The following is a 57,671-nucleotide window of genomic DNA, read 5'->3' as shown; positions in this document are numbered from 1 at the left end:
CGACCCGAGCCGTGACCGACCTGGCGCGGTCCCGACACACCACCGTCAACACCGTGTTGCAGGCCGGGTGGGCGCAACTGCTGATGTGGCTGACCGGTCAGCACGACGTCGCGTTCGGGACCGCGGTGTCCGGACGCCCGGTCGAACTGGCCGGCGCCGAGTCGATGGTGGGCCTGCTCATCAACACGGTGCCGGTCCGGGCCACCATCACCACGGCGACGACCACCAGCGACCTGCTCGAGCAATTGCACCGCGCCAACAACCACATCCTCGAACATCAGCACTTGGCGCTACCCGAGATTCACCGTGCCGCCGGACACGACCAACTCTTCGACACCCTGTTCGTCTACGAGAACTACCCCGTCGATCCCGCCCTGTTCGGGGTCAACGGGCTCGCCGTGACCGAATACACCGCCCGGGAGAACAATCACTATCCGCTGACGCTACAGGTGATGCCGGGTGACGAACTGGGGGTTCGCCTCGAGTACGACGCCGAGGTGTTCACCGCCGAGAGCGTTCAGGCGCTGCTGCGGCGATTCCAACGGGTGCTCTCAGCCGCCGCGGCCGAGCCCGTCCGCCGCCTGTCGCTCATGGATCTGCTTGACGTGGACGAGCAGCTCCATCTCGACAGGGTCGGCAACCGTGCGGCGTTGACCCGGCCGGCCGTTGCCGCATCGATTCCCGAATTGTTCGCCGCACAGGTCCGGAACACCCCAGATGCCGTCGCGGTGACTTTCGACGGTCGCGCCCTGACCTACGGCGAGCTGGACGAGGCCGCCAATCGGGTGGCGCATCTGCTGGCCGAGCGGGCCGCCGGGCCGGGGCAGTCGGTGGCAGTGCTGTTTTCGCGTTCGGCCGAGGCGATCGTCGCGATTCTGGCGGTGCTGAAGACCGGCGCCGCCTATCTGCCCATCGACCCGGCACACCCCGCGGCGCGGATCGAGTTCATGCTGGCCGACGCCGCCCCGATCGCCGCACTCACCACTACGGAGCTGCGGTCGCGGCTCGACGGACACGGGGTGGCGGTGGTGGCCATCGACGACCCGGCCCTCGCCACCCAACCCGCCGTCGCGCCGCCCGGACCAGCACCCGACGACATCGCGCACATTATCTACACCTCCGGAACCACCGGTGTTCCCAAAGGCGTTGCCGTCACCCACCGTAACGTCGCCCAGCTGTTCGAGGGGCTGGACGCTGAGGTACCGCTGACGCCGGAGCAGGTGTGGACCCAGTTCCACTCCTACGCGTTCGACTTCTCGGTGTGGGAGATCTGGGGTGCTCTGCTGCACGGCGGCCGGCTGGTCGTGGTGCCCGAACCGATGACCCGCTCACCCGCCGACTTCCACGACTTGATCGTCGGCGAGCGGGTGACGGTGCTCACCCAGACCCCGTCCGCGGTGGCGACGCTGCCCGTCGAAGGGCTGGAGTCGGCGACGTTGGTAATCGGCGCCGAGCCCTGCCCGCCCGAAGTGGTGGACCGGTGGGCACCCGGCCGCACCATGATCAACGTGTACGGCCCCACCGAGACGACGATGTGGGCATCCAAGAGTGCGCCGCTGGCGCCGAATGACGTTGTGATACCGATTGGTTCACCGGTGCCAGGGGCGGCTTTCTTCGTGCTCGACACGTGGTTGCGTCCGGTGCCGGCCGGTGTGGTCGGCGAACTGTATCTGTCCGGACACGGTGTCGGATGTGGCTACTGGCAAAGGCCTGGGCTGACGGCGTCGCGGTTCGTGGCGTGCCCGTTCACCGGCCCGAACGCACCCGAGAAGCGGATGTATCGCACCGGCGACCTGGTGTGTTGGGGCCCCGACGGGCAACTGCAGTACATCGGCCGCGCCGACGAGCAGGTCAAGATCCGCGGCTACCGCATCGAGCTGGGCGAAATACGTTCGGCGCTCAAGGGATTACCGGGGGTAGCGCAGGCGGCGGTGGTCGTCCGTGAAGATCGGCCGGGCAGCAAACGCCTCGTCGGGTACGTCACCGGGACGGCCGACCCTGTCCTGCTGCGCGCCCGGCTCGCCGAACAACTGCCGCCCTACATGGTGCCGGCAGCGGTGATGGCGATCGACACGCTGCCGATAACGGTCAACGGCAAGCTGGACGTCCGCGCCCTGCCGCCGCCGGACTATCGCAACGTCGATCGCTACCGCGCCCCCGCGACATCCGTCGAGGAGATCCTGGCCGGCATCTACGGTCAGGTGCTGGGCGCCACGCGCGTCGGCGTCGACGATTCGTTCTTCGACTTGGGCGGTGATTCGCTTGCGGCGATGCGGGCGATCGCGGCGATCAACGCGGCGCTGGACGCTGATCTTCGGGTCGGCACGCTATTCGACGCGCCCACCGTCGCGCAGTTGGCCCCGCACCTGGGCACCAAGGCCGGCCCCCGCACTCCGCTGGTGCCGGCCGAGCGGCCTGCGGTGGTGCCGTTGTCGTTCGCCCAATCGCGGCTGTGGTTCCTCGACCAGCTGCACGGACCCTCCCCCGTCTACAACATGGCGGTCGCGTTGCGGCTGTCCGGCCGCCTCGACCCGGACGCGCTGGCCGCCGCACTGCGCGACGTAATGGTGCGGCACGAAAGCCTGCGGACGCTGTTCCCGGCGCCGGACGGCGTACCGGAACAATTGGTGGTACCCGCCGACCAAGCCGAGTTGGATTGGCGCACGGTGGATTCGCGCGACTGGACGCCGGGCCGGCTGGAGTCGGCGATCGGCGCCGCGGTGACGCGCCCCTTCGATCTGGCCAACGAACTCCCGATGCGCGCAACCCTGTTTCGCTGCCGCGACGACGAGCACGTGTTGGTGGGCGTGGTGCACCACATCGCCGCCGATGGCGGATCCATTGCGCCGTTGGTTCGCGACCTGGGCCGGGCGTACGCTGCCCGCTGCGCCGGGTACCCCGCCCGGTGGCCCGAACTCCCGGTGCAGTATGCCGATTACACGCTGTGGCAACAGACGGCATTCGGTGACCTGGAGGATGCCAGTAGCCCGATCGCCGGACAGCTCGCCTACTGGCGCGACGCGCTGGCCGGCATGCCGGAGCGCATCGAGCTGCCCACCGATCGGCCCTACCCCCCGGTGGCCGATCAACGGGGCGCCAGCTTGGCCATCGAGTGGCCCGCCGAGTTGCAGCGGCAGGTGCACGACTTTGCCCGCGAACACCACGCGAGCAGCTTTATGGTGGTGCAGGCGGCACTGGCGGTGCTACTTTCCGCTTTGAGCTCCAGTTCCGATGTGGCCGTGGGCTTCCCGATCGCAGGACGTCGCGATCCGGCCCTCGACGATGTCATCGGCTTCTTCGTCAACACACTGGTGCTGCGCGTCGACACCAGCGGTAACCCGACCGTCCGAGAGCTACTCGCACAGGTTCGCCAGCGCAGCCTGGCCGCCTACGACCATCAGGATGTTCCGTTTGAGGTCCTCGTCGAACGGCTCAACCCGAACCGCAGCCTGACCCACCACCCGATGGTGCAAGTGATGCTGGGGTGGCAGAGCGCCACATCCGCCGAATTGGCGCTGGGGGACGTCCGCGCCACCCCCATGCCGATCGAGACTCACACCGCGCGAATGGATCTCGCCTTCTCCTTGACTGAGCGCCACACCGCGACCGGCGACCCGGACGGCATCGTCGGCACGGTTGAGTACCGGACCGATGTGTTTGGGGTGGGTTTGGTGGGTGGGTTGGTGGGTCGGTTGGAGCGGGTGTTGGCGGCGATGGTGGTTGATGGGGGTCGTCGGTTGTCGTCGGTGGGGTTGGTTGATGGTGGGGAGGGGGTGTGGTTGGCGGGGGTGGGTCGTTGGGGGTTGTTGGGTGAGCCGGTGTCGGGGGGTGTCGGTGCCGGAGTTGTTTGGGGTGCAGGTGTCGCGGGTGGGCGATGCGGTGGCGGTTTGTGGTGTGGGTGGGTCGTTGACGTATCGGGAGCTTGATGAGGCTGCCGGGCGGGTGGCGGCGGTGTTGGCCGGTCGTGGTGTGGGTGCGGGTCATGTTGTGGCGTTGTTGTTTTCACGGTCGGTTGAGGCGGTCGTGGCGATGTTGGCGGTGCTCAAGACCGGGGCGGGGTATGTCGCGATCGATCCGGCCTATCCGGATGCGCGGATCGGGTTCATGCTTGCCGATGCGGCCCCGGTGGTGGCGGTCAGCACCGTGGCGTTGGCCGGGCGGCTGGCCGGGCATGCGGTGGCGGTGGTGGATATCGCCGAGGCGATGGCGGCCGGCCCGCCGGTGGATACCGTGGGGGCGGGGCGGGTGTCGGCCGATGATCTTGCGTATCTGATTTACACCTCGGGCACCACCGGTGTGCCCAAAGGTGTTGCGGTCACTCACCGTAACCTCGCGCACGTGGCGGCCTCGACACCGGCGGAGCTGCCCGCGGTGCAAGTGTGGACCCAATGCCACTCCTACGGGTTCGACTTCTCGGTGTGGGAGATCTGGGCCGCCCTGCTCGGCGGGGGACGCCTGGTCATCGTCGGCGAAGAGGTGACAACCTCCCCGACCGACTTCCACGACCTGCTGATCGCCGAAGGTGTCACCGTGTTGACCCAAACACCCTCGGCCGCAGCCCTATTGGACCCCCACGGGCTGGAATCGGTGGCGCTGCTACTCGGCGGGGAAACCTGCCCCGCCGACGTCGTCGACCAATGGGCACACCAGCGAGTCGTCATCAACGCCTACGGCCCCACCGAAACCACCATCTACGCCACCATGAGCACCCCCCTGCACCCGGCCACCGGCCCCGCCCCCATCGGCGCACCCGTACCCACCGCCGCGGTATTCGTCTTAGACCCCTGGCTACGCCCCACACCCCCCGGCGTCACCGGCGAACTCTACATAGCCGGCCACGGCGTGGCCTGCGGCTACCACCACCAACCCGCACTGACCGCCACCCGATTCCTACCCTGCCCCTACGGCCCACCCGGAACCCGCATGTACCGCACCGGCGACCTGGTGCGCTGGCGCCCCGACGGACAACTGGACTACCTCGGCCGCGCCGACGAACAACTCAAAATCCGCGGCTACCGCATCGAACCCGCCGAAATCCACACCACCCTCACCCAACTCGACGGCGTCGACCAAGCCGCCATCATCACCCGCGAAGACACCCCCGGCCACCCCCGCCTCATCGCCTACATCACCGGCACCGCCGACCCCACCACCCTGCGCACCACCCTGACCCAACACCTACCCCCCTGGATGATCCCCACCACCATCATCACCCTCGACACCCTGCCCCTGACCGTCAACGGCAAACTCGACACCCACGCCCTACCCACACCCCAACACCACCCCACCACCACCGACCCCCCACCACCGCCATCGAAGAAATCCTCACCGGCATCTACGCCCAAATCCTCGGCCACGACCACATCAACACCGACGACTCCTTCTTCGACCTCGGCGGCGACTCGATCTTGTCGATGCAAGTGGTCGCCCGTGCCCGCGCCGCAGGGGTGTTGATCCGGCCCCGCGACATCTTCGTCGAGCAGACCGTCGAGCGGCTGGCCAGAGTGGCCACGGTGACGATCGGCGCAGCCGACCCGCACGACGACGGCGTCGGTGTGGTGCCGACCACGCCGATCATGTGCTGGCTGCGCGGGATCAACACTTCCGTCGACGAGTTCAACCAGACGGTCGTGGTGCAGGCACCCGCCGAAGCAACCGACGCCGACGTTGCAATCCTGTTGCAGGCCTTGCTGGATCACCATGCGATGTTGCGACTGCGCGTAGCGGACGGGTGGTCGCTGCGCGTCCCGCAGGCCGGAGCCGTCGACACGCAGAGCTGTGTGCGCGTCGTGGACAGGTATTCGGATCAAGCGCTGGCGCAGGCGCGTGCGCGGTTGAACCCCGCCGCCGGGATCATGCTCAGCGCCCTGTGGATCACCTCGACCCGCCGGTTGGTGCTCATCGTTCATCACCTGGCCGTCGACGCCGTATCGTGGCGAATCTTATTGGAAGACCTCAATATTGCCTGGGCCCAGCATCGCAACGCTCAGCCGATCGCGCTACCCGAGACGGGGACCTCGTTCGCCACCTGGTCCGCGCTGCTGCACGAACGCGCCGGCACGGCAGCGATGCTGCAGCACGAGCAAGCATGGCGGTCGATCGGCGCGGTTGCGCCGGTGCTACCCGCCCCCACGCCCGACGACACCTATGCCAGCGCGGGACAACTGTCGGCGGAACTCGAGTCCGACCTCACCCGCGCGCTACTCGGTGAGATCCCGGCCGCGTTTCACGCTGGCGTGCAAGACATCCTGTTGATCGCCTTCGGGTTGGCCTGGACGGAGTTCCTCGGCACGGCGGCAACCATCGGCATCGACGTAGAGGGCCACGGCCGCGACGAAGAACTCGCCCCCCAGGTCGACTTGTCGCGCACAGTGGGGTGGTTCACCACCAAATATCCGGTTGCCTTACAAACAGCTTCGTTGGCGTGGGAGCACGTACGCACCGGTGAACCCGCACTGGGTGCAGCGGTCAAAGCAGCCAAGGAACAACTGCGCGCCTTGCCCGACGGCCTGACCTACGGGCTGCTGCGCTATCTGCGCCCCGACGGCGGCCCGGCGGGCCTGGCGGGTGACGACCCGGTGATCGGGTTCAACTACCTCGGGCGACTCGGCGGCGCGGCACCGCTGTCAGACGAGCTATGGCGGGTCAGCCCCGACGGCATAGCAGTCGCGGCCGCGGCTGCCAGAATCTCAATGCCGTTGGGGCACACCGTCGAACTGAGCGCCGCCACCCTCGACACCGACACCGGGCCGCGCCTGCAGGCCACCTGGACCTGGGCGGTCTCGGCGCTGACCGGCGAACAGATCGGCCGCCTGAGCCGGTTGTGGTTCGAGGCGCTGGCCGGCATCTGTGCACACGTACGCCGCGGTGGTGGCGGGCTGACCCCCTCGGATATCGCGCCCGCTCGGCTGAGCCAGCCACAGATTGACGCGCTGTGCGGGCAACACGCGATCGTCGACATCTTGCCGCTCACACCACTGCAGCAGGGACTGCTGTTCCACGCCAGCGCGGCCGACGGCAACGCCGACGACGTGTATGCAATGCAGCTGGACCTGACCATTACCGGACCGCTGGACTCCGATCGACTGCGCACGGCCGTCGGCACCGTCGTCGTCCGGCACCCCAACCTGGTCGCCCGGTTCTGTCGGCTGTTCGACGAACCGGTCCAGGTCATTCCCGCCGAACCCGCCGCCCCGTGGGCTTATTGCGAGGTCGCCGATGAGGCGGAAATCCAACGGATTTGCGCCACTGAGCGGGCGGCGGTCTGCGCTCTGGACGAACCGCCGGCATTTCGGGTCGCCTTGATCCGCACCGCGCAGAACGAACACCGGTGCGTCCTGACGAATCACCACATCGTGCTGGACGGCTGGTCGCTGCCGATCCTGGCGCAGGAGATCTTCACCAGCTACTACGGCCAGCGCCTCCCGCCCGCAGCACCGTACCGCAGGTTCGTCACCTGGCTGGCCGAACGAGATGTCGACGCCGCTGTCTGGGCCTGGCGGGAAGTGTTGGCCGGCTTCGACACACCCACCCTGGTTGGCCCACCGGGGCGGGTGCGGCCCGGCCGGCGCGGCGTTGCGACCGGCGCACTGTCGGCACAGGCCACTGCCGAGTTGGTCGACCTGGCCCGCCGTCACCACACGACGGTGAACACGGTGCTGCAGGCCGGCTGGGCGCAACTGCTGATGTCGCTGACCGGTCAGCAGGACGTCGTCTTCGGCACCGCGGTGTCGGGCCGCCCGGCCGAGTTGGCCGGATCCGATTCGATGGTGGGCCTGCTGATCAACACGGTGCCGGTGCGCGCGATCGGCACGGCCACCACCACGGTCGCCGACCTGCTCGACCAACTGCACCACGGCAACAACCTCACTCTTGAGCATCAGCATTTGGCACTCAACGAGATTCACCGCGCCGTGGGCCACGACCAGTTGTTCGACACGCTGTTCGTGTACGAGAACTACCCGATCGACACGTCCATGACACTCGCCGACGGGTTGGCCATCACCGCGTTGACCGCGCGCGAATACAACCACTATCCGCTCACCCTGCAAGCCATGCCCGGCGACGAACTGCGCCTGCGCGTCGAATACGACGCCGATGTGTTTGGGGTGGGTTTGGTGGGTGGGTTGGTGGGTCGGTTGGAGCGGGTGTTGGCGGCGATGGTGGTTGATGGGGGTCGTCGGTTGTCGTCGGTGGGGTTGGTTGATGGTGGGGAGGGGGTGTGGTTGGCGGGGGTGGGTCGTTGGGGGTTGTTGGGTGAGCCGGTGTCGGTGGGGGTGTCGGTGCCGGAGTTGTTTGGGGTGCAGGTGTCGCGGGTGGGCGATGCGGTGGCGGTTTGTGGTGTGGGTGGGTCGTTGACGTATCGGGAGCTTGATGAGGCTGCCGGGCGGGTGGCGGCGGTGTTGGCCGGTCGTGGTGTGGGTGCGGGTCATGTTGTGGCGTTGTTGTTTTCACGGTCGGTTGAGGCGGTCGTGGCGATGTTGGCGGTGCTCAAGACCGGGGCGGGTATGTCGCGATCGATCCGGCCTATCCGGATGCGCGGATCGGGTTCATGCTTGCCGATGCGGCCCCGGTGGTGGCGGTCAGCACCGCGGCGTTGGCCGGGCGGCTGGCCGGGCATGCGGTGGCGGTGGTGGATATCGCCGAGGCGATGGCGGCCGGCCCGCCGGTGGATACCGTGGGGGCGGGGCGGGTGTCGGCCGATGATCTTGCGTATCTGATTTACACCTCGGGCACCACCGGTGTGCCCAAAGGTGTTGCGGTCACTCACCGTAACCTCGCGCACGTGGCGGCCTCGACACCGGCGGAGCTGCCCGCGGTGCAAGTGTGGACCCAATGCCACTCCTACGGGTTCGACTTCTCGGTGTGGGAGATCTGGGCCGCCCTGCTCGGCGGGGGACGCCTGGTCATCGTCGGCGAAGAGGTGACAACCTCCCCGACCGACTTCCACGACCTGCTGATCGCCGAAGGTGTCACCGTGTTGACCCAAACACCCTCGGCCGCAGCCCTATTGGACCCCCACGGGCTGGAATCGGTGGCGCTGCTACTCGGCGGGGAAACCTGCCCCGCCGACGTCGTCGACCAATGGGCACACCAGCGAGTCGTCATCAACGCCTACGGCCCCACCGAAACCACCATCTACGCCACCATGAGCACCCCCCTGCACCCGGCCACCGGCCCCGCCCCCATCGGCGCACCCGTACCCACCGCCGCGGTATTCGTCTTAGACCCCTGGCTACGCCCCACACCCCCCGGCGTCACCGGCGAACTCTACATAGCCGGCCACGGCGTGGCCTGCGGCTACCACCACCAACCCGCACTGACCGCCACCCGATTCCTACCCTGCCCCTACGGCCCACCCGGAACCCGCATGTACCGCACCGGCGACCTGGTGCGCTGGCGCCCCGACGGACAACTGGACTACCTCGGCCGCGCCGACGAACAACTCAAAATCCGCGGCTACCGCATCGAACCCGCCGAAATCCACACCACCCCTCACCCAACTCGACGGCGTCGACCAAGCCGCCATCATCACCCGCGAAGACACCCCCGGCCACCCCCGCCTCATCGCCTACATCACCGGCACCGCCGACCCCACCACCCTGCGCACCACCCTGACCCAACACCTACCCCCCTGGATGATCCCCACCACCATCATCACCCTCGACACCCTGCCCCTGACCGTCAACGGCAAACTCGACACCCACGCCCTACCCACACCCCAACACCACCCCCACCACCACCGACCCCCCACCACCGCCATCGAAGAAATCCTCACCGGCATCTACGCCCAAATCCTCGGCCACGACCACATCAACACCGACGACTCCTTCTTCGACCTCGGCGGCGACTCCCTGTCGGCCATGCGCCTCATCGGCGCAATCAACGCCGGGCTGGACGCAGGCCTGCAGGTGCACACCCTGTTCGACGCGCCGACGATCGCTCAACTGGCACCACGTATCGGCACCGGTCGCGGCTGGCTGGAACCGCTGTCGGCCACCGAACGGCCGGCGGTGGTGCCGCTGTCGTTCGCCCAGACCCGGTTATGGTTCCTCGACCAGTTACAGGGCCCCTCCCCCATCTACAACATGGCGGTCGCATTGCGGCTCTCCGGCCGCCTCCACGCCGACGCACTCGCCGCGGCGCTGCGCGACGTGATCGCCCGACACGAAAGCCTGCGTACGCTGATCGTCGCCCCCCAGGGCATCCCGCAGCAGCTGGTGCTGGCCGCGGAAAACGTTGAGTTTGACTGGCAGGTAATAGATTCCAGCGACTGGTCGACGACGATGCTGGAGGCTGCGATCGACGTCGCGGCACGGTACGCCTTCGAACTCGCTGCCGAAATCCCGTTACGGGCCACGCTGTTTCGCCTCACCGACGACGAGCACGTGCTGGTGGGCGTGGTACACCATATCGCCGCCGACGGCCTATCGGTCGGGCCGTTGGTCCGCGATCTGGGGGAGGCGTACGCCGCCCGCGTGGTGGGCGAGGGCCCCCGCTGGGCGCGACTGCCGGTGCAGTATGCCGATTACACGCTGTGGCAACACGCCCAGTTCGGCCGACTCGACGACCCGGACAGCCCGATCGCGGCGCAACTGTCCTACTGGCAGGACACCTTGGCCGGCATGCCGGAGCGCCTGACGCTGCCGACGGATCGGCCGTATCCGCCGCTGGCCGATCAGCATGGGGCCAGTGTGCCGGTCCAGTGGCCGGCCGAACTGCAGCAGCGGGTGCGCGCGCTGGCCCGTAGCCACGATGCCACCAGCTTTATGGTGGTGCAGGCCGCGCTGGCGGTGCTGCTATCCGCGGTGAGCGCCACTTCCGATGTGGCCGTGGGCTTCCCGATCGCCGGGCGCCGCGATCCGGCCCTCGACCAGCTCATCGGCTTCTTTGTCAATACCCTGGTATTGCGGGTCGACGTCGCCGGCGACCCCACCGTCACCGAGCTGCTGACGCAGGTTCGCCGACAAAGTCTGGCCGCCTTCGAAAACCAAGACGTGCCCTTCGAGGTCCTCGTCGAACGCCTCAACCCCACCCGAAGCCTGAGTCATCATCCCCTGGTCCAGGTCATGCTGGGTTGGCAGAGCCGCTACGGTGACGACCCCGCCTCCGCGTTGGCGTTGGGCGATGTCCGCGTAACCCCGCTACCACTCGAATCACACACGGCTCGAATGGATCTGGCGTTCTCGCTGACGGAACGCTGGGCGCAGACCGGCGAACCCGCCGGGATCTCCGGCACCGTGGAATACCGCACCGACGTGTTCGAAGCCGACAGTATCCGAACCCTGCTGCGGCGATTCGAGCACGTGCTCGACGCCATCACCGCCGACCCTACCCGGCATATCTCCGCGATCACCGTGGTCGATACCGACGAGCGCGCCCGACTCGACGCCCTGAGTAATCGGCGGACACTGGAACTGATACCCGCCGAGGCGTCCGTTCCGCAGTTGTTCGCCGAACACGTGGCCCGGGCGCCCGAGACCGCGGCGATCACCTTCGACGGCCGCACCCTCACCTACGGCGCGCTCGACGACGCATCCAACGTGTTGGCGCACGCGCTGACTGCGCGCGGCGTGCGCCCGGGCCATTGTGTTGCGCTGCTGCTGGAACGCTCGGCCAACGCAATCGTCGCGATGCTGGCCGTGCTCAAGTCCGGGGCCGCCTACCTGGCCGTCGACGCCGCGCTTCCGGACGCCAGGATCACCTTCCTGCTCGATGACGCCGCACCCACCGCCGCGATCACCACCGCCGACCTGCGCGCCCGGCTGGCCGGGCACGACCTCACCATCCTCGACGTCGACGACCCCACACCCGACGTCGCGCTGGAAGCCGCGCTGCCGACGCCGTCACCCGACGACATCGCTTACCTCGTCTACACCTCGGGCACCACCGGTACGCCCAAGGGCGTCGCCGTCACACATCGCAACCTGGCCCACCTCGCCGCGTCGACACCCCGCGCGCTGCCGGCTCGCCAGGTGTGGACGCAATGCCATTCGTATGCGTTCGACTTCTCGGTGTGGGAGATCTGGGCCGCGCTGCTCGGCGGCGGCCGCCTGGTCGTGGTGCCCGAGTCGGTGGCCGCCTCGCCGGACGACTTCCACGCCCTGCTGCTCGCCGAGGCTGTGAACGTGCTCACCCAAACCCCCTCTGCGGTCACCGGCCTGGCACCGCAACAGATCCCGGCCCCGGCGTTACTGCTCGGTGGCGAGGCCTGCCCAGCCGACGTGGTGGACCGGTGGGCGCCCGGCCGGGTGGTGATCAACGCGTACGGTCCCAGCGAGGCCACCGTGTACGCCTCGATGACCACGCCGCTGAGCCCAGGCATGGCCGTGGTGCCGATCGGCGCGCCGGTATCCACCGCCGCGCTGTTCGTGCTCGACCGGTGGTTACGCCCGGCACCGGTCGGCGTGACGGGCGAACTGTACATCGCGGGCACCGGTGTGGCGTGCGGGTACCTCGGGCGGTCGGGGTTGACGTCGTCCCGATTCGTCGCCTGCCCCTTCGGGGCCGCCGGAGCACGCATGTATCGCAGTGGTGACCTGGCGCGCTGGCGCGCCGACGGCCAACTGGACTACCTCGGCCGCGCTGACGATCAGGTCAAGGTTCGCGGCCATCGCATCGAGCTCGGCGAAATCCGTGCGGCGCTAGCCGCTTTGGATGGCGTGGAACACGCAGTCGTCATCACCCGCGAGGACCAACCGGGCACCACTCGGCTGGTCGGGTACATCACCGGCACCGCCGACCCGGTGCAGGCCCGCGCCGCCCTGACCGACCGGCTTCCGCCGTACATGGTCCCGTCGGCCCTGATGGTGCTGGACTCGCTGCCGCTGACGGGGAACGGCAAGCTCGATACGCGTGCCCTGCCCCCGCCGGACTACCGCGTCACCGAGCGCTACCTCGCCCCCACCGGCGAACTCGAAGAGACGCTCGTCGCCATCTACGCGCAGGTGCTCGGTGTCGACCGGGTCGGGGTCGATGACTCGTTCTTCGATCTGGGCGGCGACAGCATCTTGTCAATGCAAGTCGTGGCCCGGGCACGGGAGGCCGGCTTACTGTGCCGTCCCCGTGACATTTTCGTCGAGCAGACCGTCGCGCGGCTTGCCCGCGTCGTCACCATCGCTACCACGGACGGCAACGTCGTCGACGAGGGGACCGGGCCCGTGCTGGCCACCCCGATCATGCGCTGGCTGCAGGGTGTGGACGGTCCCACCGAACAGTTCAACCAGACCATGGTGGTGCAGGCACCGGCCGCGGTGACCGAAGCCGACGCGCTGGTGGTCCTGCAGGCGTTGCTGGATCGGCATCCCATGCTGCGGCTGCGGGCCGAAAACGACCGCACCATGGCCGTACCCGAGCCGGGCGCCGTGCGCGCCCGCGACCGCATGCGGACCGTCGATGCGCTCGACGGCGACATCCTCGACACGGCCCGGGCCCGGCTGAGCCCCGCCGACGGCGTCGTGCTCAGCGCGGTGTGGGCCCGGTTGACCCATCAGCTGCTGCTGGTCGTTCACCACCTGGCCGTCGATGCGATGTCGTGGCGAATCCTGTTGGAAGATCTCAACATCGCCTGGGCTGCGCACCACAGCGGCCGGCCCATCGCGCTGCCTACCGGCGGCACCTCGTTCGCCCGCTGGTCGTCCCTGCTCACCGAGCACGCCCACACCGCAGCGGTGGCCGGCCATGCCGAAAGCTGGGCGCAGGTGTTGGCGGTCCCGCGGGCGCTGCCCGCGCCGCAAGCCGGCGATACCTACGCCACCGCGGGGCAGCTGACGCGTGAGTTGGACGCCGAGACCACCCGCGCACTGCTCGCGGAGGTGCCGGCGGCGTTCCACGCCGGCGTTGGGGACATGTTGTTGATCGCATTTGCGGTGGCGTGCAACGAATTGCTGGCCGGTGGCGGCGCCGCACTCACGATCGATGTCGAGGGCCACGGCCGGCACGACGACCTGTCCGGCCAGGTCGACCTGTCCCGCACCGTGGGCTGGTTCACCACCAAATACCCCGTTGCGCTGAACGTCGGAAGCCTGACCTGGGCGCAGGTGTGCGCTGGAGACCCCGCGCTGGGCGCGGTTGTCAAGGATGCCAAAGAACAACTGCGTGCGCTGCCAGACGGCCTAACCTACGGCCTACTGCGCTACCTCACGCCCGAGTCAGCCCTGACGGGCGACGATCCGAGCATCGGGTTCAACTACCTGGGCCGGCTCAGCGGCGCCGCGGAACTCTCCGACGACGTGTGGCAGATCAGCCGGGAAGGTGCCGGGCTGGCTGCGCTGGCCTCGGCACTGCCAATTCGGTTGGGACACAGCGTCGAACTCAACGCCGTCGCCATGGACACCGGGACCGGGCCGCAGCTGCACGCCACCTGGACCTGGGCGACCTCGGCGGTGGACGACGCCTTCATCGACCGGCTGAGCCGGCTGTGGTTCGACGCACTGACCGGAATGTGCGCGCACGTGCAGCGGGGCGGCGGCGGACTGACCCCGTCGGATATCGCCCCGACGCCGCTGACCCAGCAGCAGATCGACGAGCTGTGCCGCCAACAGCACGTGGCAGACATCCTGCCGCTGACGCCGCTGCAGCAGGGACTGTTGTTCCACGCCAGCGCGATCCAGAACAGCCGCGACGACATCTACGCAATGCAGCTCGACATCACCATCACCGGGCCGCTGAATCCCGACCGGTTGCGCGATGCCATGCACACCGTTGTCGTCCGCCACCCCAACCTGGTCGCACGGTTCTCTCGCCAGTTCGGCCAGCCGGTTCAGATCATCCCCGCCGATCCCGAATTGCCATGTCAATACTTCGAATTCGGCGTCAGCAATCGTCAAGTCGAACGAATTTTCGCTGCGGAACGCGCCGCGGTCTGCGACCTCAGCGTCCCGCCCGCGTTCCGGGCCGCGTTGGTCCGCATCGCCACGGACCGGCACCGGCTGGTCCTCACCAACCATCACATCGTGCTCGATGGCTGGTCATTGCCGATCCTCGCGCAGGAGATCTTCGCCAGTTACTTCGGGCAACGGCTATCCGCTGCCGTCCCGTATCGCCGTTTCGTCAACTGGCTCGCCGACCGCGACGTCGCCGCGGCCCAGGCGGCCTGGCGCGAGGAGTTCGACGGCTTTGAGTCTCCCACCCTGGTGGGGCCCCCGGCGCGAATTGGGCTGGGCCGTCGCGGAGTACAGACATCGCGGGTCAATACGCGGACGACGGAGGCGCTGCATCAGCTCGCCCGGACCCACCACACCACCGTCAATACCGTCTTGCAGGTGGCCTGGGCACAGTTGCTGATGTGGCTCACCGGCCGACACGACGTCGCGTTCGGCACCGCGGTGTCGGGCCGACCGACCGACGTCCCGGGCGCCGACGCGATGGTCGGCCTGCTCATCAACACCGTGCCGGTGCGGGCCCGCTGCACGCCGACGAGCACGACCGCCGACCTGCTCGAGCAGCTGCACCGCGCCAACCACCACACCCTCGAGCACCAGCACCTGGCACTCGCGGAGATTCATCGCGTCACCGGACACGACCAACTCTTCGACACCCTGTTCGTGTTCGAGAATTATCCGGTCGACACCACGAACCTGGTAGGCGTCGACGGGCTGGCCATCGGCGAAATGACCGCCCGGGAGTACAACCACTACCCGCTGACGTTGCAGGCCATGCCGGGTACCGAGTTGGGTCTGCGGGTCGAGTACAACGCCGACGTCTTTACCACCGACAGTGTCGAGACGCTGATCGAACAGCTGCAGCAGGTGTTGCGGGCCATGATCACCGAGCCGACCCGCAGGTTGTCGTCGATTCAGCTGTTGAACCCCGACGAGCAGACGGTGATCGATGAGCTCGGTAACCGGCAGGTGTTGACCCGGCATTCGCCCGCGTCGCTGTCGATTCCGGAACTGTTCGCCGAACACGTGCACCGTGACCCCGACGCGGTGGCGGTGAGCCATGACGGCCGCATCCACAGCTACCGCGAACTGGACGAGGACGCCAATCGCGTGGCCCGTCTGCTGGCCGACTATGGTGTCGGCCCGGGAGAGGTTGTGGCGCTGCTGTTTTCCCGCTGCGCCCAGGCGATCGTTGCGATGCTGGGGGTATTGAAGGCGGGGGCGGCGTATCTGGCGATCGATCCGGCCCATCCCGACGCGCGGATCGGTTTTATGCTCACCGACGCGGCACCGATCGCCGCGGTGACCACGGCCGAGCTGCGCGGGCGCCTCGACGGATATGGTCTGCCGACCATCGACATCGCCGATCCCGCGGTAAGCCGTCAACCCGCCACCAGTCCGCTGCCCCCCACCGCCGACGACATCGCATACCTGATCTACACCTCGGGCACCACCGGTGTGCCCAAAGGTGTTGCGGTGACACATCGCAACCTGGCCCACCTGGCCGCCTCGGCACCCACCCACCTGCCGCTGGCACAGGTGTGGACGCAATGCCACTCCTACGGCTTCGACTTCTCGGTGTGGGAGATCTGGGCCGCGCTGCTCGGCGGCGGCCGCCTGGTCGTGGTACCCGAGTCGGTGACCGCCTCGCCGCAGGAATTCCACACCCTGCTGGTCGACCAGGGAGTCACGATTCTCACCCAAACTCCCTCGGCAGCAACGGTATTGACGCCACAGGGGCTGGAATCGGTGGCCGTGCTGCTGGGCGGGGAAGCCTGCCCCGCCGACGTCGTGGACCAGTGGGCGGACGGCCGGGTGGTGATCAACGCCTACGGTCCCACCGAGGCCACGGTCTACGCGTCGATGAGTGCACCGCTGACCGCCGGGTCGGGTGCCGCGCCGATCGGCGCGCCGGTACCTACCGCGGCGCTGTTCGTGTTGGACGGCTGGCTGCGGCCGGTGCCCATCGGTGTGGTGGGCGAGCTGTACGTCGCGGGCGCCGGCGTGGCCTGCGGATATCGCGGTCGCGCCACGCTGACGGCGGAGCGATTTGTGGCCTGTCCGTACGGTGAGCGGGGTGCCCGGATGTACCGCACGGGAGACTTGGTGCGCTGGCATCCCGACGGCCAGTTGGACTACGTCGGCCGGGCCGACGAACAGGTCAAGATCCGCGGCTATCGCATCGAGCTCGGCGAGATCCAGGCCGCCCTGGCCGCCGGGGAGGGCGTCACCCGGGCCGCGGTCGTCACCGCCGAGGATGACACCGGCGGCACCCGGGTGATCGGGTACATCACCGGGACGGCCGACCCGGCCGAACTGCGAAACAGCCTGGCGGACAAGTTACCCGGCTACATGGTGCCGTCCGCCATCGTGGTGCTGGACGCGCTGCCGCTGACCACGAACGGCAAGCTCGACATGCGGGCCCTGCCGGCACCTGATTTCGCCGACGCCGGGAACTACCGCGCGCCCGCCGGTGCTGCGGAAGAAATCTTGGCGGGCATCTACGCCCGCGTCCTTGGCCTCGACCGCGTCGGTGTCGACGACTCGTTCTTCGACCTGGGCGGGGACTCCCTGTCAGCGATGCGGCTGATCGCGGCGATCAATTCCGGCCTCGACGCCGATGTCGACGTGCACTCGTTGTTCGACGCGCCGACGATCGCGCGATTGGCGCCCCTCGTCGCGACCACCCAAGTCGGGCGGCGCAAGCCACTGGTTGCCCGGCAGCGGCCAGCGCTGATTCCGTTGTCGTTCGCCCAATCCCGGCTGTGGTTCCTGTACCGGTTCGAGGGCGGGGTCGCGACGTACAACATGCCGACCGCATTCCGGATCGAGGGCGCACTGGACGTCGCGGCGCTCGCCGCGGCACTCGACGACGTCATCGCGCGCCACGAAGCGTTGCGCACCATCTTCGTCGACATCGACGGTGTGCCCTACCAGGAGGTGTTGCCGGCCGCGCCGGGGCTGTGGCTGCGCGGCGACGACGCGGTACGGTCGCTGCCGGCAGACGAGCTGCTGGGCGAATTGACCACGCTGGCGAAATATCGATTCGATCTGTCGGCCGAAATTCCGATACGTGCGCAGATCTATTCGATCGGGGCCGACGACCATGTGGTCGGAATCGTGGTGCACCACATCGCCTTCGACGGGTGGTCGCTGGCGCCGATGGCCCGCGACATCGGTGAGGCGTACCGGGCGCGACGGCGCGGCGGCGCGCCGGACCGCGCCGCACTTTCGGTGCAGTACATCGACTACACGCTGTGGCAACGCGCGCAGTTCGGCGAGCTTGCCGACACCGACAGTCCCATCGCCGGTCAGCTGGCGTACTGGGAGGGTGCGCTGGCCGGGATGCCGGAACGGTTACAGCTGCCCACCGACCGTCCCTACCCGTTGGTGGCCGATTATCGCGGCTCGCACGTGGCGTTGGAATGGCCGGCCGAGCTGCAGCATCGGGTGCGCGAGGTGGCCCGCGAGCACAACGCGACCAGCTTCATGCTGATTCAGGCCGCCCTGGCGATGCTGCTTTCGACGCTGAGTTCCAGTTCCGATGTGGCGGTGGGCTTCCCAATAGCCGGGCGACGCGACCCCGCGCTCGATGAGCTGGTGGGCTTCTTCGTCAACACCCTGGTGCTGCGGGTCGAGGTGACCGGCGATCCCACCTTCGACGAGCTGCTCGCCCAGGTCCGCCGGCGCAGCCTGGCCGCCTACGAGAACCAGGACGTACCGTTCGAGGTTCTCGTCGAGCGGATCAACCCCACCCGCTCTCTGACCCATCATCCGCTGGTGCAGGTGATGCTGGCCTGGCAGAGCGTCGCGGGCAACGGTGCCGGCGCCGCGTCCGGACTGGACTTGGACGATCTGCAGGTAACTCCGCTGACCATGGATACCCGCACCGCTCGAATGGATTTGGTGTTCCACCTTGCCGAACACTGGAGTGACGCGGGTGCCCCCGCCGGGATCAACGGGACGGTCGAGTACCGAACCGACGTGTTCGACGAGACCACCATCCGCGCCGTGATCGACCGATTGCACCGGGTCTTGGTGGCCGTGACCGACGATCCCGCTCGGCGCCTGTCGTCGGTGCATCTTGTCGGAGTCGACGAGGTTGCGCGCCTGCATGATTGGGGCAACCGGGCGGTGTTGGCCCGGCCCGTGCCGACGGTGGACTCGATCCCGAGCCGGTGGGCCGAGCAGGTCGTTCGCACGCCCCGCCGTCCGGCAGTGACGTTCGCGGGCCTGTCCATGACCTACCTCGAGGTCGATGAGGACGCCAATCGGCTGGCACACCTGCTGGCCGCCCACGGCGCGGGCCCCGGACGGGTGGTGGCGCTGCTGTTCACCCGATCCGCCGAAGCGATCATCGCAATCCTGGCGGTGCTCAAGACCGGGGCGGCCTACCTGGCGATAGACCCCGCGCATCCCGACGCCCGGATCGGCTTCATGGTCGCCGACGCCGAGCCCGTCATCGCGATCACCACCGCGGCGCTGCGCGACCGGCTCGACGGCCATGACCTGGCCGTCGTCACGGTCGACGACCCCCGCATTGCGGGCCACCCCGGCACCGCGTTGCCAATGCCGGACGCCGACGACCTCGCCTACCTGATCTACACCTCCGGCACCACCGGCACCCCCAAGGGGGTGGCCGTCCCGCACCGCAACGTCATCGAACTGCTGCACTCGCTGTCCGGCCAGCTGGATCTGGAACAGGTGTGGACGCAAGCACATTCGTTGGCGTTCGACTTCTCGGTGTGGGAGATCTGGGGCGCCCTGCTGCACGGCGGCCGGCTGGTGGTGGTACCCGAATCCGTGGCCCGCTCGCCGGAGGACTTCCACGCGCTGCTGGCCGCGGAAGGCGTCGGTGTGCTGAGCCGGACGCCGACGGCGTTCTACGCGCTGCAGACCGCCGACACGCTGCAGCCCGCGCTCGCCGAGCGGCTCCAGCTACAGACGGTGGTGTTTGGTGGGGAAGCCCTTGAGCCACAACGCCTTCGGAGCTGGATGCAGAGCCACCCGCAGGCCCCGCGGCTGATCAACATGTACGGCATCACCGAAACCACGGTGCACGCCTCGTTCCGCGTCCTCACCGACGGCGACGTCGACCGCACGGTCAGCCCCATCGGCGAGCCGCTGGCACATCTGGCGTTCTTCGTGCTGGACGCCTGGCTGCGGCCGGTGCCGGTCGGAGTGGTCGGCGAGCTATATGTGGCGGGCGGCGGGCTGGCGAGTGGATACGCGCGCCGACCGGATTTGACGGCCACTCGCTTCGTAGCCTGCCCATTCGTCGACCCCGGGATGCCCGCCGAACGGATGTATCGCACCGGGGACCTGGTGGCCTGGCAGTCCGACGGTCAACTACGCTACGTCGGCCGCTCCGACGAGCAGGTCAAGATCCGCGGTTACCGCATTGAACTCGGCGAGATCGAAAGCGTTTTGCTGGCTTGCCCGCAGGTCGCCCAGGCCGTCACCACCGTGCACCACAGCGACGCGGGCGACCACCTGATCGCCTATCTCACCCTGGGTCACACCACCAGCGACGACCATGACGCCGAGATCGTCGAACAGTGGCAGGGCGTATACGACGAGCTGTACTACCCAACGGATGAGGCTCCGCCGTTCGGCATGGACTTCCGAGGCTGGAACAGCAGTTACACCGGTGCGCCGATTCCGTTGGAGGAGATGTTCGAGTGGCGTGCGGCGACCGTGGCGAGGATCGCGGCGCTACGACCGAAACGGGTGCTGGAGATCGGTGCCGGCTCGGGGCTGCTGCTCTCCCAGCTCGCCCCGCTGGCTGAGCACTACGTCGCCACGGACATGTCGGCGGTGGCCATCGACAACCTGGCCAGTTCGCTGGAGCGGTTGCAGCTGCCATGGCGCGATCGGGTCCAGCTGCTGGCCCGGCCAGCACACCTGATGGCCGGGCTGCCGCGCGCCTACTTCGACACCATCATCGTCAACTCCGTCGTCCAGTACTTCCCCAATGCCGGTTATCTGACCGACCTGATCGACCGTGCCATGGAACTGCTGGCTCCCGGCGGCGCCTTGTTCATCGGCGATATCCGCAACCACGCCCTGCAGGACGCCTTCCAGACCGGTGTCGCGCTGGCGCGCACCACCACCGGCGATGCCGCCGAGATCCGTCAGCGCGTCCACCGAGCGGTCGTCAGCGAGCCTGAATTGCTCTTGGCGCCAGAGTTTTTCACGGCGTGGGCCGACGACCATCCGGACACTGCCGGGCTGGACATCCAGGTCAAGCGGGGGCTGGCGGACAACGAGCTGAACAAGTATCGCTATGACGTGGTCGTCCACAAATCTCCCGCGCCGGTGCGCTCGGTGGCCGCCGCGGCCGCGTGGACGTGGACCGAATGCGGGGGGTTGCTTGGGCTGCACGGCCGCTTGGCAGCCAACCGTCCCGCGGCGGTGCGCGTCACCGGGATACCCCGGGCCGGACTGATCGCCGACGTCCGCATCGACCGCGCGCTCGCCGACGGGCTGCCGCTGACCGACGCGTTGACCCTGCCCGCGACGGCACCAGACACCGTCACCCCCGAGCAGCTGCACCGGCTTGGCGCCAACGCCGGGTACCAAGTCGCCGTCACCTGGGGCGCCGAGCCCGGCACCCTCGACGCCCTCTTCCTCACCCCGGCCGAGGCCGAAGCTGCCCTGACCGACATCTACCTGCCGCGTTCGGCGCGCGGCGTGCACGCCAACAACCCGAACACCAACATGGAGATCAGCGCCGTGCGCCAGCGGCTGAGCGCGCGGCTGCCCGAGTACATGGTGCCGGCCCAGATCGTGGTGCTCGAGGAGTTCCCGCTGACCTCGTCGGGCAAGATCGACAGCAAGGCCCTGCCGGCGCCGGTATTCGCCGCCACGCCATTCCAGGCCCCGCAGACCGAGACCGAGCGCGTCATCGCCGGCATCTACGCCCAGGTGCTGGGCATCGAGCGGGTGGGCGTCGACGATTCCTTCTTCGATCTGGGCGGGGATTCCCTGTCGGCGATGCGGGTGATCGCCGCGGTCAACGCCGCGCTCGATATCCACCTCCCGGTGCGCACCATGTTCTATGCGCCGTCCGTCCGCAGCCTCAGCGAGCAACTGGGCGCGGCGGACAGTGACCCGGAGGTCCTCCCGGTCGACGTGTTGCAGCAGGGCACCGGGACTCCGCTGTTCTGCATTCACGACGGGCTGGGCCTGAGCTGGTCGTATCGGGCGCTAGGCGCGTATCTGGATTGCCCGATCATCGGCATCAACCAGGTGCCGCAGGACGGTGAGGCCGACGACACCTCGGTTCGCGACATGGCGGCGAACTACGCCGACCGGATACAAGCGCGCCAGCCCGACGGGCCGTACCAGATTCTCGGCTGGTCGTTCGGCGCGGTCGTCGCCCATGAAGTGGCCGTCGAACTCCAGCGCCGCGGCCGGGTGGTGCGCAGCCTGATCCTGCTTGACCCGGTGTTTACCGCGAACAAGTTCGTCGCGAAGCTGACCGCCAAGGCCGCTGCGAAGAACCCGATGCTCGACGGCCAGATCGTGGCCGACATTTTGCGGAGCAACGGCGTCGACCTCCCCGAGCAGTCGGCCGGGGTGCTGGAGTTCCTGGTACGCAGCGTCCGGGCAAACCAGGCACGGCTGGCCCAACATGTGCCCGATGTGTTCGATGGCGACCTGGTCGTCTTCGCCGCCGGGGGCACCAGCAGTGAAAACGGTCGCGGCCCCCGGCCGAGATCACGGTGGCGTGGACTGCGAACCGGCCGCGCGGCGCGCGCTCAGCAACGAGTGTGGCGTCCGTACGTCGCCGGGGACATCGTTACGTACTCGGTCGACAGCACGCACCTGGAGATGTTGACCGCCGACGCGCTGAGCGCCTACGGCGAGCATTTGCGGCTGTTTTTGGAAAGCGCGGTGACGCAGCCCTAGCCTTCGAGCTCTTTCTTGAGGTTGGCCAGTACTTCACCCTGAATTCGCTTCAGCCCCAACGGCGCAAAGGTCTTTTCGAAGAAGCCCTTGATTCCCCCGGCGCCCGTCCAACTGGTTTTGACGGTCACGCTGGATCCAGGGCCCGCGGGAGCCACCGTCCAGGTGCTGACCATCGACGAGTTGGCGTCCTTTTCGATGACGCTGTGCCCGGCGACGTCGACGGTGGCCTGCACGTCGCGGCTGCGCGATTTGGTGGCCTGCAGTTTCCATTTGACGACGGTGCCCTGGCCTTGTCCGCCCTGCAGCACCTGGTATTCGCTGTACTGCGGGGACAGGATCTTCGGGCGGACGCTCTGGTAGTCCGCTACCGCGGCGAGGGTGGCCGCGGGATCGACGTTGAGCAGGATCGTGCTGGCTGCGCTGACCTGTGCCATCAGGCGCGACTCCTCTGTTGTGATGCCGCCCGCACGCGGGTGCACGTGGTGTTGTCGAAGACTAGGGTATAGGTGGTGCCAATCTCAGGATCTGCACACTCGACCCACACGTCGGGCGTTGATCGGTTGATGGCGAGTTATCGTTCCATCCCGGCCACGTCCGCGGTTCGGCTCGCCAAGCCCACGTCAAACCTGTTCCGCGACCGCACAAAACGCGACGCCCCGGGGCTGGACGCGTCCGGATTGACCGGCGTTCTCGGCGTCGATCCAGACGCCCGCACCGCCGACGTCGCGGGCATGTGCACATACCAGGATTTGGTGGCGGCGACGCTGCCATACGGCCTTTCGCCACTGGTCGTCCCGCAATTGAAGACCATCACGCTCGGCGGCGCGGTCAGCGGGTTGGGTATCGAGTCGGCGTCGTTCCGCAATGGCCTGCCGCATGAATCGGTGCTGGAGATGGATATCCTCACCGGCGCTGGCGAATTGGTCACCGCGTCACGTACCCAGAACTGCGACCTGTTTCGGTGTTTCCCGAATTCTTATGGGACGCTGGGTTATTCGACTCGGCTGCGGATCGAATTGGAGCCCATCACGCCGTTCGTGGCGCTGCGCCACATCCGATTCCGCTCGGTGCCCGAGCTGATCGCGGCGATGGATCGCATCGTCGACACCGGCGGGCAGGGCGACATCGCCGTCGACTACCTCGACGGGGTGGTGTTCAGCGCGGACGAAAGCTACCTATGCCTGGGCAGGCGAACCACCACTCCGGGCCCGGTCAGCGATTACACGGGGCAACGCATCTACTACCAATCGATGCGGCACGACTTATCCGGTGCGGCGCACGCCAAGGACGACCGTTTGACCATGCACGACTACTTCTGGCGGTGGGACACCGACTGGTTTTGGTGCTCACGCGCATTCGGCGCGCAAAACCCGCGAGTACGCCGGTGCTGGCCGCGGCGGTACCGGCGCAGCAGCGTGTACTGGAAGCTGGTCGCCCTGGATCGCCGCTTCGACATATCTGATCGCATCGAGAAGCGCCACGGCCGTCCGCCCCGCGAGCGGGTGGTCCAAGATGTCGAGGTCCCGGTCCGGCGCGCCTGCGACTTCGTGGAATGGTTTTTGGACAACGTTCCGATTACGCCGATCTGGCTGTGCCCGTTGCGTCTTCGCGATCATGACGGGTGGCCGCTGTACCCGATCGCGCCCGGGGACACCTATGTCAACATCGGCTTCTGGTCGTCGGTGCCGGCCGGTGACCGGCTGGGCGCCACCAATCGGGCGATCGAGGCCAAGGTCAGCGAGCTGGATGGGCACAAGTCGCTGTACTCCGACTCCTTTTATAGCCGGGAGGAGTTTGACCAGCTGTACGGCGGCGAAGCCTACAAGACGGTCAAAAAATCGTACGACCCCGATTCTCGTTTGCTAGATCTCTATGCGAAGGCGGTGCAACGGCGATGACGACAACCAAACAGCCCGACCGCTCCACCCGTATCGGCGGCAAGCTCAGCATGGCCGAGGTGCTGGAGGTCTTCACCGCCCGTGGCGGGTATCCGCTGAAGTTCACGGCGTACGACGGCAGCGTCGCCGGGCACGAAGATGCCGAACTCGGTCTGAACCTCTGCTCGCCGCGCGGCGCCACCTATCTGGCAACGGCGCCCGGCGAACTCGGCATCGCCCGCGCTTACATCTCGGGTGATCTGCAGCCCTATGGGGTGCACCCCGGCGACCCCTACGAACTGCTCAAGCTGCTGGCCGACCGGGTTGACTTCAAGCGGCCGTCGGCGTGGACGCTGGCGCAGGTCGTCCGCTCGATCGGCATCGAGCGGCTGGTACCGATCCCGCCACCACCGCAGGAGGCCCGGCCCCGATGGCTTCGGGTCGCCGACGGCCTGATGCACAGCAAGACGCGAGACGCCGAGGCCATCCACCATCACTACGACGTCTCCAACGCGTTTTACGAGTGGGTGCTCGGGCCGTCGATGACCTACACCTGCGCGGTCTACCCGCACGCCGACGCCAGCCTGGAAGAGGCGCAGGAAAACAAGTACCGGCTCGTCTTCGACAAGCTGCGGTTGCAACCGGGTGACCGGCTGCTCGACGTGGGCTGCGGTTGGGGTGGCATGGTGCGGTACGCCGCCCGCCACGGTGTCCGAGCGATCGGGGTCACCTTGTCGGCCGAACAGGCGAAGTGGGCCCGGCGGGCGATCGAGGCCGACGGGCTCTCGGCATTGGCCGAGGTGCGGCACTGCGACTACCGCGATGTCCCGGAGACGGGATTCGACGCGGTCTCCTCGATCGGGCTGACGGAGCACATCGGGGTGAAGAACTATCCGGCCTACTTCGCGTGCCTCAAATCGAAATTGCGCACCGGTGGCCTGTTGCTCAATCACTGCATCACCCGCCACGACAACAAGCAGACCTCTTTCGCGGGCGGATTCACCGACCGCTACGTCTTCCCGGATGGGGAGCTGACCGGTTCGGGACGCGTCATCACCGAGGTCCAGGACTGCGGCTTCGAGGTGCTGCACGCGGAGAACTTCCGCCACCACTACGCGATGACGCTGCGCGACTGGTGCCGCAATCTCGTCGCCAACTGGGACGCCGCGGTCGAGGAGGTGTCGCTGCCGGTCGCCAAGGTGTGGGGCCTCTACATGGCGGCATCACGAGTCGCGTTCGAGCAGAACAACCTTCAGCTTCATCACGTGCTGGCCGCCAACGTGGAGCCGCGGGGCACGGACAGCCTGCCGCTGCGGCCGTGGTGGCAGCCCTAGCTGCCGTCGATCCGCCGCGCGCCTAATTCGTTCTGCAACAACTCGAGCGCAACCTCTTCGGGGTCCCGGCGCGGCGCCGACGGATCGCTGCGACCGGCCTCGGCCAGCATGTGCTCCTCTTCGTCGCGTTGAGCGGATTCGGCGGCCGCCACCGGGGGCGGCTCCGCGGCGGGCGGCGGGGTTGGGCCGCCTCGCACCGGCGCTTCCGCCGCCGCGGCAGCCGGGCCGCCCACCTCGCAGCGCACCCGCCAATTGACGCCGAGCGCGTCCTTGAGTGCCTCGGCGATGACGTCGGCGTTGCGCTGCTCGGACAGCCGTTTGGCCAGGGGCGCCGATTCGTGGCTGAGCACCAGGGTGTCGCCGTCGATCGCGCGAACGGTGGCCCCAGACAGCATCACTTCGGTGGTGCGGCTGCGCTGGCGCACTTTGTCGCGCACCGTCGGCCACATCGTGCGCACCGCGGCGGCGTTGAGTTCGCCTGAGCCGGGGCCTGGTTCAGGGCCTGGTTCACGGGCCGGTTGGGCAGCGACCGGCTGCGGCGTCGGCGCGGGCGGCGGCTCGTTCATGGGCTGCGGCCTCGACGCGGGCTCAGATGCGGGCGGCGGCTCGTTCACGGGCGGCGGCGTCGGCGCGGGCTCAGATGCGGGCCCGGGCGTGCGCTCGGCCTTCACTCGCCGCGACGGCGTTGCCGATGCTGGCGGACCCGCCGGGGCCGCCGTTGCGGGCGGCCTTGCCGCCGGCGTCGTTTCCGACGCGGGCAGCGACATCGCCAATCGCGTCTCGATGCGCTCAACGCGCTGCAGCAGCGCCGATTCGGCGTCGCTCGCCGACGGCAACAGCAGGCGAGCGCAGACGACTTCGAGGAGCAGCCGCGGTGCCGTCGCTCCGCGCATCTCCCCCAGTCCGGCCTGCACCACCTCGGCGTACCGGGTCAGCGTCGCCGGCCCGATTCGGGCCGCCTGCTCGCGCATGCGGTCCAGCACGTCCTCCGGGGCGTCCACCACGCCGCGACTCACGGCGTCCGGAACCGCTTGCAGCACAAGGAGATCGCGGAACCGCTCCAGCAGGTCGGTGGCGAAGCGACGCGGGTCATGGCCCGCGTCGATCACCGATTCGACCGCCCCGAACAGTGCCGCGGCGTCCGCGGCGGCCAGCGCGTCGACGGCGTCGTCGATCAGCGCGACGTCGGTGGCGCCCAGCAGGCCCAGGGCCCGGGGATAGGTGACGTGATTGTCGTCGGCGCCGGCCACCAACTGGTCTAGCACCGAGAGGGTGTCGCGCGGGGAACCACCGCCCGCGCGGATCACCAGCGGATAGACCGCGTCGTCGACGACGACGCCTTCTTGCTCACAGATCCGACCGATCAGCGACCGCATCGTCTTGGGCGGCAACAACCGGAACGGATAGTGATGCGTGCGCGATCGGATGGTCGGCAGCACCTTCTCCGGTTCGGTGGTAGCGAAGATGAAGATGAGGTGCTCGGGCGGTTCCTCGACGATCTTGAGCAGAGCGTTGAAGCCCGCCGTGGTCACCATGTGCGCCTCGTCGACGATGAACACCCGATACCGCGACTGCGCCGGTGCGTAGAAGGCGCGGTCGCGTAGTTCACGGGTGTCGTCCACGCCGCCGTGACTGGCGGCGTCGAGCTCCACGACGTCGATGCTGCCGGGCGCGTTCGGCGCCAGCGCCTGACAGGAATCGCACACGCCGCATGGGGTCGCCGTCGGCCCCTGCACGCAGTTCAACGAGCGCGCCAGGATGCGAGCCGACGAGGTTTTGCCGCAGCCCCGCGGCCCGGAGAACAGGTACGCATGGTTGATCCGCCCCGCCTCCAGGGCAATGGACAGCGGCTCGGTGACGTGCTCTTGCCCGACCACTTCGGCGAAGGTTGCCGGCCGGTACTTGCGGTAGAGAGCCACGGTCAGCAGGCTACCGGCGTCGTGTGACGACGATGCGGGCACGGCAGTGCCCGAGGAGGAGTCGCACCCTCACCACCGCGACGACGATGCGGGCACGGCAGTGCCCGAGGAGGAGTCGCACCCTCACCACCGCGACGACGATGCGGGCACGGCAGTGCCCGAGGAGGAGTCGCACCCTCACCACCGCGACGACGATGCGGGCACGGCAGTGCCCGAGGAGGAGTCGCACCCTCACCACCGCGACGACGATGCGGGCACGGCAGTGCCCGAGGAGGTGTCGCACCCTCACCACCGCGACGACGATGCGGGCGCGGCAGTGCCGGGCGTGCATCGGCGTCGTTCAGTGTGTATCCGCGGCGCGATTTCACCGGGCGGTCTCACGCGATGGATGCAACAGTGGATGGTCCGGTCGGGTGGGACAGTAGTTCGTCGAGGGCTTCGGCGGGGGTTTTCCAGTCCAGTGTTTGGCGTGGTCGGTTGTTGAGTTTGGTCGCGACGTAGTCGAGGTAATCGGCCGGGAACACCGACAGGTCAGTGCCTTTGGCAAACCATTGGCGTAGTAGTCCGTTGGTGTTTTCGTTGGTACCGCGCTGCCATGGTGAGTGGGGATCGCAAAAGTAGATGTCGAGCTCGGTGGCCGCGGCGATGGCGATGTGGTTGGTCATTTCCTTGCCCTGATCCCAAGTTAGGGTGCGGCGCAGGATCGGCGCCAGCTGCGCCATCTTGGCCACGATGGCGTCCTGGACGGCTTGGGCGCCGTGGTTGTCGGGCAGGTGCAGCAGCAAGGCGAAGCGGGTGCTGCGTTCGACGAGGGTGCCGATCGCCGAGCCCGATTCGGTGCTGCCCAGGATCAAATCTCCTTCCCAGTGACCGGGCACTGCGCGGTCGGCCACCTCAGGTGGACGTTCGCTGATGTTGACCATGTCGGGGATGCGGCCGCGGCGCTCGCCGGGGTGAGTGCGCGGTTTACGCACGGCGCGTCCGGTGCGCAAACAGCGGTGGATGTCGCGGCGCAAATGGCCGCGTCCTTGCACGTATACCGCCTGATAGATCGCTTCGTGAGACACCCACATCTCCGGATCGTCGGGGAAATCGCGCCGCAGCATCGCTGCGATCTGGCTGGGACTATGGAACTCGTCTAACCGAGTCTGCACTTCATCACGCAGCCGGTCATTTCCGGCCAGCTTGGCCGGCTTAGGCCGACGCGCGCGGTCATCGGCGCGGGCCTGAGCCACCAGGGCCCGATACGCCACCTGGGCAGTGTTGCCGCTGCGGCGGGCTCCGAACGCTTCTTTGCGCCGATACCCCGACTTGCGTCCGTCATAGCGATTACGCACACCGTTGGCGTCAATCTCACGCTTAATGGTCGACGCCGGCCGACCCAGTCGAGCTCCCATCGACCGCAACGATTCGTTTGTCCTGACACCGAATTCGATCTCGATCCGATCTTCAAACGTCAGCCTCGGCCGCGGGCCAGACAACTTTGGCTCGCACAGTCGTGGTTTCACACCACCAGCATCAGCAAACCAGCGCAGGCCGGACCGCTCCGACACGCCAGCGGCAACACCGGCCTCAGCAGCGGACCGGCCGCCGCTGATGTGACCCCAGAACTGACGAACCACAGATCTCAACGGCGGATGGGGCATAGCAACACTCCTCAATCAGATGTGTTGCATCCATCCCTTGAAGCTGAGCCGGGATTTGCCGTCGCCAGCGCACAGTCGACGCCCGCAGCGCACGATTGGCGCCGTCAGTTCACACTCGGCGCCGGGGAACCGACCTGAGCCTCGGATGCCGCCAGGAGTGCGCAGGTCGCCAGGCCGTCGACCGCGTCACGCAAGTCCGGCAGCGACGGAAAAGTGGGCGCGATCCGGATGTTCTTGTCCTCCGGGTCTTTGCGGTACGGGAACGTCGCACCCGCCTCGGTGACCGCGATGCCGGCGTCCTTGGCCAGCGCGACGGTCCGGCGGGCCGTGCCGGGCCACACGTCGAGGCTGATGAAGTAACCGCCCTTGGGCTCGGTCCAGGACGCGATCTTCGAGTCGCCGAGCCGCTGCTCGAGGATTTCCAGTGCCAGGGCGAATTTCGGCGCCAGAATCTGCTGGTGTCGCAGCATGTGCAGGCGGACCCCGTCGGCGTCGCCAAAGAAGCGCAGGTGTCGGAGCTGGTTGATCTTGTCCGGGCCGATCGATTTCTTGCCGGCGTACTGCAGATACCAGGCGATGTTGCCCAGCGAGCCGCCGAGGAAGCTGACGCCGGCTCCGGCAAAAGTGATCTTCGACGTCGACGCGAAGACATACGGCCGGTTCGGGTTGCCGGCCGCGGCGGCCAGCCCGAGCACATCGACCTGACTCAGGAAGTCGTGCGTCAGCGTGTGCACGGCGTAGGCGTTGTCCCAGAACAACCGGAAGTCGGGCGCCGCGGTGCGCATCTGGACCAGCCGCAGCACCGTCTCCCATGCGTACGTCACGCCGGTGGGGTTGCCGAACACCGGCACCGTCCACATGCCCTTGATGGCCGGATCGACGGCCACCAGCTCCTCGATCAAGTCGACGTCCGGGCCGTCCTCGCGCATCGGGACCGGGATCATCTCGATGCCCATGGTCTCGGTGATGGCGAAATGCCGGTCGTAGCCCGGCGCAGGGCACAGGAACTTGATGCTCGGCTCGTCCTTCCAGGGCCGTTGCGAGTCGACACCGCCATACAGCATCGAAAAGGCCACCACGTCGTGCATCAGCTCCAGGCTGGAGTTGTTCCCGGCGATCAGGTTGGGCACCGGGATGCCGAGCAGCTCGCCGAAGATGGCTCGCAGACCGGGCAACCCGTGCAGGCCCCCGTAGTTGCGGGTGTCGGTTCCCTCGGCGTCACGGAAATCGTCGCCAGGCAGGCTCAGCAGCTGGTTGGACAGGTCGAGCTGCTCCGGGGCGGGTTTGCCGCGGGTCAGATCCAGGTGCAGCTTCTTGGCCTGCAACTCCGCATAACTCTGCTGGTGGCGTGTGTGCAGTGCGGTGAGCTCCGCAGGGCTGAGAGAGTCGAACGCCGCCATGGCTTTTCGCGGGCCTTTCGCTGTCGAACACGGGAAGTGACGGGCCGGCGAGTGGTGAAGGCACTGGTTGCGCGGCCCCGACATAGGGGACCCCGCGCACCCGACAGAGCCCATTGACCCTTGCTGCCTTCCGGCCCTGGGGGAGTTCACAGGATAGACGCCGCGCGGGGTCCATGGCGAGTGTAATACCTGGCGCCCATCCGCCGATGACGGCCGCAGCATATTCGGCGTTGACCCAGCCGCTACCATGGCCCACGGAGGATTCGCCTAGTGGCCTATGGCGCTCGCCTGGAACGCGGGTTGGGTTAACAGCCCTCGCGGGTTCAAATCCCGCATCCTCCGCAAATTGGGTGCACGCGGTTTTCGGACGCGGCCAAACGGTTGTTGGAATCGGTTTTGGCTGCCTCTAGGCTGACGTGGGCTCACCATCAGGAGGAGGCGTATGGGCCGCAAGGTCGCCATACCGTGGCACGCGTTGTTCTCGATCGGTGCCGGCGCCCTCTATTTCCTTTGTGTGCTCCCCCGCTGGTCCGAGCTGATGGGCGACACGCCGCGGGCGCTGGGGATGGCGGGGCGGATCGGCGCGGGCGCGCTGATCGCGTTGGCCGCCCTGCCCGTGGTGTTCACCCAGCTGCGCACCCGCAAGCCCGAGTTGGGCACACCGCAGCTGGCGCTGACGCTGCGGGTCTGGTCGATCGTGGCGCACGTGCTGGCCGGTGTGTTGATCATCGGCACCGCGATCAGCGAAATCTGGCTCAGCCTGGATGCGGCCGGCAAGTACTTGTTCGGCAGTTACGGCGCGGCCGCGGCGATCGGCCTGCTCGGGATCTTCGCGTTCAATCTGTCGTTCGTCGCCGAGCTGCCGCCGCCCCCACCGAAACCGATCAAGCCTAAGAAGGCGAAGCGGCGGCGTCTGCGCGGCAAGAAGGGCGCCGAGTCCGACTTAGGAACTGACGACCCTGAGGACAGCGTCGCCACTGAAGACGCCGACGACGACGCCGACACTCCGGACAGCGCCGACACCGACGACGCCGAAGCCGAAGAGACCGAGACGGTCACTGGGGAAGAAGCCGTCGAACCTACCGCCAAGGCTGTCGAGGCCGTCAAGGCCGAGAAGCCGGCGATCGAAGACACTCAGGACGCCGGCGAGGCCAGCGAGCCCGCCGATGAAGACACCGAGCCCGCAGACGAGGCCGAGGAGCCGCGCGGCGGATTGCGCAACCGCCGACCGACGGGCAAGGGCTCGCACCGCATGCGACGCCGGCGCACCCGCGGCGGCGTCGCGCTCGACGAGTGATCAGTCCCGTCGCTTGAGGCCCTGGACGTAGGCGGCAATGCGCTGCTGCGTCTCGTCCGAGCCCCACAGTTGCCGCACCCCGGCATCCGTGGCCGCGCCCTGGTGGATGCGTGCCACGGTCGGGGCGCGCAGCTGGGCTTTGGTGTCGCGATACGCCTCGGCAGGTAGAGCACCTAGTTCGGAGGCCTCCGCGATGGCGGCCTCGACCAGCTCGTCGGCGACGACGCGGTGGGCAAGCCCCCGGGTGATCGCCTCGACACCCTTGAAGGTGCGTGCGCCCAGCAGGACCTCCTCGGCGCGATCCCCGCAGGCGTGTCGCATTACCTCCAATGCGGCGACCGGGAACGCGACACCGACCCGAACCTCGGCGGCTCCGATTCCCGCTTCGGGGGCGATCAGGCGGCGGTCGCACGCACACGCCAGCACGCATCCGCCCGCGATAGCAGCGCCGTTGATGGCGGCCACCGTCGGCCATGGAAAGCTGAACAACGCGTCGAAGGCCTGGGACAGCGCCGGTACCAGCCGATCGGTGTAGTCGCGACCACCGTCCACCACGCGGTTCAGGTCGACCCCGGCGCTGAACACCCGACCCGCCCCGGTGATAACCAGCGGCCCGTTGCCGGAATCCTGCAGTTCACGGATGGCGGAGGTGAGTTCGTCGAGCAGCTCCACATCGAGGGCGTTGACACGCCCCGACGCCAGGGTCAATACCCGCACCGACGCCGACTTGGCCTGCACAGTCTGGATCTCAATCACAGTCCCACTCAAGCACCTGCCGGCGCCGCCATCGCTCCTGGGGCACTAACGCTGCGGCGATCTCACCGGAAACCCTTGCCATTCCGGCACTTTCGCCCCGTAGTCGCCGCCGGCGGCTGACCGGATACGCCACAAAATTGGGATCGGTAGCGACACCGGCGTTTTGTACTGGCTGCCGTGACGACGCCACTGGGGCGGCGCATGACGGAAGGAACCAGCAGTGAAACGTCTTCTCGCGGGCGCAATCGGAACCCTTGGCCTGGCAACGGCCGTGGTGGGTTGCTCGAGCGGCGGCCACACGGCCAGCCCGGCGTCCAGCCCGGCAGCCAGCGTCGCCTCCGGAAGCGGTGCCCAGGTCAAGGTGGGCGGAACCGACTTGGCTGGCGTCAACCCCGCATCGGTGACCTGTGTCAGGCAGGGCGGCAAGATCGACATCGGAAGCGGATCCACCGGCGGCGCACAGCAGGCGCTGGCCGTGGTGATGACCGACGAAGCCACCCCCAAGGTCGAGTCACTGGCGCTTGTGGTGGACGGCAACGCCTTGTCGGTCGCCAACAACATGGGCGCTCAGGTTGGGTCGGCCAACGTGGCGGTGGACGGCAAGACCTACACCATCACGGGGCAAGCGCAGGGCGCCGACCTGAAGAACCCGATGGCCGGGATGATCACCAAGGACTTCAGCATCAAGGTGACATGCGGCTAATCGGCTCGACCCTGGCGCGGCGGGCGTGCTTCACTCACGCGCCCGCCGCGCCAGACTGTCTTATGATGCAGCCGTGGCGATCTCCGACGATCTAGAGCGGGCACGCCGCCTGGCGCTGGCCGCCGACGAGGCCGCCGCCCGCGAACTGCTGCTGTCCCTGGTGCCCGAGATCGAGCGGCGGGACCGCGACGATGAACTGCTGGAAGTGTTCGCACAGCTGGGCGAGATCTACCTCGCCCGCGGCGCGAATGACGGGGTGCGCGAATGCATCCGGCGTATCAGCGACTGTCTGACGATCTACTCCGGAATTTTGGACGGCACCATGCCCGAGGCAGCCGGACAAACCACGATGCCCGGCACCGAGATTGCGCGAATGATCCGTCGCTACTCGCGCCGCGCCCAGTTCCTGCAGACGGGAGTGGCTGCAGCGCTGGGCGATCACGAGGGCGCGGGCACGGCACTGGGCAGGTTGCGCGACGCCGACGAGACGTTCCCCGAGCTCGCCGCCGAGCATGCCCGACTGATCGTGCACGCGCAGGTTTTATGTGCCGCCGCGCTGTGCGACGACGACCTGCATGTGGATTCGGTTCCGTTGTGGGATCAGGTGGTCGGCGCACTCGACCAGCTCGGTGATTCCGAGCTCGACGACCAGCTGCGGGTCGACGCCGGCACGGCGTACGGCAGATTCTGCGTAGAGACCGGGCGGCTCGGCGATGCGGAGCCGTGGCTGCGCCGCGCCGGCGCCCGCGCGCGATCGCGCGGCTGGGAATTGGCAGACGCCAGAACACAACTGGAGAGGGCTGCGGCCAGCTGGCTGGTCGGCGACCATACCACGACCGAGCAGCTGGTGTCGGAGGCCTATCCGGTCATCGCCCGGTATGAGCGAGCACACGACATCGCGCGCTGTTGGTTGTACCTGGGATTGATCCGGCTGGCGTCTGGGGCGCTGGAAGCCGCGGATGAGTGCTGGGAACACGCCGAGCGGCATTGGCGCGAACTGGGCAAACCCTTACACCTGCACCGCATCCTGTTGCAGCGCAGCTGGATAGCGATCTTCTGGAGCCGGTTCGCGAACGCGGTCGAATTGATCGCCCAGGCCCGCGAACTCCTCGACTCCTCACCGCGCAGCAGCTGGCTGCAGTACGCCCAGCTCGACAATCATCTCGGCACGGTGTGGCGCGCGGATGCATTGGCAGATCTCGGGTTCGACAGCTCAGGTGACCCCGACGAGACGCTGCAGGAGACCGAAGCGCGGCAGGCCGAGGGTATCGGCATCGTCCGCGGCGAGGTGGGCACGCCCGAGTACTGGCGCGCGATGACCAAACTCGAACAGGCCGCCGAACTCAAAGTCCCGGCTGCCCTCGCCGTCGACTCGGTCCGGTTCTCGATTGCCGACGCCGACGCGAGATCCCGCTGGGCCGCGACGATCTCCGCGCCGATCTTGGCCGGCGCCTTCGCCGTAGCTTGGGAGTGGGAGAACACCCAACTCGTCAGCGAGCTCGTCGAATACCACAGCGCGCGAGGGACTTTCGATACCGATTCACAGCGTGCGGCGATCGGCGAATGGGCGTCGACAGCCACAACCACGGTGCTCGTCGACGCCGATCCGGAACCGGCCCTGGCCGCGTCCGGGCCGCCGGTAAGCACCGCACGCTCGCTCACCCGGCTCGGTCCGCTGCCCCCGCTGCAGATGCAGCCCGACAGCCCGCCGATCATGAGTCACTATCGTGACCTGGCCCTGCAGCGTTATGGCCGCGCGGTCACCGCCGCCGAACCCGCCTGGTCGACCTGGCCATGACGCAGGAGGATCGGCCGACTCTCGTATTGCGGTACGCCGACGTCGGTATCGCCACCTATGCCAGTTTGCGGGTCGTCGGGCAGCCGTCGCGGACCGTCAATTGGGTGATCGAAGACCCCATCCTGCTCGCGGCTTTGGCAGAGCTCGACGACGCCATCCCCGAACCGCAGGGAAATGAGAGCCGTCGCGCGGCTATCGAGCGGGCTTTGGCCACGGGGCCTTTCGCCACGCCCGACAGTGAGCTGACCGTCGCCTACATCCTGGGTGTGCTCCTCATCGGCATGGCCGGCTGGCAACTGGTCGCCGAATTCGCCGGGTCGTCGCCTGCCGCGCTGTTCGTGTCCCCCAGCGCTCGTCTAGCCCGCGTCCCTTGGGGCCTGCTGGCGGTGCCGAAGTCGGGGCCGAGCAAGGAGGAGCTAGTGCGCGCCCGCTACGAGGCCATCACGGCCAGCGGTCGGGTCGCGGCCCGGATCCCTTGGCAGCTGGCCGATATCGGCGAACACACCGATGGACAGCGGCTGATGGAGGTGGTCGACGTGCTGATGGCGGTTCCGGCGAACATCGTGCATGCGCCGCGCACAGCGGACGCCTGGGATATTCGCAAAGACGGTCCGCCCCTTCTGGTTTTGGACCCGCGGGTACCGGGGCAGCGGCCGGACTCGGCCCTCGGGTCAGTGCTGGGCCGGCCGTCATCGGAAACGGCGGTGGCGCAACATTTCTCCGGGCTGATGGGACGTCGGACGGTGCTGCCCAGAGTCGGGGAGGCCGTCGAGTTGTTTCGCCGGTCAGATGCCGACCGCGCCTGGCTGGCCGAACTGCTCAGCCAAGCGCCGAGCAGGCTACTCTACGTCGGTCATGCGAGCTCTGCTGACGCACACCCGGATCAGGGCACCCAGGCCGACCGGGCTGCCCTGCACCTAGCCTGCACAGCGGCGGCTGCCGGTGACGCCGACACCATCGGCGACCACCGCCCACTAACGGCTTCGGACCTGATGTCGCTGCGGTTGACGATGCCGCCGCGGGTCGCCCTACTGGCCTGCGGGTCCGGCGGCGATTACCGCTTCGACGAGGCGACCGGTTTGGTCGCGGCGATGATTTTAAGCGGTGCGCAGCTCGTGACCGCCACCCTCTGGTCACTGCCCACCACCGCCGCCTACCGCCAATTCACGGCCGCGCAGGGCGATCCAATGGCCGACTCGGTCATCGCCGTGGATCACGCCCACGAACAGGACCAGGCAGGAAGCGCCGTCAATCGGTGGCAGCGCGAGCAGTTGCGGCGGTGGCGTGCGGGCGACCTCGCCGCCAGCCCGCTGTATTGGGCCGCGCTGGTCACGTTCGCGGTCGACGGAACCCGCTAGCGCTCAGACGGCGGACAGCCAGGCCGCGTGGACGGCCAGCACATCGTCCGGCAACGAAAGCTTTTCGCGCGCAGCGGGATCGAATGCGACCAGCACCACCAGCCCGGGTCGCAGCATCGACACGTCCGGATCGTCGGCACCCCTCGCGAGCCGACCGATGAACGTTTCGCCGGATACGGCGACCACCTCGATGAAAACCTGCCGTCCGCCGGCCACCTCGCGAACCGTGCCCACCCCGACGGTGCGGCCCGGTCCGCTCCGACGTCGCCGGAACGCCGCCCGGCTGAGCACTGACATCAGCTTGTTCATGCGTCCAGGCTCGCGGTGCCCCTCGGCTACCGAACCCAACTTTTTCGCTGCCTCTCGCCGCGAAATGCCCCTATTCTGTGCTGATGAGTGCGGACTCCCAGCTGGCCGCCCCGGTAGCGGCAGGCCATCCACGCCGGTCGGTCATCGACCAGGCGTGGCGGTCGCTGGGCCCAGGAGTCGAGGTGCTCAGTAGCGACGACGGCGGACCACTGACCCGCACCGTCAAGCGCATCATCGACCCGCTGGTGCTGCGGCTGCGGGCCAACCCGCAGTATTCGGCCCCGCTGGTGGACGCCGGCACTGCCGCGGCCATGCACGATCTGATAGTGGCGAGTGCTTCCGAATTACGTTCTGCAGCAGCGTGGTTCGCGGTGCTTAAGCTCGAGCGCCGCAGGCAACGAATCCGTAGCGGCAACGCGCAGGAACTCTACTTCCCGGTGTGCTTTGAGCTCGCCGTCACCAAAGGCTCACCGGCGCCGGAAGATCGCGAAACCGCGGCCGGTGTGCTCGCAGAAATCCATCAGGGCCGCGACCGCACCGGGATCGAGGTGCTGCACCAATATGTGGCCGATCCCGGGGTCGTCGCCGCGCTGACCGAGCAGCTGGACCGCAGCTGGCGTGATGTGCGGGCGAGCGAAAGCGGGACGGAGCGCTTCCTGGCCGAGCTCGGTACGGTGCTCGGGCCGGCACACGGCCACAGCGCCGCCTCGGCGCGGCAGCGGGTCTGGTCGTCGATGGTCGACGACGCCACCCCCTACAACTTGGGCGCCCTGGCACGGGTGCGCCCGACCGCACTGCCCTGGTCCATCGTGGAGTTGGGTCTGAGTTCTGTGACGCCGCAACGGCCGCCGCGCATCACCGGCGGCCTGGACAGCGACCGCCCTCTGGATCGCAGTGTGGTCGACCGGGTCCGCGCGACGCTGCGGCGCGCGCTGGACCGGGACGCGCTGCCCGACATTCCGTTGCTCTGCGAAGAGGAAGTCGACCGGGCCTGCGCGCCGTGGGGCCTGCTGTCAGAGGACAAGCAGGCCACGCTGGTGGCCGGCATCGAGGTCGCGGTCGAACTGGCGCCCCTTGAGCGATCCGTCACCAGCCGCTATGCGCTGGCCGCCCAGATTCAGGCGCGGTTACGCAAGGAGGCCTACGTGCTGCACGCCCGGCGCTACCTGGCCGAAGGTGCGCCGATCCATCCCCGGCAACGGCAGGTGGTCGATGACCTGGCGGACTACGCCCCGCCGTACCTGAGCCGACTGTGGGCCCGCCTGCACGGGCGCGATGTCTGGCAGGAGCCGTGCGAGGACGTCGACGAAATGCGGTCGCTCCTGGAAGGGGTCGCGCGGTCGGTGAGCCTTGATCACCGGCAGCGGATCAAGGCGATGCTGGAATTGCAGGTGGCCGGATGAGGCTCGTCGCCGATGCCGGCCTGTGGACGGTCGGGCCCACCGCCGCGGAGACGCCGCTGGCCGCGGTGCTGGAAATCAGCGGCGCCGTGCTGTCCTGGACCATCGACGATCCCCCCGGCGACGAGCGAGTCCACATCACGATCACCGATCTGTCGCGTGCCGATTGGTTGTGGCGGGTGTTCGGCGAGGCCGGACACGTTGCGCTGGCGTCGGCCGCGCAAGAGGGGCCCGGCCAAGGCAGCATCGAGCTCGCCGGCGTCGACATCGTGCCCGGGTCGGTGGCCCCGCTGCGCCGGCTGGCCATCGGCCACTGGCTGCGACGCTGGTGGCCGGCGAGCCGGCAGGACGGCATCGCCGGACTGGACCGTGCCCTGCTCGACGCCGAGGTGGCGCTGCTGACCGCGGGGGCGCAGGGCTTCTTCCCCGACGACACGTTGGACTCGGATGTGGCCGGCTTGCTGGCTCCGCACGCCCCGGCAATGTTCGTCCATGCCCGCGCCGGTGATCCCCGGGTCACCGACCTGGTGCGCGCGGCCGCCGATCTGGCCGACGAGGTCGGTGTGGACGACGACGCATGGACCGAACTTTGCATCTACCTTGATGATTCGAACACCGCGGCGGCGCGGGCGGTGGCCGAACCGAGTGGGGTCCGCGACGACTACGCGCTGGCCGCCGGCTCGGACGCGGGGATCCGGGGAGCGTCCCCGATCGCCCGGGGCGTGGCGTCCATCAACTGGACCGCGGTTCCGCCCGCCATCTTCGACGGGGGTGAGCACACCGTGAGTTGGCGTATCGAGGCGGCGGGGGCGTCCGCGGTCGCGGTGGTCAGCGCCGCTCTCATCGGCCCCGACCTGGCCACCGGCGTGGTGGTACGGCTGCGGTCCGGAGCGGTCAGCGGCGGCGGCGTCCTGGACGGCGACGGCATTGCGATCCTGCCCCTCATCGACACCGCGCAGCGGCCGATGACCGAGTCCGCCGCCTGGGACCACGACTGGGCGGCCACCACCGTCACCGTCGGAGTCGAGACGACCGAAACGCGCGAGACCCGGGATCGGATCCGTCGCTGGGCCCGCGCCCGACTGGACCGGCCGCCGGCCGCCGACACCGGGGATGCTTTCCTCGCCGAGATTTTGGCTGCCGAATCCAGCTACTAAGACCAGGCACAATTCCCTATGCTGAGCGAGTGCCAAACAACTATCGAGTCGTTCAGTGGAACACCGGAAATGTGGGCAAGAGCTCGCTGAAATCGATCGTCGACAACCCCACCTTGGAGCTGGTCGGCTGCTATGCGTGGTCGCCCGACAAGGTTGGCCGCGACGCCGGCGAGCTGGTGGGCATCGCCCCGCTCGGGATCACCGCGACCAACGACGTGGACCAACTGCTCGCGCTCAAACCGGACTGCGTGGTCTACAACCCGATGTGGATCGATGTCGACGAGCTGGTCCGCATTCTGTCCGCCGGTGTCAACGTGGTGACCACCGCGTCGTTCATCACCGGGCACAACCTGGGCGAGGGTCGCGACCGCCTGCTGGAGGCCGCCGAGTTGGGCGGCTCGACGATTTTCGGCTCCGGCGTCAGCCCGGGCTTCGCCGAGCTGCTGGCGATCGTGTCGGCCATGGTGTGCAACCGCGTCGATAAGGTCACCGTCAACGAGGCGGCCGACACCACGTTCTACGACTCCCCGGAGACCGAAAAGCCGGTCGGCTTCGGCCAGCCGATCGACCACCCGGACTTACCCGCGATGGCCGCGAAGGGGACGGCGATTTTCGGCGAGGCCGTCCGGCTGGTGGGTGATGCGCTCGGCGTCGAACTCGACGAGGTCAAGTGCGTGGCCGAGTTCGCCCAAACCACCGAGGATCTCGTGATGGCGTCGTGGACCATCCCGGCGGGACACGTCGCGGGCACCTACATCAGCTGGCGGGGCATCGTCGGCGGCAAGACGCTGATCGATTTGAACGTGCGGTGGCGCAAAGGGCAGACGCTCGAACCGGACTGGAAGATCGAACAGGACGGTTGGGTGATCCAGATCGACGGCCAGCCGACGGTGACGACCAAGGTCGGCTTCCTACCGCCGCCGTACTTCGAGGCGACCACACTCGAGGAGTTCATGGACCTCGGCCACATCATGACGGCCGTGCCCGCGATCAACGCGATCCCGGCCGTCGTCGCCGCCGCACCGGGCATCGCCACCTACGCCGATCTGCCGCTGACACTGCCGAGGGGTTTCGCGAAGGTCTAGCTCGCCCCCAAGGCAGCCCGAGCCGGAGCCGTCGAAACCGCTTGACGCCGACGGGGTTTCGCGTACGTCGCGCCCAGCTGCGGCACCTCGAGCGGACCTTGGTGGCGCGCAGCCTCCATGGCCGAACGCAGCGGACCCGCTAATGCCGCGAACGATCCCATGTCGAACAGCCGGGACGTCAGCAGCCGGTTGTGCACGTATCCGAACGCGCCGCCCACCTCGGGATCGGCCCAGCCGAGCGTCCCACCCAGACCGACATGCCCGAATCCGCGCAGCAGACCCGGTACCGGCGATTCGTGGAACCCGAGGTGAAAAGGCATGGGCACCACCATGTTTGCATCCGGCCACTTGATGCGCGCTTGCCCGGTCAGCCCGCGCGCCAAATCCTTGGATAGGTACTTCTTGCCGTCGATGCGGCCGTCGTGGGCCAGCGCCGCGTACATCTTGGCCAAACCGCGGCCGGTCACCACGCCGTTGGCTGCCGGAATCTCACCGTCCAGGAACGGGGTGTCGCCCTGCATCAGGGACATGATCCCGGGAAAGTACATCGCGCCCAGCGCCCCCGAATACCGCATGTTGGCCACCCGCGGCGCGATGAAGTTGAGCACCGGGGTGGGCATTTTCGTCTGGGGCATCAGGATCTGCGCCGGCGTGGTGGGCGACCCTTGCGGCGGGCGGCCCAGGTGTAGGCCGTCAGTGTTCAGCGGCCGCGCCACCTCCTGGCGGATCAGTTCGCGCATCCCCTTGCCCGTGACCGCCCGGGCCAGACCGGACAGCAACCAACCGTAGGTCAGCGCGTGGTAGGCCTGCACGCCGCGCAGATGGTCGACCGGCGCCGCGGCCAGCCGCGCCTCCATGGCCAGGTGGTCCATCAGCTCGGCCTTGGTGACGCCACGCAGGTGCGACAGCCCCGCCCGATGCCGCAACACATCGCGGACGGTGATGCCGCCCTTGCCATTGGCTGCGAACTCGGGCCAGTACTCGGCGACGGGATCGTCGTAGGACAGCAGGCCCCGGTCGGCGAGCCGGTGGATCACCGCCGAGGCCACACCCTTGGTCGCCGAGAAGACCATCGCTCCGGTGTCGGCCGTCCACGGTTGGATGCCGGCGCGGTCCGACCAGCCCATCCACACGTCTACGACGGGCACGCCGTCGAGGTAGACGCACAGCGCGCCGCCACCAAGACGCCGCCCACCGAATTGTTGGGCAAACTTCTTCACCACATTCGCGAAATGTGGATCCGCCGCCCCGGACATACCGCGGGGCAAGCCATCGCCGGTGCTGAGCAGAGTCGACGTCGTCATTGTGCCCCCGGGCCTGTGTGCACGGGGCCAGCTACGCCGGAGCGGCGCCTCCCCGCTGAGGTGCCATTACGAGACGTAAGTTATCAGTCCGTCAAAGCCGCAGGTATCAACCCGACAGATCGTGATGCGGAGGTTCGTCCGCCTCCGCGCCCGGGGCCGCATCGCGCAGGTACTTGCGCAGCCGCAGCAGCTGGTTGATCACGATGCCGAGGCCCAGCAGCATCAGCACGACGACGATCGCCACCACCGCTGCGGTGCTCATCCACCCATTGTGGTCCATTAGTGGTCCCTCGCTTCCCAAACCGGCGGGCAGCCTGTTTACCGGTGTGTTGGTTCGGGGTTTCGGACCCGAAGGTTCGCGGGTAGCCAGGGCCAGAACGACCCCGAAACGACCCCGACACGGCTTGTGTCAGAAGGGAGCGCGACCCATGAGCACCGAAGACAAGATCAAGAACAAGATCGAGGACCTGGGCGGACGGCCAAGGAGGCCATCGGAAAGGTCACCGGCGATGACGACACCAAGAACGAGGGCCGCGGGGATCAGGCGAAATCGAGCCTGAAGGATGCCGGCGAGAACGTGAAGGACGCGTTCAGGAAGTAGCTCGTGCCGTTGGCCAGCAGGTTCGGCGGCGGCCACGGTGAACCTGCTGGCCAAGCTTCCGTCCTGATCGCATACGCGCGACCTGTGGCCACCGATCGGATTATCGTCGTCTGATGCCGCTACCTTTCGTCGACCCCGAACGCCACACGTCGGCTTTCAATCGAGTCATGACGAAGTTTGTCCGGAGCGGTCCCGGGAAGTTCTTGGCCCAGCACATCGCCGCCCGGACCGATCCCTGGTTGATGCGGATGTCGGGCGGCAAGGTGTCTTGGGGAATGTTTGCCGTGCCGTCGGCGACGCTGGTGAGCACCGGCGCCAAGAGCGGGCAGCGGCGTACGGCACAGATCTCTTATTTCCACGACGGCGACGACGTGATCGCCGTTGCGTCAAACTTCGGCGGTGACAAGCACCCGGGCTGGTACCACAACCTCGTCGCGCACCCGGAGTGCGAATTGGGCGGCGAACGGTTCCATGCCACCGAGGTCATCAATCCCGACGAGTACGCACGGCTGTACGCCCTCGCCGAACGTTCCTATCCCGGCTACGGCGACTATCGCGTCGCGACCGAGGCGGTCGGTCGCCACATACCGGTATTGCGGCTTTCGCCGCGCTGAACGCGGCGGGGGCTTGGCCGCTGGGATTGAGACTTGGCGCTTTGGGCAATCCCTAGCGCCACCTGCGTCGAATACGGGTAACGGCAGGGATCGACGCAACGGGGTGAGATGAAGGTGAAAGTTGTGAAATCGTTCAGGAGCCGAATGCGCGCCCGCGCGGCGGCCGGCGCCACTGCCGCGCTGGCGGTGTCGGCGGTGCTTTTCGGCAGCGCCGCCGGCACTATCACTGGGCGGGCCAACGCCGAGCCCTGTCCGGATGTCGACGTCGTATTCGCCCGCGGCACCAGCGAGCCGCCCGGCGTCGGCGGCATCGGTTCCGGCTTCGTCGACGCGCTGCGCGGGCAGCTCGGCGGGCGATCGCTGGCGGTGTACCCGGTGAACTATCCGGCCAGCAGCGATTTCGGCAATCCCGATTTTCCGGCGACGTTCATCGACGGAATCCGCGACGCCAGCTCGCACCTCGAGTCCATGGCGGCCAACTGCCCGAAGACGCGGGAAGTCCTCGGCGGGTTCTCGCAGGGCGCCGCGGTGGCCGGCTTCGTCACCTCGGCGGCAGTACCAAGGGGCATCTCCCCAGCCGCGGTACCCAAACCGATGCCCCCGGACGTCGCCAACCACGTCGCAGCCGTCGTCCTCTTCGGCACACCTTCGGACCAATTCCTCGAGCACTACGGCGCCCCGGCGATCGCCATCGGCCCGGCCTATCAGGCCAAGACGCTGCGGCTCTGCGCGCCCGGAGATCCGGTCTGCGGCGGCGGCAACGACGGCGCGGCGCATGCCTCCTACGTCGTGAACGGCATGGCGGGGCAGGCCGCGAGCTACGCCGCCAGCCATCTGTAGGGCGTTGCCGCATGCGTGTTCTGATCACCGGCGGAACCGGATTCGTGGGTGGGTGGACCGCCAAGGCCATCGCGGATGCGGGGCACTCCGTGCGGTTTTTGGTGCGCAATCCCGATCGCCTGCACACTTCGGTGGCCAAGCTTGGTGTGGACGTGTCGGATTTCGCCGTCGGGGACATCACCGACCGCGTCTCGGCGCGAGCGGCGCTACAGGGCTGCGATGCCGTCGTGCACAGCGCCGCGCTAGTGGCCACCGATCCGCGCCAAACGGGCGAGATGCTCAGCACAAACTTGCAGGGCGCACAGAACGTGCTCGGTCAAGCGGTAGAGCTCGGTCTCGACCCGATCGTGCACGTCTCCAGCTTCACCGCGTTGTTCCATCCGAACGTGGAGACGCTGACGGCCGATCTGCCGGTCGTTGGCGGTGCCGACGGCTACGGAGCATCGAAGGCGCAGGTCGACATCTATGCACGCGGACTTCAGGATGCCGGCGCCCCGGTGACCATCACCTATCCCGGCATGGTCCTGGGGCCGCCCGCCGGCGATCAATACGGCGAGGTCGGCGAGGGCCTCAAAGCGGCGCTGCAAATGCGCGTGATCCCGGGCCGCGGCGGCGGCTGGCTGATTGTCGACGTCCGCGATCTGGCCGCGCTGCATGCCGCATTGCTGGAGCCGGGGCATGGGCCGCGGCGTTACACCGCGGGCGGTCACCGGGTTCTCGCCGCCGAGTTGGCTCACCTGCTCGGCCAAGCGGCCGATACGCGGATGGTGGGCGTTCCGATTCCCGACACTGCGCTGCGCGTGGCTGGGGCGGTGCTGGATCGGGCCAAACGGATTCTGCCCTTCGTCGATACGCCGTTAACCGCGGCGGGCATGCAGTACTACACCCAGATACCGGCTTCCGACGATTCACCCAGCGAGAAAGAACTCGGCATCACCTACCGGGATCCGCGGGAAACCGTGACCGACACGATCGACGCCCTGCGCAGTACCGCCGGCTAAGCCAGAAAGGCCGGCGAACAACCGCCGAGGGGTTGTTTACGAAGCGGATTTGATCTCGAGGCCGACGTGTAATTTGTCGATGCCGCCACGCACGATTGAGTGCACATAGAACCACGGGGCGTGGTACCAATACCGCTTGAGCACCGCGTTGTAGACCCGCCGCGTCTCCGATTTGGGCAGCACCCGGGCTACTCCCTCGATCTCTTCGCTCTTGGGCTTGCCCAGTATTCCGCTCTTGGCGATCGTGACGCGGGGCGTGTTGGTGATTCGCTTGGTCTTCCACGAACCATCGTCGGTGATGACGAGCAGCTTGTCGTCCTCGGGCACCCCCCAGACCGGCGTCGGCTTGGGCCGACCGTCCTTGGTGAAGGTCGTCAACAGCAAATACTTGGACTGGATCACGTCCTGGAAGTTCAACGCCACGCGTTTTCCTTATCTGTATGTGGTTCCCCGGACATTCCCCGATCACCGATTCGCTAATCCCGGTCATCATCGCGTGACTGTTCCGATTCCGCCAGCAAACCCGATCGGTTCAGGCGATACTCCAATCGTCCTGGACTGCTTTGCCGGGAGGGCGATTATGACCGGATTTCGCGTGGCGCGTTCAACAAAGTGGTCCGCGGACTCAACAAGCTGTGATCACGCCGGGCTCGACGCCGTCGAAATCGACTGGCTCACCGTGTAACTGTCGATGCCCTCGATGCCGAGTTCGCGGCCGTAGCCGCTGTTCTTGACGCCCCCGAACGGTGCGGCCGGGTCCATGAGGTAGCCCTCGTTGACGCCGAAGGTGCCGGACCGGACCCGCGCCGCGATGCCATACCCGCGATCCACCTCGGCGGTGAAGACCGAACCGGCCAACCCGTACTCGGAATCGTTGGCGATCCGGATCGCCTCCTCCTCGTCGCGGTAGGCAATCACCGTCAGCACCGGGCCAAAGATTTCCTCCCGCGCGATCCGCATGTCGTTGGTCGCATCGCTGAACAAGGTCGGCCGCACATACCAACCGGTCTGCAGGCCGTCGGGCAGGGCGGCGCCGCCGACCACCAGCCGGGCGCCTTCACTGCGGCCCGATTCGATGTACCCGCGTACCCGCTGCTGTTGACGCTGGGACACCAGCGGACCGACCTGGGTGGCCGGATCGGCCGGGTCCCCGATGACCATAGACTCCATCCCGGCCGCCAGGGCGTCGACGAATTCGTCTTTACGCTTGTGCGGCACCAGGATTCGGCTCAGCGCATTGCAAACCTGACCGCTGTTGGCCAGGCTGGCCATCTGAATGCCGGTGGCCGTCACCACCGGGTCGGCGTCGTCGAGGACAATGGCCGCCGACTTGCCGCCCAGTTCGAGGCTGACCTGCTTGAGCCCCTCGGCACAGCCGAGCGCGACTTGCCGGCCAGCGGCCGTGGAACCGGTGAACGAGACCTTGTCCACGCCGGGATGGCGCACCAGGCGGTCGCCGACTTCGCGGCCGCCGGGCAGCACATTGAACACACCGGGCGGAAGGTCGGCTGCCGCAACAAGCTCCGCCAGCAGCTGTGCGTCGAGCACCGACTCGGGTGCCGGCTTGAGCACCACCGAGCACCCGGCCAGCAGCGCCGGCACCACCTTGGTGACAGTGAGGAACTGCGGCATGTTCCACGGCACCACCGCCGCGACGACGCCGACCGGTTGCTGCACGATGCGGATGTCCTTGCCGTACAACCCCGGCCGGTCCTGCCGCCACGGGTAGTCGGCCGCGAAGGTGCAGAAGGCGGACATCATGGTCAGCGGCAACCGCACCTGCGCCATCTTCGCGAAGGTGATCGGGGCACCGATCTCGGCCGAGATCAGGGCCGCCATGTCGGCCCGCCGCTCTCGGTAGATGCCCGCCAACCGGGTGATCGCCTCGATCCGCTGCGCCGGCTCCAGACGGGGCCACGGCCCGGTGTCGAAGGCCGCCCGGGCGGCCTCGACGGCGCGGTCGACGTCCGCAGGCCCAGCCCCCACCGCGCGGCCAACGACCTTCTCACTGTGCGGGGAGTGCACCACGACGGGCGGGGCCGCATCCTGGCCGCCGGCCGGTGCCATCCACTTGCCGTCGATGAAGAGTTGGTCCCAGTCGTACATCAAACTCCTTGGTTCGCAGCTGGTTTCGCAGCTGCACCGGCGTCAGGTATTGCGGCCGCCATTCACACCGAGGATCTGCCCGGTGATGTAACCGGCTTCCTCGGAGGCGAAGAAGGCACAAGCGGCCGCGATGTCCTCGGGCCTGCCCACCCGTCGGACCGGCGTGCGGTTGATGTGCTCCTCGACGGAGCCACCCAGCAGGTGCCGACGCTCGGCACTGCGCAACATCGGGGTGTCGACGAAGCCGGGCGGCACCGCGTTGACGGTGATTCCGCTCGGGCCGTACTCCAGGGCGAGCGACTTGGTCAACCCGTTGACCGCGGACTTGGCGGCCACGTAGTGCGCCATGAATGGCTGACCGGAGTGGGTGCTTGACGATGAGATATTGATGATGCGACCCCAGCCCGCCTCGACCATGTCGGGCAGCACGGCCTGGATCGTATGGAACACGCCGTTGAGGTTCACGTCGATCACCCTCGACCATTCCTCGAACGACATGCTCAAGAACTTGTTGAAGCCCTCCACCCCGGCAGCGTTGACCAGCACCGAGATCGGGCCGAAGGCGTCGCGGATCGCCGAGATCGCTGTGTCGACCTGCCCGCGATCGGTGACGTCGGCGACATACCCGCACCCCCCGTCGATTGAACTGTCGGTCGAACTGAGGTCCAGCACAGCCACCCGAAATCCATCGCAGCACAACCGTTCCGCGACGGCCCGGCCGATTCCCGACGCGCCACCGGTTACGACCGCCGTCTTCGCGCCCAAGCTCTCCCTTACCTTCCTGAGCGATCGCTCAAACAGTTGGCTTGACATGCCTATCACCCGGGAGCGATTACGGTCAAGCTGATGGACCGGCCCCCGTCCCGGTTCGTGGTGCAAGCGACAAACGCCCCCAGCGGGCGACAGTGGCGCGATACCGTCGGCAAAGTCGAGGATCTCGGCTATGCACCGCTGGCCGAATCGGCCTGTGATATGACCAGAGCGTGATCGCATCCGAGCGACCGAAGCCGCGCATCTCCGCAACGCGCGAGATGCTGGTCGCCGCGACGAGCCAGATCATGGTCGAGGAGGGCTACGCCGCCGCCACCTCGCGGCGGGTGGCCGCCAAGGCCGGCGTAAAACCTGCGTTGGTGCACTACTACTTTCCCACGATGGACGACCTGTACCTGGCCGTCTTTCGCCGCGGTGCGGCCATCTACCTGGAGCGCCAGCAGCAAGCGTTGGCCTCCGACCGTCCACTGCACGCCTTCTGGGACACCCTGATTGAACCCAAGGACACCCGACTGCTGCTGGAGTTCATGGGACTGGCCAACCACCGCAAGGAGATTCGGGCCGAGATTGCGGCCTGGTCGGATCGGTGGCGCGAGCAGCAGATCACCGCGCTGAACTTCATCATCCGCCAGCATGACATCGACGCCGACGAGTATCCTCCCGCGGCGATCGCGGTCGTCATCGCCTCGATCGGTCGGACCCTGATTCTGGAACAGGGCCTGGGTTCCTCCGGCGGTCACGATGCCGCGATCGCATTGGTGCACCGCTTCCTGGACCGCTTCGAAATGCCGGAACCGAAGTCACGCCAAGGCCGCGCCTGATCAGCGTGCCCGTTCTGCGGCACAGCCGTCGAGTGTGTGCCCTACGCACGCGATCACGCGCGAAATAGTGCATAGGCCCCACGCTCGACGAGATCGACGTGACAGCGTCTACGGCAGCACGATCCGCAGTCGCTGCCAGCCGCGGACGGTGGAGGTTGACGCGAGTTGTGCTGTGTCGTAATCGATGTCCCACTCGGGCCAGCGGTTGAGGATCTCGTCGAGTGCGACACGCCCCTCCAATCGGGCCAGGTTGGCGCCGAGGCAGTAGTGCACGCCCTTCCCGAAGGTGATGTGCGAGATGTTGTCGCGGTGGATGTTGAACATGTCCGGGTCGGTGTAGCGGCGCGGATCCCGGTTGGCGGCGCCGAATAGCAGCAACATCGCGCTTCCGGCCGGCACGGTCTGCCCGTAGCACTCGAAATCCCTTGCCATCCAACGGGCGACGTGCGGACCGGTCGGTTCAAACCGCAACGTCTCGTCGACGGTCCGGTTGAGCAGCGAGCGATCCTGATGGATTTCGCGCCGCTGGTCAGGGTTTTCGGCCAGCACCTTGGCCAGCCATCCGATCAACCGGCCGGTGGTCTCGTTGCCCGCGCCTGCCACTACCTGGGTGTAGTGCAGCACCTCTTTGCGGGTCAACTTACGGTGTACCCCGTTCTCGTCGTCGAACTCCACGTTGAGCAGGGTGGTCATCAGGTCGTCGGACGGGTTCCTCGACCGCCACTCGACGTAGTCCGCGTAGATCCGACCATCGGCGATGGAATCGGCGTCGGCGACTTTCAGCGGCGCACCCGGCTTGGTCCGCAGGTTGGCATCATTGGCGTCACGGACCGAAATCTGTTCGGATTCCGGAATTCCCAGCAGCATCCCGATCACCCTCATCGGCATCATCGAGGCGAGTTCGGCGATGATGTCGAACCCCGACGAGCCCACCAGCGGGTCCAGGCACCGGATGCAGTAGCGGCGGATTTGGTCCTCGATTTCGGCCATCCGGCGCGGCGTGAACACTCGCGACATCAGCCCCCGCAGCCTGGTGTGCTCCGGCGGATCCTGAAACATCATGACACCGCGCGGCATGTCGAATGTCGACTGGACGAGCTCGAGGATGTCGCTGCGCCTGTTGGAGAACGTCTCCCAATTGGCCAGCGCGCGCTCGACGTCGGAATGCCGTGATATTGCCCAGAAATCGTACTTCTCGTTGTGGTAGAGGGGGGCCTGCTCACGCAGTCGCGCGTAGGTCGGATAGGGGTCGGCGTTGATCCCTACGTCGTAGGGGTCGTAGTAGACCTCGGTGTCGTTGGTGACCGTCATAACCGCTTTTCCTTATTTCAGGCAGCTGCCGGCGTCCACCGGCAACGCCGACCTGGCCGTCCATCCGGCCCATGCACCCCTCCATCGATTTCTTGGGCGATCGCTCAAATTAGCGGTGCAGGCCATGTTTAGCAGCATGGCCGCGAGCTAGTCAAGAGTTCAGCGAAGCTTCGATCAGCGTGGCCGCGGCCGCCCGTGCATGCACGACAGGGGCGGTGTCGTTGAGCGAAGTCGCTAGCGCGGTCGCACCCTCGAACAGCACGGCCAGCTGTTGACCGAGCAGCTCGGGATCGGCGACGCCGGCCTCCCGCGCGACGGCAATGAGGCGCCCGATGATCCGTTGCTTGTGTGCCCGCACGATGTCGTCGGCAGCGCGCAATGTCCCCGCGGATTCCACCGCGGCGTTGTGGAATGGGCAGCCCCGCATCACTTCTCGTTGTGACATCTCGAAGATCGCCAACAGTCTCTCGCGGGCACTCAGGTTCGGGTCGGCAAGGCGTTGCTCATTGGGCGAGCCGCCCTCGGTATCCATGCGGCGCAGATAGGACTCGACGAGGTCGTTCTTGCCGGGAAAGTGTTGATAGAGAGTGCGCTTGGAGACGTTAGCCTCCCGCGCAATGAGCTCGACGCCGGTCGCGTGGATCCCGTGGTGGTAGAACAGCCGCGCCGCGGCGGTCTCGATACGCTCCCGCGCACCGCGCCCGCCGGATGGGCTGACGGGTTGAGCAGATCCCTCTCCAGCCATCCCTCGAATATACACCGATCGGTTTACTTCGTAGTGAAAGGCGGCTACATTGAGAGTCCGCAAGTAAACCGATCAGTTTCCAACTCTTTCACGAGGACGGGCATGTCGATCTTGGAGCTGTCCCGATGACCGCGCCGGTTCTGGTCATCGGCGCGACCGGCCGGCACGGCGGCACCGGAACAACCGTGGTGAACCGCCTGGTGGCCGACGGGCACCCGGTGCGCGCGTTGGTCCATACCGACGACGAGCGCGCTAACCGACTGCGTCGGCTCGGCGCGACGACCGTGACCGGCGACCTGCACGATCGGGCGTCGCTCGTCGCCGCCGTACGGGACGTGCGGGCGGTGTACTTCACCTATCCGATTGGGGCGGGAATTGTTTCGGCGGCCGCCAACCTGTCTTCCGCGCTGCTCGCCGCGAGCCCGGACGCGCACGTGGTGGTGATGTCGATGGCGGTGTCCGCGGTCGACAGTCCCAGCAAGCTCGGTCAGGGGCAGGCGGTCGCCGAGGAGGTGTTCGGCTGGGCAGGCCTGAGCCCGACGGTGCTGCGGTTCGGCGCCCTGTTTCACCAGAACTTGCTCCTGCTGCACGGCGCCACGATCAGGGAAAAGGGCTTGATAGCCAACAGTTTCGGCGACGGGCCGGCGCCGTGGATCGGCGGCGACGACGCAGCCGAGATCGCCGTGGCCCATCTCTTGGGGCCACCACCCAAATCGACCAGCATCAGTTATCCGCCTCCGGCCGAGGTGATCGCCCACCGTGATGTGGCGCGCCTCATCGCGGCCGAGACGGGTCGACCTGTTCGTTACGAGCCGATCTCGCCCGCCCAATGGCGCCGGAGTTTAGAAGCCGCGACCGAAGCGGATCCGACCGGTCCGATCAACAGGGCCATGGCTCAACACATTTCGACCGTCGGGGCCGCGCTATCTCAGCGGACCGAGCCGCTCGTCGCACCGGATCCGCAGGCACTAGCCGCAATACTCGGCCGCGAACCCGTGCGCTTGATCGAATTCATCCGGAATAATTTGGCACACTTCGTCGCGCCGACCGCGGTCGCCGGCGCGTGAGACGAATCGAATCATCAAGGAGCGCAACGACATGTCTGCCGTGTTGATCACCGGAGCCAACCGTGGCATCGGGCGCGCAATGGCCGAGGAGTTCGTCCGCCGTGGCTATCGCGTGGTCGCCACCGCCCGTGATCCCGCCACGCTGGCCCAACTGGACGTCCACGGACGGCTAGCACTCGACGTCACCGACGACACCAGCGTACGGGAAGCAGTCGAGGCCGCCGGTGACATCGACGTCGTCGTTGCAAACGCCGGGCAAATCTTTTACGCCGCCGTCGAAGCGATCCCGACGGCGCAGCTGCAACACCTGTTGAACCTGAACACCATTGGCGCCATCCGAGTCGCGCAGGCGGTCTTGCCACAGATGCGGGCCCGTGGTGGCGGCAAGCTGCTGTTCATGTCCAGCGTCATGGGCCGAGTGGTGCGGTCTCCCAATTCGGCCTACGCCGCTACCAAGTGGGCGCTGGAAGCGCTCGTCGAGGCACTGGCCATCGAGGTCGAGCAGTTCGGCATCCAGGTGACGTTGCTAGAGCCGGGCGCGGTCAGCTCCGGTGCGCTCGAGAACGTGACGACCTACGCCCTGCTCGACGATCCCTACACTGCGTTTTTGAGCGGCCGCGGTCCACGCGCCGGCATGATCAGCCCCGAACAGGTAGCTACCGCGGTCGTCGATGCCGCGGACACAGCCCGGCTACCGCTGCGCATACCGATCGGTGATGCCGCGCGCGCACTGATGGCCGCCCGCAGAACAGCACCCGACGACGTCCCCTTCGTGATGCCGTAACCGCCAGCAAGCCACGGCGTCGCGCGGGAACCGTGAAGATTGATCGCGCGGGTGTGAAAGATTCGTTAAGAACGAGGCGGCGCGCCTGTACAGACCTCAATTTGGAAGCATGACGCTGTTCGAGCTGCTTCCGTCGCTGCGGCACGGGTTGAATCCGCATCTCGACCGCGCAATCTGGCCGTTGAGTACCTACATCGACGACCTGGGCCGGCTGTGCCTGGGCGGGATGCCCGTCACGCAGATCGCCGCGGAATTCGGGACACCCGCCTATGTCTTGGACGAGGAGGATTTCCGCACACGCCTGCGCTGTTATCGGGCCGCTCTACCCGAAATCGAACTCGTCTACGCCGGCAAGGCGCTGCTCAGCACCGCAGTGGCGCGCTGGGTGGCCGCAGAAGGCGCCGGCCTGGCCGTCTGCTCACCCGGCGAACTCGCCACCGCGCTGACCGCCGGCGTGGCGCCATCGCAAATCGTTGTGCACGGCAACGCCAAGACCGCCGCCGAACTGCACACCGCGGTCGGTAGCGCGGTCGGCCGGATCGTCATCGACTCGTCGAACGAAATCGCGCTGCTGGCGGCGCGAGTACGACGCCACCAAGACGTCTTGATCCGTGTGATTCCCGACATCGACAGCGAAGCCGGCGCCAGCTTCGGCTTCACCCTTGCCGACGGCCGGGCCGCCAATGCCGTCAAGCGCGTCCTCAATCATCCCTGGCTGAATCTGGTTGGACTGCACTGTCACCTGGGCTCGCAGGTCACCGATCCGGCGCCGTACGGCACGGCGATCCGTCAACTCGTCACGCTGATGGCCCATGTGCGCGACCGGCATGACGTCGTGCTCAGCCAGCTCAATCTCGGCGGCGGCCACGACATTCCTTACTTCTCCGGTGATCCCGAGCTCAGCCCGCGTGCGCTCGGCGCGGTCATCGAGACCACCCTGACCTCCGCGTGTGCCGAATTCAACTATCCGCGTCCGCGGCTCGTGATCGAACCGGGCCGAGCCATCGCCGGTCGTGCTGGGTTGACGCTGTACCGAATCGTCTCCGTCAAGCGCCAGCCCGGCGGGCCAACCCTCGTAATCGTGGACGGCGGAATGGCCGACAACCCGCACGAGGCGCTGCGCGGCGTGAAACACACCGTGGCACTGGCTAATCGACATGTCCCCACCAAGACAACGCCCGTAACCATCGTGGGCCGCCATGGTGAATTCGGCGAAGAGATCGCGCGCGATGTCCCGCTGCCCACGGATGTCCACCCCGGCGATCTACTGGCGATGGCCTGTACCGGCGCCTACCACCATTCGATGGGGTCGACCTGCAGCATGGTGGGCCGCCCGCCGCTGATTGCCGTCGCCGGCCGGCGGGCCCGGGTACTCGTGCGCCGGGAAACCGTGGCCGATCTGCTGTCCCGTGACTGTGACTGGTCTCACCAACCGCGTGGCGAGCGGCCCGGCACAATGGTTATCAGTCGAGCGAGCGGGGACTAGGCATGCTTCGCGACGAAAATCGTTGGACAGCGGTGCGATTGCGGCTGTTGTCGCTGGCGGCCGCGTTGCCGGCCACGCTCATCTACGCCGCCGCGCTGCTCGCGGTGTCCCTCCTGCTGAGGATCCTGGGTTCGCACCCGCACGACGTCGCGGTCAGCGAGATGAGCACCAACTTGCACAATTTGGTGCATGGCCACGTGGTCACGTTGGTCGGCAGCGCCTTCATCAGCGACGGCGGCGACATCCTGTTTTGGCTTCCGGGCCTGGTCTGCCTGTTGGGCTTGGGCGAACTCATCTGGCGCAGCAGTGGTTTGATCGTCACATTCGCACTCGGCCATATCGGTGCCACGCTGGTCGTGGCCGTGTGGCTGGCCGCCGCCCTGACCGCCGGATGGTTGCCGATGTCGCTCGCGCACGCCACCGACGTGGGGATGAGTTACGGCGCGGTGTGTGTCTTGGGCGCACTCACCGCCTCGATACCTGCACAGTGGCGCGCGGTCTGGATCGGATGGTGGCTGGGCAACGCCGTGGCCGCGGCCAGCAGCGCGGACTTTACTGCCGTCGGCCATGTGGTTGCGCTGCTGCTCGGCATCGCGTTGTCCTTTCGGCTGCGGTCGATTTCGCGCTGGACGCATGTCCATTTGGTATTGCTCGCCATCGGTTCGGTGTTCGGATATCTAGTGCTGTGCGGTCCGGCGGGGGCGATGCCGGTGGCCGGCGCGGCGGGCGCGCTGATCGCTCTCGTCGCCGCCTGGCTGGTGCCGTCACGCGACCACGCGCGGGCGCCGGCCGGGCGACCGGTCCCCCAACCGGCACGCTCGTAGTCGGCGGACGTTGCTCACACGCCTGGCAACTAGGGGCTTCAATATGGGCGTACGGTTGGGTTCATGAACCTGGTCGAGCCCATCCAACGCGGTCTGAACTGGCTGTCGACCCCGCACTACGTTCGGGCACGGCTGGACATGCAGACCCGGCCCGTCCAGCAGCTTCCGCTCGAAGTGGAGATCGTTTATTGCACGATCTCCCAAGGTGGTGCGGCGCTGAAATTCCCGGTGACCGTGATGCTGTTGCCGAAGGGGGTCTCCCCAGTCAGGGGCGGCTAACTGCTCGGCCGATTCTTTTTGGTCAGGTCGGTGTCCCGGCTCGGTTGTACGCGTTTCGGTTCGCCCGGCATTTTCGGATAGTTCGGGGGATACGGCATATCGCCCAGGCCACGTTCTTCGTCGGCCGCGACCATCTCCAGCAGTACGTCCAGCGGCTGGGCCACATCGTCAATACCGGCCCACGGGTCGTCGCGCCGGCGCACCAGGTCCGGCACGGTCGCCATGGTGTAGTCGTCCGGTTCCGCAGCTGCCAGCTCATCCCAGGTCAACGGCGTCGAGACGGTCGCAATGGGGGTGCGCCGCACCGAGTACGGCGAGGCCATGGTCCGGTCGCGGGCGTTCTGGTTGAAGTCGATGAAGATCCGCGTGCCACGTTCTTCTTTCCACCAGGAGGTAGTCACCGCGTCCGGTGCACGCCGCTCGATCTCGCGGGCCAGCGCGATACCGGCTCGCCGCACGGCGATGAAGTCCCACTCGGTGGCGATCCGCAGGAACACGTGGATGCCGCGCCCCCCGGACGTCTTCGGATATCCGACCAGCCCGAGTTCGTCGAGCAACGGCCGCAGGACGTCGATCGCCACGGCGCGGGCCTGTTCGAAGCCGACTCCGGGCTGGGGATCCAGGTCGATCCGCAGCTCGTCGGGGTGATCGGTGTCCGGGCAGCGGACCTGCCAGGGATGTAGCGTGACCGCGCCCATCTGCGCGGCCCACACGATCGCGGACGGGTGGGTCACCATCAACGCATCGGCGGTGCGTCCGGACGGGAACGTGATCCGGCAGGTCTCCAAATAATCGGGGTGATGCTGCGGTATCCGCTTCTGGTAGATCTCCTCTCCGTCGATGCCGTCCGGAAAGCGCTGCAGGTGGGTGGGCCGGTTACGCAGGGCGGCAAGCATCGGTCCGGCCGCCACGGCGAGGTAGTACTCCACGAGTCGTCGTTTCGTGCCGTTGGACCCCAGCTGCGGAAAGTAAACCTTGTCCGGGTTGGTCAGCCGTACCGAGACACCATCGACCTCGAGCTCTTCTGCTGCCGCAACCATGAACTGATTCCAGCACAATGGCCAGATGGACTTGCCCGTCATGCCGCCGGTGTCGCCGATGCTGGCCAAGTCGGTCCGATCCATCCCGCCCGAAGCGTCGTATGAACCCAAGTGGGATGGTTTCCGGTCGATCTGTTTCCGCGACGGCGACGACGTCGAACTGGGTAGTCGTAACGAACGTCCGATGACCCGCTACTTCCCCGAACTGGTCGCGGCGATCGGGGTCGAATTGCCGCAGCGCTGCGTCATCGACGGTGAAATCGTCATCGCCACCGATCACGGCCTGGACTTCGAGGCGCTGCAACAGCGCATCCACCCGGCCGACTCGCGGGTCCGCATGCTGGCAGAAACCACCCCGGCGTCCTTCATCGCCTTCGACCTGCTGGCCCTGGGCGACCAGGACTACACCCAGCGCCCTTTCAGTGAGCGGCGCGCAGCACTGGTCGATGCGCTGGCCAACTCCGGGCCGTCGGTTCACGTGACCCCGGCGACCACCGACTTGGATACCGCCCACCAGTGGTTCGACGAGTTCGAGGGCGCCGGTCTCGACGGTGTCATCGCGAAACCCCTGACCGGCAGCTATCAACCGGACAAGCGCGTCATGTTCAAGATCAAGCACGAACGGACGGCCGACTGTGTGGTGGCCGGCTACCGGGTGCACAAGTCCGGCGTTGACGCCATCGGGTCGCTGTTGCTGGGCCTCTACCAAGACGACGGCCAGCTCGCCTCGGTCGGCGTGATCGGCGCGTTCCCAATGGCCGAGCGGCGGCGGTTGTTCATCGAGCTGCAGCCGCTGGTCACCGACCTTGACAGCCATCCGTGGAACTGGGCCGCGCACGAGGCGGGCGAGCGCACCCCGCGAAAGAACGAGACCTCGCGGTGGAATGCCGGCAAAGACCTCTCGTTCGTCCCGCTCCGGCCCGAGCGGGTCGTCGAGGTTCGCTACGACCACATGGAGGGCCGGCGGTTTCGGCACACCGCGCAATTCAACCGCTGGCGCCCCGATCGCGACCCGCGTTCCTGCACGTACGAACAACTCGAGCAACCGGTCACGTTCAGCCTCAGCGACATCGTGCCCGGGCTGGGCTAGCCGGGTTTCGGGTCAGTCGTCGATGCGCGTCGGCGGATCGGCGAACGGCTGACCGGGGCCCACCGTGTCGCAACGGCGCTCGGGCACCAGGAACGAACTGGCGCCGTTGAGCACCAAGTTCTTCGACACCACGCAACGCTGCCAGGTGCCGT

37 protein-coding genes, 1 tRNA gene, 1 other RNA gene and 4 pseudogenes (2 of these 43 only partly in view) are annotated in these 57,671 nt (G+C 67.4%); 26 read left to right on the top strand and 17 right to left on the bottom strand.

The genetic code is table 11. From position 1 onward, the window contains the following. From G6N33_RS13545 to G6N33_RS13530, 5 genes and pseudogenes are all read left to right on the top strand, one after another. Window positions 1-3,926, top strand: the 3' end of a protein-coding gene (locus G6N33_RS13545) for a non-ribosomal peptide synthetase (protein ID WP_163771531.1). It extends 8,299 nt beyond the left edge of the window; the window shows 3,926 of its 12,225 coding nt (coding positions 8,300-12,225); its start codon lies off the left edge, out of view; it ends in the stop codon at window positions 3,924-3,926. Continuing rightward, window positions 3,835-5,454 (top strand): amino acid adenylation domain-containing protein, encoded by a 1,620-nt coding sequence (locus tag G6N33_RS27865; RefSeq protein ID WP_163771529.1) that lies wholly within the window; start codon window positions 3,835-3,837, stop codon window positions 5,452-5,454. The genes G6N33_RS13545 and G6N33_RS27865 overlap by 92 nt, the downstream gene beginning before the upstream one ends. After that, window positions 5,346-8,444: pseudogene (locus G6N33_RS27860) on the top strand (condensation domain-containing protein); the annotation flags it as partial. The gene G6N33_RS27865 and the pseudogene G6N33_RS27860, both read left to right, overlap by 109 nt. A 107-nt stretch (window positions 8,445-8,551) precedes the next feature. Continuing rightward, a pseudogene (locus tag G6N33_RS27855) lies at window positions 8,552-9,430 on the top strand (AMP-binding protein); the annotation flags it as partial. 208 nt (window positions 9,431-9,638) lie between these two features. Further along, window positions 9,639-22,796, top strand: a complete 13,158-nt coding sequence (locus tag G6N33_RS13530) for an amino acid adenylation domain-containing protein (protein WP_332107439.1) — start codon at window positions 9,639-9,641, stop codon at window positions 22,794-22,796. Here the strand turns inward: G6N33_RS13530 and G6N33_RS13525 are convergent. Beyond that, window positions 22,793-23,230: an SRPBCC family protein gene (locus G6N33_RS13525; protein WP_044512527.1), complete on the bottom strand. Its 438-nt coding sequence runs from the start codon at window positions 23,228-23,230 to the stop codon at window positions 22,793-22,795. The two genes, G6N33_RS13530 and G6N33_RS13525, sit on opposite strands and share 4 nt — an antisense overlap. 129 nt (window positions 23,231-23,359) lie before the next feature. On the opposite strand from G6N33_RS13525, the gene G6N33_RS13520 reads away from it, so the two are divergent. Both G6N33_RS13520 and G6N33_RS13515 read left to right on the top strand, forming a co-directional pair. Further along, complete coding sequence (locus G6N33_RS13520; RefSeq protein WP_408632727.1) at window positions 23,360-24,694, top strand: FAD-binding oxidoreductase; 1,335 nt, start codon at window positions 23,360-23,362, stop codon at window positions 24,692-24,694. Beyond that, window positions 24,691-26,007: a class I SAM-dependent methyltransferase gene (locus tag G6N33_RS13515; RefSeq protein WP_197912991.1), complete on the top strand. Its 1,317-nt coding sequence runs from the start codon at window positions 24,691-24,693 to the stop codon at window positions 26,005-26,007. Before G6N33_RS13520 ends, G6N33_RS13515 begins: the two co-directional genes overlap by 4 nt. On the opposite strand, the gene G6N33_RS13510 is transcribed toward G6N33_RS13515, so the two are convergent. The 5 genes from G6N33_RS13510 to ffs all read right to left on the bottom strand — a co-directional run bounded on the left by G6N33_RS13510 (window position 26,004) and on the right by ffs (window position 31,148). After that, window positions 26,004-27,926, bottom strand: a complete 1,923-nt coding sequence (locus tag G6N33_RS13510; RefSeq protein WP_101528730.1) for a DNA polymerase III subunits gamma/tau — start codon at window positions 27,924-27,926, stop codon at window positions 26,004-26,006. The two genes, G6N33_RS13515 and G6N33_RS13510, sit on opposite strands and share 4 nt — an antisense overlap. Before the next feature lie 10 nt (window positions 27,927-27,936). Further along, window positions 27,937-28,257, bottom strand: a complete 321-nt coding sequence (locus tag G6N33_RS13505; RefSeq protein WP_163771527.1) for a hypothetical protein — start codon at window positions 28,255-28,257, stop codon at window positions 27,937-27,939. A gap of 46 nt (window positions 28,258-28,303) precedes the next feature. After that, window positions 28,304-29,572 (bottom strand): IS30 family transposase, encoded by a 1,269-nt coding sequence (locus G6N33_RS13500; RefSeq protein ID WP_044508904.1) that lies wholly within the window; start codon window positions 29,570-29,572, stop codon window positions 28,304-28,306. A 104-nt stretch (window positions 29,573-29,676) separates the two neighbouring features. Next, on the bottom strand, window positions 29,677-30,972 hold the full coding sequence (locus tag G6N33_RS13495) for an aminotransferase class I/II-fold pyridoxal phosphate-dependent enzyme (RefSeq protein ID WP_044508905.1): 1,296 nt from the start codon (window positions 30,970-30,972) through the stop codon (window positions 29,677-29,679). Window positions 30,973-31,053: 81 nt separating this feature from the next. After that, an RNA gene (gene ffs, locus G6N33_RS13490) (signal recognition particle sRNA small type) lies at window positions 31,054-31,148 on the bottom strand. 80 nt (window positions 31,149-31,228) lie between these two features. On the opposite strand from ffs, the gene G6N33_RS13485 reads away from it, so the two are divergent. Together G6N33_RS13485 and G6N33_RS13480 are read left to right on the top strand one after the other, a co-directional pair. After that, window positions 31,229-31,314: transfer RNA gene (locus G6N33_RS13485), tRNA-Ser, on the top strand. 100 nt (window positions 31,315-31,414) lie between these two features. Continuing rightward, window positions 31,415-32,269 (top strand): hypothetical protein, encoded by an 855-nt coding sequence (locus G6N33_RS13480; protein WP_044508906.1) that lies wholly within the window; start codon window positions 31,415-31,417, stop codon window positions 32,267-32,269. On the opposite strand, the gene G6N33_RS13475 is transcribed toward G6N33_RS13480, so the two are convergent. Further along, window positions 32,270-33,025, bottom strand: coding sequence for an enoyl-CoA hydratase/isomerase family protein (locus tag G6N33_RS13475; protein ID WP_049919055.1), 756 nt, complete (start codon window positions 33,023-33,025; stop codon window positions 32,270-32,272). It abuts the gene before it with no gap. A gap of 220 nt (window positions 33,026-33,245) precedes the next feature. Between G6N33_RS13475 and G6N33_RS13470 the strand changes: the two genes are divergently transcribed. The 3 genes from G6N33_RS13470 (at window position 33,246) to G6N33_RS13460 (ending at window position 36,884) form a co-directional block, all read left to right on the top strand. Beyond that, window positions 33,246-33,728 carry a lipoprotein LpqH gene (locus tag G6N33_RS13470; protein WP_044508908.1) on the top strand — a complete coding sequence of 161 codons (483 nt, stop codon included), beginning with the start codon at window positions 33,246-33,248 and terminating at the stop codon, window positions 33,726-33,728. A gap of 73 nt (window positions 33,729-33,801) precedes the next feature. Then, window positions 33,802-35,526: a hypothetical protein gene (locus tag G6N33_RS13465; RefSeq protein WP_044508909.1), complete on the top strand. Its 1,725-nt coding sequence runs from the start codon at window positions 33,802-33,804 to the stop codon at window positions 35,524-35,526. Further along, window positions 35,523-36,884 (top strand): CHAT domain-containing protein, encoded by a 1,362-nt coding sequence (locus tag G6N33_RS13460; protein WP_044508910.1) that lies wholly within the window; start codon window positions 35,523-35,525, stop codon window positions 36,882-36,884. The genes G6N33_RS13465 and G6N33_RS13460 overlap by 4 nt, the downstream gene beginning before the upstream one ends. A 3-nt stretch (window positions 36,885-36,887) precedes the next feature. On the opposite strand, the gene G6N33_RS13455 is transcribed toward G6N33_RS13460, so the two are convergent. After that, window positions 36,888-37,232: a hypothetical protein gene (locus G6N33_RS13455; RefSeq protein WP_044508911.1), complete on the bottom strand. Its 345-nt coding sequence runs from the start codon at window positions 37,230-37,232 to the stop codon at window positions 36,888-36,890. A gap of 44 nt (window positions 37,233-37,276) precedes the next feature. Here G6N33_RS13455 and G6N33_RS13450 point away from each other — a divergent pair, with 44 nt between their 5' ends. From G6N33_RS13450 to G6N33_RS13440, 3 genes are read left to right on the top strand one after another with little or no spacing between them, the layout of a single operon-like run. Beyond that, the gene (locus tag G6N33_RS13450; protein WP_044508912.1) at window positions 37,277-38,596 is read left to right on the top strand and encodes a hypothetical protein; all 1,320 of its coding nucleotides are present in this window, start codon (window positions 37,277-37,279) and stop codon (window positions 38,594-38,596) included. Beyond that, on the top strand, window positions 38,593-39,750 hold the full coding sequence (locus G6N33_RS13445) for a hypothetical protein (RefSeq protein ID WP_044508913.1): 1,158 nt from the start codon (window positions 38,593-38,595) through the stop codon (window positions 39,748-39,750). Before G6N33_RS13450 ends, G6N33_RS13445 begins: the two co-directional genes overlap by 4 nt. A 29-nt stretch (window positions 39,751-39,779) precedes the next feature. Next, window positions 39,780-40,835, top strand: coding sequence for an NAD(P)H-dependent amine dehydrogenase family protein (locus G6N33_RS13440; RefSeq protein WP_101528125.1), 1,056 nt, complete (start codon window positions 39,780-39,782; stop codon window positions 40,833-40,835). Here G6N33_RS13440 and lipL read toward each other — a convergent pair. After that, window positions 40,832-42,139: an esterase/beta-lactamase LipL gene (gene lipL, locus G6N33_RS13435; RefSeq protein WP_044508914.1), complete on the bottom strand. Its 1,308-nt coding sequence runs from the start codon at window positions 42,137-42,139 to the stop codon at window positions 40,832-40,834. The genes G6N33_RS13440 and lipL overlap by 4 nt on opposite strands. Before the next feature lie 106 nt (window positions 42,140-42,245). Then, entirely contained in the window at window positions 42,246-42,401 is a 156-nt protein-coding gene (locus G6N33_RS27085) for a hypothetical protein (protein WP_170310400.1), read from the bottom strand. A 166-nt stretch (window positions 42,402-42,567) separates the two neighbouring features. On the opposite strand from G6N33_RS27085, the pseudogene G6N33_RS13430 reads away from it, so the two are divergent. The 4 genes and pseudogenes from G6N33_RS13430 to G6N33_RS13415 all read left to right on the top strand — a co-directional run bounded on the left by G6N33_RS13430 (window position 42,568) and on the right by G6N33_RS13415 (window position 45,195). Next, window positions 42,568-42,740 (top strand): annotated as a pseudogene (locus G6N33_RS13430) (CsbD family protein). 113 nt (window positions 42,741-42,853) lie between these two features. Then, the gene (locus G6N33_RS13425) at window positions 42,854-43,354 is read left to right on the top strand and encodes a nitroreductase/quinone reductase family protein (protein ID WP_044508916.1); all 501 of its coding nucleotides are present in this window, start codon (window positions 42,854-42,856) and stop codon (window positions 43,352-43,354) included. 144 nt (window positions 43,355-43,498) lie between these two features. Further along, window positions 43,499-44,194: a cutinase family protein gene (locus G6N33_RS13420; protein WP_044512530.1), complete on the top strand. Its 696-nt coding sequence runs from the start codon at window positions 43,499-43,501 to the stop codon at window positions 44,192-44,194. An 11-nt stretch (window positions 44,195-44,205) separates the two neighbouring features. Next, complete coding sequence (locus G6N33_RS13415; RefSeq protein ID WP_044508917.1) at window positions 44,206-45,195, top strand: SDR family NAD(P)-dependent oxidoreductase; 990 nt, start codon at window positions 44,206-44,208, stop codon at window positions 45,193-45,195. Window positions 45,196-45,231: 36 nt separating this feature from the next. On the opposite strand, the gene G6N33_RS13410 is transcribed toward G6N33_RS13415, so the two are convergent. The 3 genes from G6N33_RS13410 to G6N33_RS13400 all read right to left on the bottom strand — a co-directional run bounded on the left by G6N33_RS13410 (window position 45,232) and on the right by G6N33_RS13400 (window position 48,114). Then, window positions 45,232-45,618, bottom strand: coding sequence for a PPOX class F420-dependent oxidoreductase (locus G6N33_RS13410; protein WP_044508918.1), 387 nt, complete (start codon window positions 45,616-45,618; stop codon window positions 45,232-45,234). 216 nt (window positions 45,619-45,834) lie between these two features. Then, a complete protein-coding gene (locus G6N33_RS13405) occupies window positions 45,835-47,301 on the bottom strand; it encodes an aldehyde dehydrogenase (protein ID WP_044508919.1) in 1,467 nt (488 codons plus the stop codon). A gap of 42 nt (window positions 47,302-47,343) precedes the next feature. Further along, window positions 47,344-48,114: an SDR family NAD(P)-dependent oxidoreductase gene (locus G6N33_RS13400; RefSeq protein ID WP_044508920.1), complete on the bottom strand. Its 771-nt coding sequence runs from the start codon at window positions 48,112-48,114 to the stop codon at window positions 47,344-47,346. Between the two features lie 218 nt (window positions 48,115-48,332). Between G6N33_RS13400 and G6N33_RS13395 the strand changes: the two genes are divergently transcribed. Continuing rightward, window positions 48,333-48,893 (top strand): TetR/AcrR family transcriptional regulator, encoded by a 561-nt coding sequence (locus tag G6N33_RS13395; RefSeq protein ID WP_044512532.1) that lies wholly within the window; start codon window positions 48,333-48,335, stop codon window positions 48,891-48,893. A gap of 108 nt (window positions 48,894-49,001) precedes the next feature. Here G6N33_RS13395 and G6N33_RS13390 read toward each other — a convergent pair whose 3' ends face one another. Next, a complete protein-coding gene (locus tag G6N33_RS13390) occupies window positions 49,002-50,204 on the bottom strand; it encodes a cytochrome P450 (RefSeq protein WP_044508921.1) in 1,203 nt (400 codons plus the stop codon). Window positions 50,205-50,355: 151 nt separating this feature from the next. Next, window positions 50,356-50,949: a TetR/AcrR family transcriptional regulator gene (locus tag G6N33_RS13385; RefSeq protein ID WP_044508922.1), complete on the bottom strand. Its 594-nt coding sequence runs from the start codon at window positions 50,947-50,949 to the stop codon at window positions 50,356-50,358. A 125-nt stretch (window positions 50,950-51,074) separates the two neighbouring features. Between G6N33_RS13385 and G6N33_RS13380 the strand changes: the two genes are divergently transcribed. From G6N33_RS13380 to G6N33_RS13360, 5 genes and pseudogenes are all read left to right on the top strand, one after another. Next, window positions 51,075-52,016, top strand: coding sequence for an NmrA family NAD(P)-binding protein (locus G6N33_RS13380; protein ID WP_044508923.1), 942 nt, complete (start codon window positions 51,075-51,077; stop codon window positions 52,014-52,016). Window positions 52,017-52,047: 31 nt separating this feature from the next. Continuing rightward, window positions 52,048-52,800, top strand: a complete 753-nt coding sequence (locus tag G6N33_RS13375) for an SDR family oxidoreductase (protein WP_044508924.1) — start codon at window positions 52,048-52,050, stop codon at window positions 52,798-52,800. Window positions 52,801-52,909: 109 nt separating this feature from the next. Continuing rightward, a pseudogene (gene lysA / locus G6N33_RS13370) lies at window positions 52,910-54,214 on the top strand (diaminopimelate decarboxylase); the annotation flags it as partial. Between the two features lie 74 nt (window positions 54,215-54,288). Beyond that, on the top strand, window positions 54,289-55,110 hold the full coding sequence (locus tag G6N33_RS13365; protein ID WP_101528126.1) for a rhomboid-like protein: 822 nt from the start codon (window positions 54,289-54,291) through the stop codon (window positions 55,108-55,110). Window positions 55,111-55,173: 63 nt separating this feature from the next. Continuing rightward, window positions 55,174-55,389 carry a hypothetical protein gene (locus G6N33_RS13360; protein WP_044508928.1) on the top strand — a complete coding sequence of 72 codons (216 nt, stop codon included), beginning with the start codon at window positions 55,174-55,176 and terminating at the stop codon, window positions 55,387-55,389. On the opposite strand, the gene ligD is transcribed toward G6N33_RS13360, so the two are convergent. Further along, window positions 55,386-56,429 carry a non-homologous end-joining DNA ligase gene (gene ligD, locus G6N33_RS13355; protein WP_044508929.1) on the bottom strand — a complete coding sequence of 348 codons (1,044 nt, stop codon included), beginning with the start codon at window positions 56,427-56,429 and terminating at the stop codon, window positions 55,386-55,388. The two genes, G6N33_RS13360 and ligD, sit on opposite strands and share 4 nt — an antisense overlap. Before the next feature lie 25 nt (window positions 56,430-56,454). Between ligD and G6N33_RS13350 the strand changes: the two genes are divergently transcribed. Continuing rightward, window positions 56,455-57,519 carry an ATP-dependent DNA ligase gene (locus G6N33_RS13350; RefSeq protein WP_044508930.1) on the top strand — a complete coding sequence of 355 codons (1,065 nt, stop codon included), beginning with the start codon at window positions 56,455-56,457 and terminating at the stop codon, window positions 57,517-57,519. Window positions 57,520-57,531: 12 nt separating this feature from the next. Here G6N33_RS13350 and G6N33_RS13345 read toward each other — a convergent pair whose 3' ends face one another. After that, window positions 57,532-57,671, bottom strand: partial view of a CDGP domain-containing protein gene (locus tag G6N33_RS13345; protein WP_408632778.1) — the end only. It continues 160 nt past the right edge of the window; 140 of the gene's 300 nt are visible here — the last part of the coding sequence; its start codon lies off the right edge, out of view; the stop codon is at window positions 57,532-57,534.

Source organism: Mycobacterium simiae (assembly GCF_010727605.1).
GTDB classification, from domain to species: domain Bacteria; phylum Actinomycetota; class Actinomycetes; order Mycobacteriales; family Mycobacteriaceae; genus Mycobacterium; species Mycobacterium simiae.
Note: the sequence above shows the minus strand (reverse complement) of the source record. Positions and strands in the feature narration are given on the sequence as shown.

What these genes read in the sequence shown, in the direction of transcription:
- G6N33_RS13525 (WP_044512527.1), bottom strand. Translation starts at nt 23,230, where the DNA reads ATGGCACAGGTCAGCGCAGCCAGCACGATCCTGCTCAACGTCGATCCC.
- G6N33_RS13520 (WP_408632727.1), top strand. Translation starts at nt 23,360, where the DNA reads ATGGCGAGTTATCGTTCCATCCCGGCCACGTCCGCGGTTCGGCTCGCC.
- G6N33_RS13425 (WP_044508916.1), top strand. Translation starts at nt 42,854, where the DNA reads ATGCCGCTACCTTTCGTCGACCCCGAACGCCACACGTCGGCTTTCAAT.
- G6N33_RS13350 (WP_044508930.1), top strand. Translation starts at nt 56,455, where the DNA reads ATGGACTTGCCCGTCATGCCGCCGGTGTCGCCGATGCTGGCCAAGTCG.
- G6N33_RS13460 (WP_044508910.1), top strand. Translation starts at nt 35,523, where the DNA reads ATGACGCAGGAGGATCGGCCGACTCTCGTATTGCGGTACGCCGACGTC.
- G6N33_RS13400 (WP_044508920.1), bottom strand. Translation starts at nt 48,114, where the DNA reads ATGTCAAGCCAACTGTTTGAGCGATCGCTCAGGAAGGTAAGGGAGAGC.
- G6N33_RS13395 (WP_044512532.1), top strand. Translation starts at nt 48,333, where the DNA reads ATGCTGGTCGCCGCGACGAGCCAGATCATGGTCGAGGAGGGCTACGCC.
- G6N33_RS13390 (WP_044508921.1), bottom strand. Translation starts at nt 50,204, where the DNA reads ATGACGGTCACCAACGACACCGAGGTCTACTACGACCCCTACGACGTA.
- G6N33_RS13495 (WP_044508905.1), bottom strand. Translation starts at nt 30,972, where the DNA reads ATGGCGGCGTTCGACTCTCTCAGCCCTGCGGAGCTCACCGCACTGCAC.
- G6N33_RS13380 (WP_044508923.1), top strand. Translation starts at nt 51,075, where the DNA reads ATGACCGCGCCGGTTCTGGTCATCGGCGCGACCGGCCGGCACGGCGGC.
- G6N33_RS13450 (WP_044508912.1), top strand. Translation starts at nt 37,277, where the DNA reads ATGAGTGCGGACTCCCAGCTGGCCGCCCCGGTAGCGGCAGGCCATCCA.
- G6N33_RS13515 (WP_197912991.1), top strand. Translation starts at nt 24,691, where the DNA reads ATGACGACAACCAAACAGCCCGACCGCTCCACCCGTATCGGCGGCAAG.
- G6N33_RS13405 (WP_044508919.1), bottom strand. Translation starts at nt 47,301, where the DNA reads ATGTACGACTGGGACCAACTCTTCATCGACGGCAAGTGGATGGCACCG.
- G6N33_RS13505 (WP_163771527.1), bottom strand. Translation starts at nt 28,257, where the DNA reads ATGCACGCCCGGCACTGCCGCGCCCGCATCGTCGTCGCGGTGGTGAGG.
- G6N33_RS13385 (WP_044508922.1), bottom strand. Translation starts at nt 50,949, where the DNA reads ATGGCTGGAGAGGGATCTGCTCAACCCGTCAGCCCATCCGGCGGGCGC.
- G6N33_RS13530 (WP_332107439.1), top strand. Translation starts at nt 9,639, where the DNA reads ATGATCCCCACCACCATCATCACCCTCGACACCCTGCCCCTGACCGTC.
- G6N33_RS13500 (WP_044508904.1), bottom strand. Translation starts at nt 29,572, where the DNA reads ATGCCCCATCCGCCGTTGAGATCTGTGGTTCGTCAGTTCTGGGGTCAC.
- G6N33_RS13420 (WP_044512530.1), top strand. Translation starts at nt 43,499, where the DNA reads ATGCGCGCCCGCGCGGCGGCCGGCGCCACTGCCGCGCTGGCGGTGTCG.
- G6N33_RS13375 (WP_044508924.1), top strand. Translation starts at nt 52,048, where the DNA reads ATGTCTGCCGTGTTGATCACCGGAGCCAACCGTGGCATCGGGCGCGCA.
- G6N33_RS13480 (WP_044508906.1), top strand. Translation starts at nt 31,415, where the DNA reads ATGGGCCGCAAGGTCGCCATACCGTGGCACGCGTTGTTCTCGATCGGT.
- lipL (WP_044508914.1), bottom strand. Translation starts at nt 42,139, where the DNA reads ATGACGACGTCGACTCTGCTCAGCACCGGCGATGGCTTGCCCCGCGGT.
- ligD (WP_044508929.1), bottom strand. Translation starts at nt 56,429, where the DNA reads ATGGTTGCGGCAGCAGAAGAGCTCGAGGTCGATGGTGTCTCGGTACGG.
- G6N33_RS27085 (WP_170310400.1), bottom strand. Translation starts at nt 42,401, where the DNA reads ATGAGCACCGCAGCGGTGGTGGCGATCGTCGTCGTGCTGATGCTGCTG.
- G6N33_RS13360 (WP_044508928.1), top strand. Translation starts at nt 55,174, where the DNA reads ATGAACCTGGTCGAGCCCATCCAACGCGGTCTGAACTGGCTGTCGACC.
- G6N33_RS13445 (WP_044508913.1), top strand. Translation starts at nt 38,593, where the DNA reads ATGAGGCTCGTCGCCGATGCCGGCCTGTGGACGGTCGGGCCCACCGCC.
- G6N33_RS13415 (WP_044508917.1), top strand. Translation starts at nt 44,206, where the DNA reads ATGCGTGTTCTGATCACCGGCGGAACCGGATTCGTGGGTGGGTGGACC.
- G6N33_RS13365 (WP_101528126.1), top strand. Translation starts at nt 54,289, where the DNA reads ATGCTTCGCGACGAAAATCGTTGGACAGCGGTGCGATTGCGGCTGTTG.